This is a genomic window from Pauljensenia sp. 20925_1_27, assembly GCF_041432835.1.
Lineage (GTDB): Bacteria > Actinomycetota > Actinomycetes > Actinomycetales > Actinomycetaceae > Pauljensenia.
In genome coordinates, this window is the sequence record NZ_JAPWAH010000019.1 from 1 (window position 1) to 40,735 (window position 40,735).

The 40,735-nt window shown below is 64.6% G+C and carries 21 protein-coding genes, 2 tRNA genes and 1 pseudogene; 7 read left to right on the forward strand and 17 right to left on the reverse strand.

Annotated elements, in window-relative coordinates; genetic code table 11:
- The 10 genes from O3684_RS08730 to rpoB form a co-directional block, all read right to left on the reverse strand.
- Positions 1-728, reverse strand: a 728-nt coding sequence (locus O3684_RS08730) for a hypothetical protein (protein WP_500066375.1), incomplete at its 3' end; no start/stop codon positions are given.
- Positions 729-880: 152 nt separating this feature from the next.
- Positions 881-6,364 carry an MSCRAMM family protein gene (locus O3684_RS08735; RefSeq protein WP_500066377.1) on the reverse strand — a complete coding sequence of 1,828 codons (5,484 nt, stop codon included), beginning with the start codon at positions 6,362-6,364 and terminating at the stop codon, positions 881-883.
- Positions 6,365-6,736: 372 nt separating this feature from the next.
- Positions 6,737-7,924 carry an elongation factor Tu gene (gene tuf, locus O3684_RS08740; RefSeq protein WP_500062912.1) on the reverse strand — a complete coding sequence of 396 codons (1,188 nt, stop codon included), beginning with the start codon at positions 7,922-7,924 and terminating at the stop codon, positions 6,737-6,739.
- Between the two features lie 146 nt (positions 7,925-8,070).
- Positions 8,071-10,194, reverse strand: a complete 2,124-nt coding sequence (gene fusA, locus O3684_RS08745; protein WP_500066379.1) for an elongation factor G — start codon at positions 10,192-10,194, stop codon at positions 8,071-8,073.
- A gap of 80 nt (positions 10,195-10,274) precedes the next feature.
- Entirely contained in the window at positions 10,275-10,745 is a 471-nt protein-coding gene (gene rpsG, locus O3684_RS08750) for a 30S ribosomal protein S7 (protein ID WP_003790637.1), read from the reverse strand.
- Positions 10,745-11,119 carry a 30S ribosomal protein S12 gene (gene rpsL / locus O3684_RS08755; protein ID WP_003790639.1) on the reverse strand — a complete coding sequence of 125 codons (375 nt, stop codon included), beginning with the start codon at positions 11,117-11,119 and terminating at the stop codon, positions 10,745-10,747. The genes rpsG and rpsL overlap by 1 nt, the downstream gene beginning before the upstream one ends.
- Before the next feature lie 530 nt (positions 11,120-11,649).
- Positions 11,650-14,601: a glycoside hydrolase family 3 C-terminal domain-containing protein gene (locus O3684_RS08760; protein ID WP_500066380.1), complete on the reverse strand. Its 2,952-nt coding sequence runs from the start codon at positions 14,599-14,601 to the stop codon at positions 11,650-11,652.
- 421 nt (positions 14,602-15,022) lie between these two features.
- On the reverse strand, positions 15,023-16,471 hold the full coding sequence (locus O3684_RS08765) for an LPXTG cell wall anchor domain-containing protein (protein ID WP_500066381.1): 1,449 nt from the start codon (positions 16,469-16,471) through the stop codon (positions 15,023-15,025).
- A gap of 231 nt (positions 16,472-16,702) precedes the next feature.
- Complete coding sequence (locus O3684_RS08770; RefSeq protein WP_500066383.1) at positions 16,703-20,605, reverse strand: DNA-directed RNA polymerase subunit beta'; 3,903 nt, start codon at positions 20,603-20,605, stop codon at positions 16,703-16,705.
- A 15-nt stretch (positions 20,606-20,620) separates the two neighbouring features.
- The gene (gene rpoB, locus O3684_RS08775) at positions 20,621-24,097 is read right to left on the reverse strand and encodes a DNA-directed RNA polymerase subunit beta (protein WP_500062906.1); all 3,477 of its coding nucleotides are present in this window, start codon (positions 24,095-24,097) and stop codon (positions 20,621-20,623) included.
- A gap of 768 nt (positions 24,098-24,865) precedes the next feature.
- Here rpoB and O3684_RS08780 point away from each other — a divergent pair.
- On the forward strand, positions 24,866-25,483 hold the full coding sequence (locus tag O3684_RS08780) for a hypothetical protein (RefSeq protein WP_500066385.1): 618 nt from the start codon (positions 24,866-24,868) through the stop codon (positions 25,481-25,483).
- A 120-nt stretch (positions 25,484-25,603) separates the two neighbouring features.
- Here O3684_RS08780 and O3684_RS08785 read toward each other — a convergent pair.
- Positions 25,604-25,680, reverse strand: a tRNA-Ile gene (locus tag O3684_RS08785).
- A 141-nt stretch (positions 25,681-25,821) separates the two neighbouring features.
- Between O3684_RS08785 and O3684_RS08790 the strand changes: the two genes are divergently transcribed.
- Positions 25,822-27,564 carry a pyruvate dehydrogenase gene (locus tag O3684_RS08790; RefSeq protein WP_500066387.1) on the forward strand — a complete coding sequence of 581 codons (1,743 nt, stop codon included), beginning with the start codon at positions 25,822-25,824 and terminating at the stop codon, positions 27,562-27,564.
- A gap of 263 nt (positions 27,565-27,827) precedes the next feature.
- Positions 27,828-29,393: a molybdopterin-dependent oxidoreductase gene (locus O3684_RS08795; protein WP_500066388.1), complete on the forward strand. Its 1,566-nt coding sequence runs from the start codon at positions 27,828-27,830 to the stop codon at positions 29,391-29,393.
- A gap of 127 nt (positions 29,394-29,520) precedes the next feature.
- Here O3684_RS08795 and O3684_RS08800 read toward each other — a convergent pair whose 3' ends face one another.
- Positions 29,521-30,429: a fructosamine kinase family protein gene (locus tag O3684_RS08800; protein ID WP_500066390.1), complete on the reverse strand. Its 909-nt coding sequence runs from the start codon at positions 30,427-30,429 to the stop codon at positions 29,521-29,523.
- Between the two features lie 195 nt (positions 30,430-30,624).
- Between O3684_RS08800 and O3684_RS08805 the strand changes: the two genes are divergently transcribed.
- The gene (locus O3684_RS08805; RefSeq protein WP_500066392.1) at positions 30,625-32,625 is read left to right on the forward strand and encodes a GmrSD restriction endonuclease domain-containing protein; all 2,001 of its coding nucleotides are present in this window, start codon (positions 30,625-30,627) and stop codon (positions 32,623-32,625) included.
- A 1,333-nt stretch (positions 32,626-33,958) separates the two neighbouring features.
- Here O3684_RS08805 and O3684_RS08810 read toward each other — a convergent pair.
- Positions 33,959-34,034: transfer RNA gene (locus tag O3684_RS08810), tRNA-Ala, on the reverse strand.
- 123 nt (positions 34,035-34,157) lie between these two features.
- On the opposite strand from O3684_RS08810, the gene mtnN reads away from it, so the two are divergent.
- Both mtnN and O3684_RS08820 read left to right on the forward strand, forming a co-directional pair.
- Positions 34,158-34,913 carry a 5'-methylthioadenosine/S-adenosylhomocysteine nucleosidase gene (gene mtnN / locus O3684_RS08815; protein WP_500066393.1) on the forward strand — a complete coding sequence of 252 codons (756 nt, stop codon included), beginning with the start codon at positions 34,158-34,160 and terminating at the stop codon, positions 34,911-34,913.
- A 10-nt stretch (positions 34,914-34,923) separates the two neighbouring features.
- Positions 34,924-35,421, forward strand: a pseudogene (locus O3684_RS08820) (low molecular weight protein-tyrosine-phosphatase).
- An 813-nt stretch (positions 35,422-36,234) separates the two neighbouring features.
- On the opposite strand, the gene O3684_RS08825 reads toward O3684_RS08820, so the two are convergent.
- From O3684_RS08825 to O3684_RS08835, 3 genes are all read right to left on the reverse strand, one after another.
- Entirely contained in the window at positions 36,235-37,125 is an 891-nt protein-coding gene (locus O3684_RS08825; RefSeq protein ID WP_500066395.1) for an anti-sigma factor, read from the reverse strand.
- Positions 37,122-37,682, reverse strand: coding sequence for a sigma-70 family RNA polymerase sigma factor (locus tag O3684_RS08830; RefSeq protein ID WP_048727166.1), 561 nt, complete (start codon positions 37,680-37,682; stop codon positions 37,122-37,124). Before O3684_RS08830 ends, O3684_RS08825 begins: the two co-directional genes overlap by 4 nt.
- Positions 37,683-37,785: 103 nt before the next feature.
- Complete coding sequence (locus O3684_RS08835) at positions 37,786-39,525, reverse strand: cytochrome c biogenesis protein CcdA (protein ID WP_500066398.1); 1,740 nt, start codon at positions 39,523-39,525, stop codon at positions 37,786-37,788.
- 169 nt (positions 39,526-39,694) lie between these two features.
- Here O3684_RS08835 and O3684_RS08840 point away from each other — a divergent pair, with 169 nt between their 5' ends.
- A complete protein-coding gene (locus tag O3684_RS08840; RefSeq protein WP_500066400.1) occupies positions 39,695-40,054 on the forward strand; it encodes a hypothetical protein in 360 nt (119 codons plus the stop codon).
- A gap of 200 nt (positions 40,055-40,254) precedes the next feature.
- Here O3684_RS08840 and O3684_RS08845 read toward each other — a convergent pair.
- Positions 40,255-40,735 (reverse strand): SIR2 family NAD-dependent protein deacylase (locus tag O3684_RS08845; RefSeq protein WP_500066402.1); only part of this gene is annotated, 481 nt, incomplete at its 5' end.

Below are 40,735 nucleotides of genomic sequence, written 5' to 3' on the forward strand. Positions count from 1 at the left end.
GGTGTCAAGCACGGGAAATCGCTCATGTCGGAAGCAACCGGCGCGCTGAACGCGTCCATGTTGAAGGTCTGCAGGGTGTCGGGAAGCCATGCCCAGCTGCGGGACGGGTAGAATGAGAAGAAGCCAGTGGCGGTGACATTCCTAGCGGCGATTGCTTTGGCTTCATCGGCCGAATTGGCGGCGATGGAGTAGGGAATCGTCACGTCGACCGTGTGAGCCGACGGGTTGGACATATCCTGCTGGTAGGCCGCGTAGATCTCGGCCCAATTTACGTCGTTGAGCTTGATCTTGAATGTGTGGGTAAGGGAGTCGGAGCTCACCGCAGATTCAGTCACCGACGCGATCATCGACGAGGACTCCGAGGCGCTCGCGGTCTGAACCGTCGTTCCCTGCGGGAAGGTCACGGTGTAGTAGAACGAGGCAGTCGTCGACACCGTCTCCTTGTCCCACGGGAAGTGACCGAGATTTGCCTCGCTCTTCACCTTGGTTTCGAAGGGCTTGAGCAGCTCGGTCATTTGAAGCTTCGCGGCGAACGTGCCGGTGTACGTCGCCGGGGCCTGCTCGTTTGCTGCGCACGCGCCCGAACCCGATACCGAGGCGAACTGCGCGGCCGGCAGATCGGCTGCAGCGTGCGCGGCATCTCCTACCGTCGTGCAGCCGAGCGCAGCAAGCGCACCGACGCACGCCATCGCCACTCGCCGCCGCCAGGCGGGTTTTGTGATGTTCATGATTTCTCCTAGTTGATGTTCCTGCGGTCTATGGCTGGCGGATTGCGCCACTCGGCGAAAGCACGTCCAAGGCGTTCCCGCACTGTATTGATGACTGTGTCGGAGGGCACGCGCAGCCCTGCTGGGTACTCCGCATGCCCTCCGAGCGGTGATTACGAAACTCGCCTGCGTCTGACACCGAGCAGAATACCGATTCCGATCGCGCCCACAAAACCTGCCAATCCTACAACTTCGGCGTCCATTCCGGTTCGCGCCAAGGCGGACTGCTCGACGACGAGCTGATTCTCAATCGTCCCCGCATCGACAAACACGCCGTTTTGCGAGACCACAGCCGTGAGTCGGGTTTCAGAGAGTGCGTATCCGCGAGGCGCTCGCTCCTCGCGAATCGTGTAGGTTCCGTATTCGATGTCTTTGAAGGTAACGAGTCCGTCGGCGTCGGAGGTCGCCGTCGCGATCTGCTGACCTTCACGTTCAAGAGCAAATGTTGCTCCGGCGAGACCCGCGTGCGTTTGAGAATCGACCTTATGGGCGATGATGTCAGCTCGAATACGTTCGTCGTTCACGCGCCCCGCGTCAACGACTTGCCCGTCTGCACTGACCTTTGCCGAGATGGTGTCGGTGGATACCAGCCAGCCGGTGGGTGCGTTCGTTTCACGGATTGCATAATCGCCGACGGTGAGGTTTTCAAACGAGACGATGCCGTCTGCGCCGCTGACCTGCGTATCGCTCGGTTCTTCGGCCACGGTTCCGTCCTCTGCGACTCGATAGATCGCGAAGGTCGCACCCGCAAGCGGATCGCCAGTCTTCGCATCGGTCTTGAGGAGGCGGATCGCACCACGCTCGGCGGTGTTGACAACCTGGCCAAGGTCAATCGTCGCTCCATCTGCGGTGACGACGACGCCGAGAGGCTTTTCCATCGTCAGGTACCCGGGCAGGCCCTTTGTCTCACGTAGTTCGTACATTCCGTAGCGCACGGAATCAAAGGAGACACGGCCGTTGGCGTCGGACAGGGCACGCATCGCGGGAACGTCTGCGACCGTCGTTGAACCGTCGGGTCCCTTGGTCACCGGGTAGAGGGCGAACTCGACGCCTGCAAGTGGCGTGCCGTCGTCTGAGGTCTTGGTGAGGATGATCGTGCCTGTGATCGGTCGGTCGGTGACGGTACCCGCTGCGACCGTCAGGTGTTGGGCGTCAACCGTCACGGTCAGCGCCGTATCAGACAGCGTGTAGCCTTCCGGCGCGGACGTCTCCTTGACCTGATATACGCCCCAGTGGACGTTCGTGAACGTCGCGACCCCATCGGATCCGCTTGTGGCACTCATGACCGGCACCGACGCAGCGACGCCGGACGCATCAACCGGGAACAGACCGAAGGTCGCCCCTGCGAGAGCATCACCGGTTTCGTCGACCTTCTTTACCGACACCGTACCGTCGATCCGTTCGTTGACGACCGTACCGGCGTCACAGCTGGGGCCTCCAAGCTCGAACGTCTTGAGATCGCCTTCGGCCTTGACGTATCCGTCCTTTCCGGAAAGCTCCCGAAGGACGTATTTCGCCCACGGAACGTTGGTGAACTGGGCTCGACCATCGTCACCTGTTGTTGCGGTGAATGCCGGAGCCGATGCGGTAGCACCGTTCGCGTCAACGGGGAAGAGGCCGAAGGTGACTCCTGCGAGCGGCTGCTGGTAGTCGTCGGTCTTCGTCACCGTCACCGTCCCCTCGGCGCGAGGATCGGCAACAGCAAGCGCAATGGGAGAAACAACGCCTCCGGTAATGGTGGCTCCCGTCGCGTCAATAGTGACGGTCTGATCCGCCACCCGCGCATAGCCCGTGAGCGGTTCGCCTTCGTGGAGGGTGTACGTTCCGTACGGCAGGTTTGCGAATGTGAGCGCGCCGTTCGCGTCGGTTGTTCCCGTCCACTGTGTCTGAGCCGGGTTAACTGTCTGCGTCGGTGCCTCTGAATCCAACCAGCCTTTGAATGTCAGAGTGAAGGCGACGCCCTCTTGGGCCTGCCCTGTGTCTTTTGCTGTCTTCGTGATCTCAAGATCACGCGTGCCAACAACTCCGGCGTATCTCGTTGCCGTGCGGGTCACGGGGTTGAGATCGAAGAGGTCCGTGCGTCCGTTCTCGTCCGCCGAGTTGACAACCGTTGCGTCACCCGGTGAGGTCGGCTTCGGCGACCAGCTCATCGCGTCGGGCTTGGTGAACGCGAGGGCATAGGTGCCACGCGGGTACACCGGCGATGAAGACAGTTCCGGATCGGCGAGTTGCAGGGTCGGGTCTGTGGAGGTGTGCGATCCGACGATGGCAGCCGGCGCCTTGGTGTCGACCGTGGTACCCGATGCTTCCGAGTCTTCGTACCCGGGGTTAGACACTTTGGAGCCGTCGCTCTTCACCATCGTCCAGGATTGGTCCGGGAGGAAGCGCTCGCCAGCGTCCTTCACGCCGTTCGCATTGAGGTCACGGAACACGGCACCGCGCGCACTGTAGCGATCCGTCGAGACGGTGACGTCGTTCGCCTCCACATATGATGCGCCTGAACCCGCGAGGGCGACGGAGGCCACAGCCAACTTTCCGTCCTTGAAGTTCGAGTTGAGCGTGGTCGCAGGTTGGACCGGAATCCGCGCCGGCAGGATGACCCGCAGCGTCTCCTTGGAGTCGAGCACCTCCCCCGGCTTCAGGTCCGCCTTCACCGCGGTCACCGCAGTCCATCCTCCGTGCTCGGGGATCTCCTCAGCGGTGTACCACTGAGCATTGACGACCGAAGCAAGGTCAGTCCCCTGCTCTGTCACCGAATACAGAACAGTCACCCGGTCGGAAGCGTCTTTCGTGCCCGTCTCGCTTTCGACGAGGACCTTAGAGGCAGGACCCGTCAGCGGCGTGCGGAACGCGGAGGAATGTCCGCTCAGCGCCGTCTCGCCGTCGGTCGCCGTCGACTCCCAGTCGCGGTGAGCATATGTGCCGTCCCTATCGGAAACGATCTTGTGGTCTGTCGTACTGGGCAGGACGGAGAGCAAACTCACCGTCGAAGTTGGCGTCAACGAGTTGTTCATGACGCTCAGCCGGTAGTAAACGGGCGAACCCAGATCCTGTGCCGGAGCCGACAGCGTCCAGTCCGATTCTCCGTTGAGAGAGGTCTCGATCTTGCTGATGATCTCCGAGGGCGCGATGAGCCGTACTCCGATCGTCGTGTGCGATACCTTGTCATCGGTCGCACCGTCGTCATCGAAATCAAGGGAATCGATGAGAGCCGTGTCGGCCGTCGGTTGAACGGACTCTGGTCCGTCCCACACCGTATATGCGTCGAAGGTGTTGACACCAAGGTTCGCATAGAGGGTCATATCGACGGTGACGAAGGTCGCCACGCTGTCCGAGAGCCCGTACTTGGGCTGCGTGTAGTCGATGTCGCCGTAGGAGTAGATGAGCGCCGTCCGACCCGTGCCCTTGTAATCCCTCACGATCTTCGGTGTTCGCGCAGTCGCGTCCAGATCGCGCGCGATCTGGGTGCTGTCAGTGCGGACGTAGTTGACTCCGGGGGGAAGGAGGAGGACTTGGCGAACATTCTTCAGAGTGCGCGTCACGCTTCCCCAGTCTGGCTTCGGATTACTGGAAATCTCGAGAGTCTTCAGTCGGGAGCATGTCTTCGGGGTGAGATTGTCGGCTGCCACGCCCGTGCAGCGCGAATACGTCGCCTCTCCATCATCCGTCGTCCACCACGGGCCGCTCCACCAATCGGGGTTCCCGTTGCTGGGCGGATTGACGTCCGCACGCGCAGGCCTGCTAAGCCTAGTGGTGACTTTGGGCGTGAGCGGCCACACGACGGCGTTGTTGTTCGACTTCTGATTGTCCCACATTTCGGCGCCGTCTTTCAGGGACTGCACGACCTGACCGTCGGCGCTCCCCTGTGTGACGGTCGACGACATCTCATTCGCGTACAGTTGCTTCTCGGTGTAGTAGCCACTCTTCCACTTCGTCAGCTCCGCATCCGTTGGGAACGCCCTGACGTAGAAAAAGGCGCGATAGTTGTCCAGTTCGAGCGGGGTATCGAAGACCAATCGTAGCTTGGTGTACTCGCGTGCGGTGTCATTGATCGCGACGCGGTCGCCGTAGTCGAGGTCCTTTGCGATCTCCACCTCGGTGCCGTCCCGTTTGACGCCGTAGAGGTGGTTTCCGGTGGCATTGATCCGGGCTTTGATTTCATCCACGGTCAGCGCGGATCCCCTGCTAGCCAAGACGTACTCAGCCGCTTGACGCGTGCTAAAGAAATCGAACTGCTGGTAATACAGACGCGGGTCGAGGTCCGTGTCGACGACCTCGTGGACGAAGTGGTGCGTTCCTCCGGTCTTATCCGTGTAGCTGGAACCATTATTGTCTTGGCTGACTTCCAATGCCCAGCGAAAGCCCGGGAGATCCTCAGGATACTCATCGGAGGCCATGACTCCGGGCGCGACACCCGTCACCTTGGACATCCGCGTTAGCAACCTGCCGGCCCAAGTGTATTCGATAGTGTCGCCATCAATCGTCAGATGGCCGTCTGAGGCATTGTCGTAGTGCCAGTTGTCGTAGCTATGCCCAAAAAGCGCCTTACCTTGAACAACGCGGGATGTCCCGTTGAAGGGGACGACCTGTTCGACGAAGATGTGGCTCAGCTGCGCGGTACCGGCGTCCTGCTCCGTCGCCAGTCCCATGTCGGCCGTGGCATGAACGACAGGCGTGTAACGATGAGCACTGCCATCAGCGTCGACGGTGGGTGCGTTCCTATAGATCAGCTCGTAGTCGTAATGATCATTATTCTTCTCGCACACCGTCCAGTTATGCCAGTACGAGCGAATAATGCGCATGACCCGATGCGTGTCATCCACCCACGCCCAATCGCCGTTGAGCGTCGCCCCCACAGCTAGCGTTTTAACGGCGTCAGCCCCCTCGGGGAGGGTGACATCGTACGTCATCGTATGGTACTGGTAATTGCCATGATTTGCGTCCGTTGACGCGTCCTTTGATGAGTGCGTGCACACGCCGAAGTACGTGGTGAGACCCGCCGCTGGCGTGTGGTCGGTCCGAGTATCACTGTAAAACTTGGTGACCCCAATCTTCTGATTGTTCTCATCAAGGACATCCACCTTGTTGTCCTGAAGATATTCCCCCATGTTGCGGAAGATCTGGCGGACCTGATTGGCGTCACTCGACTTCGCGGTAAACGTGATCGACTTCGTATCCGTCGTGACCTCGCCGACCTTCAGCTCGATCGTCGGCGTTACAGTTGTCCCATTCGGCGTGATGCCATCAAGGAAGGAGAAATTGAAGGGCAACTGGCTGAACTGACCGCCCTTCATGCTCGGGAACGTATACGTCAGGATCCACGCATCCTCTGTTTCCGAGCGGGCCGTGCCGCCCCCGGCCTGTACAGCAAGCTCGGAATCCACGAACGCCGGGGTCGAAATCAGTAGCTCGCCCTCCGCGTCGCGCACCTTGGGAACCGTGAGGGTGAGTGCGACGTCTTGCGCGGTGGCGGAGTCCTCTCCCGATGCCGCGATCTGGGCGACCGCCGGGACTGACTCACCAGACCAGTAGTCCAACTTCTGCGTTGGATTCGGGTCACCGCTCGCATAGGCCTTGAGCCCATCGTAAGTTCCCAAGAATAGGTCGAGATTGAGTCCGCCTGCGGCGAAGGCTACAGGAGGGGGCAACACTCCTGGCAGAAGCAAACTCAGAGCGAGGAGAAGAACCATAAAGGGCGCCTTGAAACGGCGCTTCGCGGTGCTGAAGGATTTCACGGTAAGTATCATTTCATACTCCGTTCTCTTAGCGCAACTGCCCCCCGCACCTGCACGACTACCACCGCCCCGCTTTGGCTCTCCCTCGCCGCGTCGGTTGCCCCCGCACCTGCACGACTACCACACAAGGAAACCAGCCGCGGCCTCGGCAATTGCAATGAAAAAGAGCAGGCCCGCTCAAACGAGCGGACCTGCTCTGCTGAAGATTCAGCGATCGCTAGGCGATCAACAAAGTCACTTCAGGATCTTGGTGACACGACCGGAACCAACGGTGCGGCCACCCTCACGGATGGCAAAGCCGAGGCCGGGCTCCATAGCGATCGGCTGGATCAGCTCGACGGAGATCTCGGTGGTGTCGCCAGGCATGACCATGTCGGTGCCCTCGGGGAGGGTGATGACGCCGGTCACGTCCGTGGTACGGAAGTAGAACTGCGGACGGTAGTTCGAGAAGAAGGGGTTGTGACGGCCGCCCTCTTCCTTCTTGAGGATGTAGACCTGGCCCTCGAACTCGGTGTGGGGCGTGATGGAGCCGGGGACGGCCACAACCTGGCCACGCTCGACCTCGTCGCGCTTGGTGCCACGCAGCAGCAGACCACAGTTCTCGCCAGCCCAGGCCTCGTCCATGGACTTGTGGAACATCTCGATGCCGGTAACCGTGGTCTTCTGGGGCTCACGGATACCGAGGATCTCGACCTCGGAGTTGATGGGCAGCTTGCCACGCTCAACACGACCGGTGACAACCGTGCCACGGCCGGTGATCGTGAAGACGTCCTCGATGGGCATGAGGAACGGCTTGTCCATGTCACGCTCGGGGGTGGGGATGTACTCGTCCACCGCGTCCATGAGCTCCTCGACCTTGGCAACCCACTCGGGGTCGCCCTCGAGGGCCTTGAGAGCGGACACCTGGATGATCGGGGCGTCGCGGTCGAAGTCCTGGGACTCGAGCAGGTCGCGCACCTCTTCCTCAACCAGTTCCATCATCTCTTCGTCGTCGACCATGTCGGACTTGTTCAGTGCGACGAGGATCGTGGGGACGCCGACCTGACGGGCGAGCAGAACGTGCTCGCGGGTCTGGGCCATGGGGCCGTCGGTGGCGGCGACAACGAGGATCGCGCCGTCCATCTGGGCCGCACCGGTGATCATGTTCTTGACGTAGTCGGCGTGGCCGGGGGCGTCAACGTGCGCGTAGTGGCGCTTCTCGGTCTGGTACTCGACGTGGGAGACGTTGATCGTGATACCACGATCGCGCTCCTCGGGAGCGTTGTCGACCTGATCGAAGGGGGTGTACTCGTTCAGATCGGGGTACTTATCGTGCAGCACCTTGGTGATAGCTGCCGTCAGCGTCGTCTTGCCGTGGTCAACGTGACCAATCGTGCCGATGTTGACGTGCGGCTTGGTGCGCTCAAACTTGGCCTTCGCCACTTGTGTCCTCCTGGACTCGGGTAGATATTCTCAGCCTACGGCTAGGTGCCACTTTAACACCACTGGGGCTTGAGACCTACTGGGTTTACTTGTGTGTGAGGCGGCTCGCAGGGCAGGTGACCTGCCCCGCGAGCCCCCGGTGGGACTCAGTTGCCCCGAGACTTGCCGACGATCTCGTCCGCGACGGCGCGCGGAACCTCGGCGTAGCTGTCGAACTCCATGGAGTAGACAGCGCGGCCCTGCGTCTTGGAGCGCAGGTCGCCGACGTATCCGAACATCTCGGACAGCGGCACCTGAGCCTTGACGACGCGCACGCCGTGCTGCTCGTCCATCGACGAGATCTGGCCACGACGAGAGTTGAGGTCGCCGATGACGTCGCCCATGTACTCCTCGGGAGTACGAACCTCGACGGCCATGATCGGCTCGAGGAGGACGGGGTTAGCCTTCTTGGCGGCTTCCTTCAGCGCCATCGAGCCCGCGACCTTGAACGCCATTTCGGAGGAGTCAACCTCGTGGTAGGCGCCGTCGAGCAGCGTGGCCTTGATGTCAACCATCGGGTAGCCGGCGAGAACGCCGGACTGCATGGCGTCCTTGATGCCCGCATCGACCGACGGAATGTACTCGCGAGGAACGCGGCCACCGGTGACCTTGTCCTCGAACATGTACTCTTCCTCGGAGTCGGCCGGGAGGGGCTCCAGGGCGATGATGACACGCGCGAACTGGCCGGAACCACCGGTCTGCTTCTTGTGCGTGTACTCGTACTTCTCGACCTTCTTGCGGATGGTCTCGCGGTAGGCAACCATCGGGTTACCCACGTTGGCCTCGACCTTGAACTCGCGACGCATACGGTCGACGATGATGTCGAGGTGGAGCTCACCCATACCACCGATGATGGTCTGGCCGGTCTCGGCGTCGAGCTCGACGGTGAACGTCGGGTCCTCTTCCGCCAGCTTCTGGATGGCGACGCCCATCTTTTCCTGGTCGGCCTTCGACTTGGGCTCGACGGCGACCTGGATAACGGGGGCGGGGAAGGTCATCGACTCGAGGACGATCGGCTTGTCGATAGCGGCAAGCGTGTCACCCGTGGTCGTGTCCTTCAGGCCGATGACCGCGTAGATGTGACCAGCGTGTGCCACGTCGACGGGGTTCTCCTTGTTGGAGTGCATCTGGAAGATCTTGCCGATGCGCTCCTTCTTGCCCTTGGTCGAGTTGAGGACCTGGGAACCGGACTCGACCTTACCGGAGTACACGCGGATGAAGGTGAGCTTGCCGTAGAAGGGGTGAGCGGCGATCTTGAACGCCAGAGCCGAGAAGGGCTCGTTCTCGTCGGGCTTACGGACCTCGGTCTCTTCCTCGGTCTCAGAGCCGGGGAGGAAGCCGCGAACGTCGCCGATGTCGAGCGGGGAGGGCAGGAAGTCCACGACGGCGTCGAGGACGGGCTGCACGCCCATGTTGCGCAGAGCGGTACCGCAGTAGACGGGGAACGCGCGCGAGGAGATGGTCAGGAGGCGGATGCCTTCCTTGATCTGCTCGATCGTGAGCTCGCCGTTCTCCAGGTAGGCCTCGGTCAGCTCATCGGAGCCCTCGGCGGCGGCCTCAACGAGCGCCTCGCGGTACTCTTCAGCCTTTTCCTGGTATTCGGCGGGAATCGGGCCGCGCTCGACGATGGAGCCGAGCGTGTCGTTGCCCTTGTCGTCCTTGGCCGGGTAGGTCAGGGCCTCCATGGTCAGCAGGTCGATGTTGCCGACGAAGTCGTTCTCGGCACCCATCGGCAGCTGCATGACGATCGGGGTCGCGTGCAGGCGGTCGCGGATTGTACCAACCGAGAAGTAGAAGTCGGCGCCCATCTTGTCCATCTTGTTGATGAAGCAGATACGCGGGACGTCATACTTGTCGGCCTGACGCCACACGGTCTCGGACTGGGGCTCAACGCCCTCCTTGCCGTCGAACACGGCGACGGCACCGTCGAGGACGCGCAGCGAGCGCTCAACCTCAACGGTGAAGTCAACGTGACCGGGGGTGTCAATGATGTTGATCTGGTTACCGTTCCAGAAAGAGGTAACGGCGGCGGACGTAATCGTGATGCCGCGTTCCTTTTCCTGTTCCATCCAGTCGGTCGTCGAGGCGCCATCGTGCGTCTCGCCGATCTTGTAGTTGATGCCCGTGTAGAACAGGATTCGTTCCGTCACGGTCGTCTTGCCGGCATCGATGTGAGCCATGATGCCAATGTTGCGGACCTTGTTGAGATCCGTCAGCACCTCTAGTGCCACGAGTGTGGTTCCTTCGTTCGAAGTAATGGGTGTTCTTGCTGCGTGAGACGAGGCCCGGTTGCCCAGGCCTCGTCTTTAAATCACCAGCGGTAGTGCGCGAAGGCGCGGTTGGACTCAGCCATCTTGTGCATGTCCTCACGACGCTTCACGGCGGCACCGAGGCCGTTGGAGGCGTCGAGGATCTCGTTGGCGAGACGCTCGGTCATGGTCTTCTCGCGACGCTGACGCGAGAAGTCGACCAGCCAGCGCAGGGCCAGCGTCGTGGCGCGCGCGGGGCGAACCTCGACGGGGACCTGGTAGGTCGCACCACCGACGCGGCGGGAGCGGACCTCGAGGGCCGGACGAATGTTCTCGAGGGCGCGCTTGAGCACGGAGACGGGCTCCTGCTCGGTGCGCTCACGAACGGTTTCAAGTGCGCCGTAGACGATGCGCTCGGCGACGGTCTTCTTGCCGTCGAGGAGGACGCGGTTGACCAGCTGGGTCACGACCTTGGAGCCGTAAACCGGGTCATCGACGAGGGGGCGACGGGGAGCGGGGCCCTTACGAGGCATTACTTCTTCTCCTTCTTCGCGCCGTAACGGGAACGAGCCTGCTGACGGCCGCGGACACCCTGGGTGTCGAGCGAGCCGCGGACGATGCGGTAACGCACGCCGGGCAGGTCCTTCACACGACCACCGCGCACGAGCACGATCGAGTGCTCCTGCAGGTTGTGGCCTTCACCGGGAATGTACGCGGTGACTTCGATGCCGGACGAAAGGCGCACACGGGCGACCTTTCGCAGAGCCGAGTTCGGCTTCTTCGGCGTGGTGGTGTACACACGGGTGCACACGCCGCGACGCTGGGGGGAGCCCTTCAGCGCGGGGGTCTTCACCTTCGCGCGCTTCGAGACACGTCCCTTGCGGACGAGCTGCTGAATGGTAGGCACTGGGTCTCCAGTTTCTTTCCGTCGGCGGCCTCCCCTCACGTCGAGGGGCGGCCCTGATTGTCAGTCTTCCGCGACTGCGTCACCCCCGCGCGGGCACACGTGTCCGCTGGGGGCCGGTGCGCCATGATAACCACGAGGGTCAGAGAATGACGCCCGGAGCTCCGACGGACGGAGCCCGCTCCCGGTTTCCCGGGCACAGAGGTCCCACAGAGGCGGGAACCATCCTCAAGGATAGTGGGAAACGTCGCCATTCGTCAAAGGGGCTTCACTGTGGTTCCCCCCTCATCGACGAGGCCGGGGCCGAGATGCGCTCGTACTCTTCAGTACCGGGGCGATTCGCCTCCTACTCCGACGCTATGTCTCCTCCTCTTGGCTGCTCTCACAGCGTTCTTTTGTTTTCTTGAGCGCTCATTTCATCCGATTCGCAGCGCGGAGGGGCCCGCAGGCACGTGCCTGCGGGCCCCTCCCCCACGGGTCAGCGATACTCACCGCCACCCGAGGGCCGCGCCGTCCGGGCAGCCCCGGATCGGTCACTCTTCCGTATTCTCAGCCCCTGCCTCGTCGATCGACGCGTTGGGCTCGACGGTGATCACCGCCTGCGCCTTGCGGGTCCGGTAGCGGCGGATCGCCACCACCTCGAGGCCCAGCAGCGACAGGATCAGGATTCCTGCTACCACCCACGTGATGTACTCCCACGCGTTGCGGGTGACCTCGGGCTGACCATTCTCGTACATCCACGAGTTGGCGACCGTGTAGAGGATGTCGTGCGAGGCAGTGCGCAGAGCGGTCACGCCCGCCGCGTCCTGCACGTTCACCGTCGCGATCGGCATGTCGAGCGTCGCGAGCATCATGTCGCCGCCATTACGCGTGATCTGATCAGCGTTCTGGTAGCCGTAGCCCGCGAAGTAGTCGGTGAGGACCATGCCACGGAAGCCCCACTCGTCGCGCAGAACACTCTTCAGGAGCGCCGAGTTGGCACCCGCATACTCGGGGCCGATGTAGTTGAACGCGCTCATGATCGCGTGTGCGCCGCCGTCCTTGACGCCGATCTCGAAGGAACGCAGGTAGACCTCGCGCATCGCCTGCTCGTTCGTCCAGGTCGCGAGCATGTGCGTGCGATTCGTTTCCTGGTCATTGAGGGCGAAGTGCTTGAGGAATGCGTACACGCCCTTGGCCTGGGCGCCCTTGATCTCCTCGGCGACCTGCGAACCCGCCAGGACCGGGTCCTCCGAGAAGTACTCGAAGTTACGGCCCGCGTAGGCGTAGCGGTGCGTGTTCGTCGCCGGCGCGTACCAGCCCGAGACCTGCATGTCGTGCGCCATCGTGCCGATCGCGTCACCGAAGGAGTGCGCGAGCTCCTTATTGAAGGTGGCCGCCACGGAGACCGCGGAGGGCAGGCCGATCGAGCCAACGCCTGTGAAGTTGTTGTTCAGCGAGGCGGGACCGTCCACGTCGGAGACGCGCAGCTTGCCGATCGAGGAGATCGCCGGGGAGCCGTAGCCGCCCTTGGAGATGAGCGTGTTCATCTCCTTGACGGTCAGCTGGTCGAGGAGCTGATCCCACTTCGGGTCGTTGTAATCGAGGCCCGCGAGATCACCCAGGACGAGGCCGTTCTTGGCACCCGTGGTCGGCATCGTCGCGCTGCTGTCGGCGTCAGCGGCCGCCGCATCGTAGTTCGACGTCGCGAGGAACTTCGCCTTGTTGGCCTCGCTCATCTCGAAGTTCGTGGGGGCGGCAGTGGCCGCCGCGAGGTTGGCGAAGTGGCCCGCACGGGACAGGTAGGTGACGTCACCCTTCGCATCGTCGAACTGGTTGGTGGCCACAACCTTGTCACCATTGTGCGTGTTTTCAGCGGTGTTGAAGGTCTCGGTGGCCCCCACCGTGTACGTCTTCTCATCGATGACGTCGTGCGAGTTCGAGCGAGCGGAGATCTTGTAGTCGCCGGCCTCGAGCACGTAGGCCTTCGCGTTCGTCGCATCGTAGGACGCGAGATCGTCACGGTTCCAGGAAACCGTCAGCGTCTGGGACTCGCCGGGCTCCAGCAGCTTCGTCTTCTCGTAGGACAGCAGGTTAGCTGCAGCCTTCTCAATGCCACCGTCCGTGTAGGGCGGGTTGTCGTAGACCTGCACGACGTCCTTACCTGCGACCTGGCCCGTGTTCGTCACGGTCACGTTCGCGGACATGGCACCCGTGGCCTCGTCGACCGAGATATCGCCCATCGACTGGGAGAACGTCGTGTAGGACAGGCCGTAGCCGAAGGGGTAGACGACCGCGTGTGCGTAATCGATGACGCCCTCCGCAGCCGCCGTCTCGTACCAGCGGTAGCCGACGTAGATCGAGTCGGAGTAGTTGACGAAGGACGGCTGCGTCTGGGTCCCCTTGTTGAAGGGGTCATCCTGGGCGAACTCCGTCATATTCGTGTACTGGAAGTCGCCGAAGTTGTTCGCCGCGGGACCAGCCTTAATGTCGCGCGCGAAGGTGTCAGGGGTCTTCGCCGAGGGGTTCACCTCGCCGTCCAAGATGCGGCCCAGCGCGTTGAAGCCCACCTGGCCGCCGGGGATCGCCCAGACGATCGCGTCGATCTCCGGGTCATCCTGGAGGTCACCCAGCTGGAACGCGTTCGCAGCGTTGATAACAACAACCGTCTTCGTCGACGTCTTCTTCGCCAGCTCGATCATGTCCTTCTCGGGACGCGTCAGCTCGAGGTAGCCCTGGCCGTCCTCGAAGTCCGTGTACTCATCGGAGTTGTTCGTGTAGCTGAAGTACGGGTTGTCAGCCATCTCCTTATTGACATCGCGCGGCAGGTCGAAGCCCTCGCCGCCCGAGCGAGCGATCGTCACGACCGCCGTATCGCCGAAGGCAGTCGCGTTGGAGAGCAGGTCGTCGGAGTACTTGTCCTGCGTGGGTTCGGGCAGCGACCAATCGGCCTTGAACATGCCGACCTCCGGGCGCTCAGCGCGGTACGAGGTGTACAGGTTCGTCAGCTCATCGTTCGTGGTGAAGCCCGCGTTATGGAGACCGTCCAGGAGGGAGGTCGTCGGGTTGTCCTTCGACAGCGAGCCGGAGCCAGTGCCGCCGTAGATCGGGTTCGTTGAGCCCCAGCCCCACACGTTGATCGCGGAGCCCTTGGCCAGTGGGAGAGCGCCGTTGTTGTTCTTCAGGAGGACCATGCCCTCGTCCGAAATGTCGTTGCCCAGCTCTTCGACCTGCGCCTTCGACGCGTCCGTCAGCGCACCAGTGCCGGCCGCAAGGTCGAGCACCGTCTTGAAGCCGCCGTACATCATCGACACGACGGCGACGACAATCGCGACGAACGCTGCGACCCACGCGGTCGAGCGCGTGAGCTTACGGGCAGGCTTGCCCATCTTAAATACAGCGAGGGAGACGATGATGGCGAGCGCCAGCGCCACGCCGATGACGATCAAGGGGACCTTGATCGACTCAACCATCTTCCACACATCAGACCAGTTGATGGAAAGCATTGTTGATGTCCTCTTTCAGTTCCGAAACCCTGCATCCCAGAGCAGATCAGCTCCCTTGCCTCCCCTGTGAATGTCTCCATCGACGCAGGTCGCCGCAGACCAGAGGGCAGTGGGGAACCGCCACCACCTATTCAACCGCACGGTCGCCCGTGCGTCGTGGGGCCTCGTGCGTTCTGTCGGATTCACCGCACAATCTGTCAGGGTGAGAAAGCTGGAACCCCGCTGGCTTCGCCGCCTACGCGGAGAGTCTCTCTCCCCGAAAGCTTCGCTCCCGCACCGAGGTCGGGACCCGCGGAGCTTAATGCCGGGGCACCACGGCGGTATCAGCCCCGTCACCGACGACGGCGATCACAGGGGATACACGAGGGCCCGACCCCCTCGCGGGGACCGGGCCCTGTGACGTTGCCGACCGGATCTCCGATCAGCGAGCGCGGCGCCTCGCCACCACAAGGCCGACGCCGGCGACGGCGAGCAGGCCAACGAGCGCGATGGCAACGCCGGTGTTCGCGCCGGTGCTGGCCAGCTTGTTGCCGTCAGTGCTCTTGCCGCCCGCAGGCTGCGGCTGCTCAGGAGTCGGCTGGGACTGCTCGGCAGTGGGCTGCGGCTGCTCAGGAGTCGGCTGGGACTGCTCGGGAGTCGGCTGGGGCTGCTCGGGGGTCGGAAGCTCGGGGAAATCGCACGTCGAAGACTGCGAGGTATCGGACTCGACGATGGCTGCGCCACTCGTCGTCGTGCCCGAGATCTTCACGAGCGGAGTAACCTCAGCGCTGCCGGCGATAAGGAACGAGAACTTCACCGACCCGTTGGCGGGAAGCTCCAGATCCTTGAAGGTAAGCACCTTGCCTGCGACCGTCGGCTCGGGGGCACCGCTGACCGACTGGGGAACGTAGGTGGCGTCGTCCGACAGGGTCGCAATGACCGTCTGAACCGACTTGACATCACGGTTCGGGTTCGTGATCGTCACGCCGATGGTGCGCGTCGCGGTGGAGTCGGCACCCGGCTGTGCGACGGCGCACGTCGCGGAGGACAGCGCGACCTGGCCCTTCGGCGAGAAGGAGGTGACGAGAGAGTAGTCGACCGTCGCATTCGGCTCGAGCGTACGAGTCCAGCTCAGAGCCATGCCGTTGTCCCGGTTGGAATCTGCTCGCTCGAGCTTGTTGGGCAGAGGCGCGCGATCCTTAAGCTTATCCCAGACCTCGTTATAGGAACTGTAGTAGTAGTTCGAACCGGCGGTCGTCGGGACGAACTGCTCGACTCGGCCACGATCCGTATGCTGGCCGTTTTCCGGATCCTCCGCTCGGCAGATGATCGTCCCCGTGCTCTCGTCGTACTCGCCGAAGCCGTAATCGTTGTCCTGAAGGTAGCAATCCGCCGCGTGGTAGAGAGTAAAATCCTGAGCTGCATCCGAGATGTTCTTCACCGACGAGGTCGTCGCGTAGAAGTCATTGCCCGTTGAGTAGGTGTCCGTCTGCGTGATCTCGAATCCACCGCCGCGAACGACAGTCGTGAGGACCCACGGATCGGCTTGAGTACCCGTTCCTGACTTCGTTTGCGAGACCGGCGTCCAGGTGGTCGTCCCCATCGACGCCGCAGCTCGCGAATTCAGCTCTCCCGGACCGAACAGCTCAGATCCCACAGCGAGGAAGGTTCCACAGTCCGCTGGATCATGAGCGGATCGACTGTTGAAGAACTCGTTGTACCTATCGCCCTGATAGTTGATCGAGCAGTTGAGTGTGTCGGAGATGGCAATTCGAACGAGCGGTCCGTCCGCATCCTCAATCGTGGGACCCGCGGCGAAGGCTGCCAACGGGTTGAGAACGAGGGCCGCGGAGCCGAGCGCTGCAATGACCAGTTTCTTGGACAGGCGCATGAGGAGACATCCTTAAGCGTTGATGGATAGTGTGCGACCAATCTAGCATCCGCGCGTCAGCTTTCCAAATGGTTGAACTTGTCATCTTCGACCGTCGCAGCTGGCGCTCGAAATGCACCGCCGCGAGACGTCCCCGGCGCGCTCAGGGCAAGCAAGCAGACACGACAAGGGGCCCCGGCCTCGTCACGTTTTCACGGACGAGGCCGGGGCCCCAAGCGCTCACGAACCGGATTACTCGCGGAAGTTCATGCCAAAGTCGATGGCACCCAGTGCGTCGAGGAAGTCCTCGGACACAGAGCCGTCACCGAAGTCGGCCTCGGAGTAGTTCGAGTTCGCCATGGCCTCAGCCGTCGGCTCAACGATGACGTCGTTGTAGCGCGACAGGCCGGTGCCGGCCGGGATGAGCTTACCGAGGATGACGTTCTCCTTGAGGCCCACCAGGGAGTCCGACTTGCCGTTCATGGCGGCCTCGGTCAGGACCTTGGTGGTCTCCTGGAAGGACGCGGCGCTCAGCCACGAATCCGTGGCCAGCGACGCCTTCGTGATGCCCATCAGCATCTGGCGGCCGGAGGCGGGCTGGCCGCCCTCGGCTGCGACGCGACGGTTCTGCGTCAGGTACGCCATGCGGTCGACGAGCTCGCCGGGCATGAACGTCGTGTCGCCGGGCTCCAGGATGGTGACGCGGCGCAGCATCTGGCGGACGATGACCTCGATGTGCTTGGCGTGGATGCCCACACCCTGGTCGCGGTACACCTTCTGGACCTCGTCCACGAGCATCTTCTGAGCCACGTTGCGGCCCATGATGCGCAGGATCTCCTTGGGATCCAGCTGGCCTTCGGTCAGCGGGGTGCCGGCCTCGACGTGCTGGCCCTCGGACACGAGGAGCTTCTGGCGACGCGACACCTCGATGACCAGGTCTTCCTTGCCGTCGTCACGGGTGATGACGACCTTACGCGCGCTCGGGTCTTCGTCGTCGATGTGGACGCGGCCGGCGGCCTCGTTCATCTTCGCCTCGACCTTCGGGCTACGGGCCTCGAAGAGTTCCTGAACACGGGGCAGACCCTGCGTAATATCCGCAGCGGAAGCAGCGCCACCGGTGTGGAACGTACGCATCGTCAGCTGCGTGCCGGGCTCGCCAATCGACTGGGCGGCGATAATGCCGACGGCCTCGCCGATGTCGACCTGCTTGCCGGTGGCCAGCGAACGGCCGTAGCAGGCCGCACAGGTGCCAACCTGCGACTCACAGGTGAGGACGGAACGGCAGACGATCTGCTCGACGCCGGCGGCAACCAGCTCGGCGAGCTGGTCATCACCCAGGTCGGTGCCCGCGGGCATGACGACCTCTCCGGCCTCGTTCACCGCATCACGTGCGAGGTTACGGGCGTAGGCGGTCGTCTCGATGGTCTCGGATGCCTCCCACTCACCGAACTCGTTCTTGTGAGCGATGTCGATCTTCAGACCGGCGCGGGTGCCGCAGTCGGCCTCGCGGACGATGACGTCCTGCGAGACGTCGACCAGACGACGGGTCAGGTAGCCCGACTCGGCGGTACGCAGAGCCGTATCGACCAGGCCCTTACGGGCACCGTGCGTGGCGATGAAGTACTCGAGAACCGTCAGGCCCTCGCGGTAGTTCGCCTTAATGGGCTGCTCGATCAGCTTCTGCTTCGGGTCGGACACGAGGCCACGCATACCGGCGATCTGCTGAACCTGCGACCAGTTACCACGGGCACCCGAGTTCACCATGCGGTACACGGTGTTGCGCTCGGTGAAGTTCGCGCGCATGTCCTCAGCGACCTCTTCGGTGCACTGCAGCCACAGCTTGACGAGCTCCTCGTAGCGGGTCTCCTCGAGGATGATACCGGTCTCGAACTGCTCGACGATCTCGGCGGCCTTGGCCTCGTAGCGGGCCAGGATCTCGCGCTTACGCGGCGAGGCCTGAATGTCGGAGAACGCGATCGTGATACCCGACCAGGTCGACCAGTGGAAGCCGGCCGACTTCAGCGCGTCGAGGCAGTCCGCCACGAGCACGTTCGGGTAACGCTGGGTCAGCGTGTTCACGATGTTGCCGAGCTGCTTCTTGCCGACGACCTCGTTGACGAACGGGTAGTCGGTGGGCAGCTGCTCGTTGAAGATCGCGCGGCCGAGGCTGGTCTCGAGGATCAGGTCGTCGCCACTCTCCCAGCCCTCGGGGGCTTCCCAGCCCTCGGGCGGCACGGTGCCGTCGGCGAAGCGGATGCGCGCGGTCGCGTTCAGGTCCAGGTTGCCTGCATCGAACGCCATCTGGGCCTCCGCCTGGCTGGAGAAGTACGGAATCACGGAGTTTCCGTCTTCGTCCTTCTCGACCGGGACCGACGGGTCGGGGTTCGAGGTCAGGTGGAACAAACCGATGATCATGTCCTGCGACGGCATGGCCACGGGGCGGCCGTCGGAGGGCTTGAGGATGTTGTTCGTCGACAGCATGAGGATGCGGGCCTCGGCCTGCGCCTCAGCGCCCAGCGGCAGGTGGACAGCCATCTGGTCACCGTCGAAGTCGGCGTTGAAGGCACCACAGGCGAGGGGGTGCAGCTGGATGGCCTTACCCTCAATCAGCTGGGGCTCGAACGCCTGGATACCGAGGCGGTGCAGCGTAGGTGCACGGTTGAGCAGCACCGGGTGCTCGCGGATGACGTCGTCGAGGACGTCCCACACCTCGGGGCGCTGACGCTCCACCTTGCGCTTGGCGGCCTTGACGTTCTGCGCGTAGTTCTTCTCGACCAGGCGCTTCATGACGAAGGGCTTGAACAGCTCCAGGGCCATCTGCTTGGGCAGACCACACTGGTGCAGCTGCAGCTGCGGGCCGACGACGATAACGGAACGACCCGAGTAGTCGACGCGCTTACCGAGCAGGTTCTGACGGAAACGACCCTGCTTACCCTTGAGCATGTCCGAGATCGACTTCAGCGGACGGTTGCCCGGGCCCGCAACGGGGCGGCCGCGGCGGCCGTTGTCGAAGAGGGCGTCAACGGACTCCTGAAGCATGCGCTTCTCGTTGTTGACGATGATCTCGGGGGCACCCAGCTCGAGCAGGCGCTTGAGTCGGGTGTTGCGGTTGATGACGCGGCGGTACAGGTCGTTGAGGTCGGAGGTCGCGAAGCGGCCACCGTCCAGCTGAACCATGGGGCGCAGGTCCGGCGGGATCACGGGGATCTTGGTGAGGACCATCGAGGCCGGCGAGTTGCCGGTCGCAACGAAGGCATTGATGACCTTCAGGCGCTTGATGGCGCGGGCCTTGCGCGGGCCGGAGTCGGAGGCGATGGTCTGGCGCAGCGCGGCGACCTCGCCCTCCAGGTCGAAAGTCTCCAGGCGCTTCTGGATGGCGGCTGCGCCCATGTCACCCTTGAAGTAGGTGCCGTAGCGGGCCACCATCGCGCGGTAGAGACGCTCGTCGCCCTCGAGGTCGCCGACCTTGAGGTCTTTGAAGCGCTCCCACACGGCCTCGAGGCCTTCGATGTCACCGTCGAAGCGGCGGCGAATCTTGGCCATCTCACGCTCGCCCTGCTTGCGAGCGCGCTCGCGCTCGGCCTGCGAGGCGCCGTCCTTTTCCAGGGCGGCGATGTCGGACTCGAGCTGCTCCGCGAAGTCGTTGATCGTCGCGTCGCGGTTGTTCTCCATCTGCTTCTTCTGCACTTCGAGTTCGGCGCGCAGTTCGGCCAGATCCTCGTGGCGACCCTTTTCGTCGACCTCGGTGATCATGTAGGCAGCGAAGTAGATGACCTTCTCGAGGTCCTTGGGCGCGAGGTTGAGCACGTAGCCCAGGCGCGAGGGAACACCCTTGAAGTACCAGATGTGCGTGACGGGGGCGGCGAGGTCGATGTGACCCATGCGCTCACGGCGGACGCGGGAGCGAGTGACCTCAACTCCACACTTCTCGCACACGATGCCCTTGTAGCGCACGCGCTTGTACTTGCCACACGCGCACTCCCAGTCGCGCGTGGGGCCGAAGATCTGCTCACCGAACAGGCCGTCGCGCTCGGGCTTGAGCGTACGGTAGTTGATGGTCTCCGGCTTCTTCACCTCACCATGGCTCCAGACGGCGATGTCGTCGCCGGTGGCCAGGGTGATCTTCAGGCTGTCGAACGTTTTGGCGTCCAGCAAAGTTATCTCTCCCTATCAGATCGCATCGATGGTCGCCGCAGCGTTCGGACGAGCATCAAGAGTGATGCCCAGGTCCTCACGCGCATTGAAGTCTTCGTCCTGCTCACGCAGGTCAATGACGTTGCCGGCCGCGTCGAGGGCTTCGACGTTCAGGCACAGCGAGCGCATTTCCTGGATGAGGACTCGGAAGGACTCGGGGATGCCGGGCTCGGGGATGTCCTCGCCCTTGACGATGGCCTCGTACACCTTGACGCGGCCGGTGGTGTCGTCGGACTTGATGGTCAGCAGCTCCTGGAGGGCGTAGGCGGCGCCGTAAGCTTCCAGCGCCCACACCTCCATCTCGCCGAAGCGCTGGCCGCCGAACTGGGCCTTACCGCCCAGCGGCTGCTGCGTGATCATCGAGTACGGGCCCGTGGAGCGGGCGTGGATCTTGTCGTCGACCAGGTGGTGGAGCTTGAGCATGTAGGTGTAGCCCACCGAGATCGGGTACGGGAACGGCTCGCCGGAGCGGCCGTCGAACAGGCGCGCCTTGCCCTCGTAGTTGGTGAGGACGTCGCCGTCGCGGTTCGGGTTCACGTTGCGCAGCAGGCCCGCGAGCTCGTCGGCCTCGAGGCCGTCGAACACGGGGGTGGCGACGGGCGTGCCGGGCTCGGTCTTGATGCCGTCGGCGGGCAGGTGCGCTGCCCACTCTTCGCCGGCCTCGACAGCGGCCGAGGCATCCCAGCCCTGGTGGGCGAGCCAACCGAGGTGGTACTCGAGCACCTGGCCGACGTTCATTCGACCGGGGACGCCCAGCGGGTTGAGGATAATGTCGACGGGTGTGCCGTCGGCGAGGAAGGGCATGTCCTCGACCGGGAGGATCTTGGACACGACGCCCTTGTTGCCGTGGCGGCCGGCCATCTTGTCGCCGATCGTGATCTTGCGTCGCTGGGCGACGTAGACGCGCACGGTCTGGCGGACGCCGGGGTTGAGGTCGTCTTCGTCGTCGTTGAATTCGCGGACGCCGATGACGATGCCCTCTTCGCCGTGGGGGACACGCAAGGAGGTGTCGCGCACCTCGCGGGCCTTCTCACCGAAGATGGCGCGCAGCAGGCGCTCTTCGGAGGTCAGCTCGGTCTCTCCCTTCGGGGTGACCTTGCCGACGAGGATGTCGCCTGCGGTGACCTCGGCACCGATGCGGATGATGCCGCGCTCGTCCAGGTCAGCGAGGGATTCCTCGGAGACGTTGGGGATATCGCGGGTGATTTCTTCCTCACCGAGCTTGGTCTCGCGGGCGTCGACCTCGTACTCCTCGATGTGGATCGAGGTGAGGATGTCCTCTTCCACGACGCGACGGCTCAGGATGATGGCGTCCTCGTAGTTGAGGCCTTCCCACGACATGTAGGCGACGAGCAGGTTCTTGCCGAGCGCGACCTCACCGTTGGAGGTGGCGGGGCCGTCGGCCAGGACGTCGCCGGCCTCGACGCGGTCGCCCTCGTCCACGATAACGCGCTGGTTGGTGCAGTTACCGGGGTTGGAGCGCTCGAACTTTTCGAGGCGGTAGGAGTCGCGGCCGCCCTCATCCGTGGAGACGACGATCAGGTCCGCGGAGACCTCGGAGACGACGCCGGAGTGGGCGGCGAGGATCATTTCGCCGGAGTCGTGCGCGGCGCGCAGCTCCATGCCGGTGCCGACCAGCGGGGCTTCCGTGGTGAGCAGCGGCACGGCCTGACGCTGCATGTTCGCGCCCATGAGGGCTCGGTTCGCGTCGTCGTGCTCGAGGAAGGGAATGAACGCCGCGGCGACGGACACCATCTGACGTGCGGACACATCCATGTAGTCGACGCGATCGCGGGCGATCAGGGTCGGGTCTTCGCCGGCGACACGGCACAGGACGTCGTGCTCGGCGAAGGTGCCGTCTGCCGTCAGGGGCGACGAGGCCTGGGCGATGAAGTGGCCCTTCTCGTCGTCCGCGGTGAGGTAGCGGATTTCGTCGGTGACCTTGCAGTCCTTGACGACGCGGTAGGGCGTCTCAATGAAGCCGAAGGGGTTGATGCGCGCGAAGGTCGCGAGCGAGCCGATGAGGCCGATGTTCGGGCCTTCAGGGGACTCGATCGGGCACATACGACCGTAGTGCGAGGGGTGGACGTCTCGGACTTCCATGCCCGCGCGGTCACGGGACAGACCGCCGGGGCCCAGGGCCGACAGACGGCGCTTGTGGGTCAGGCCGGCCAGCGGGTTGTTCTGGTCCATGAACTGCGAGAGCTGGGAGGTTCCGAAGAACTCCTTGATCGCGGCCACGACGGGGCGGATGTTGATCAGCGTCTGGGGCGTGATCGAGTCCGTCTCCTGGGTGGTCATGCGCTCGCGCACGGTGCGCTCCATGCGGGCGAGGCCGGTGCGGACCTGGCCCTGGATGAGCTCGCCGACGGCGCGGATGCGGCGGTTGGCGAAGTTGTCGATGTCGTCGACCTCAACGCGGACCTCGACGGGCTCGCCGCCTCGGGTGCCCGCGAAGGTCTTGTCGCCCTGGTGCAGGGCGAGGAGGTACTTGACGGTCGCGACGATGTCCTCGAGGGACAGGGTCGAGGCCTTGGGGTCGGCTTCGATGGCCAGCTTCTTGTTGATCTTGTAGCGGCCGACCTTGGCCAGGTCGTAGCGACGAGAGTCGAAGTAGAAGTTGTTGAGCAGCGTCTGGGCGGCGTCGACGTTCGCGGGCTCGCCGGGGCGCAGCTTGCGGTAGATGTCGAGCAGGGCCTCTTCCTGCGTCGCGACGGTGTCCTTCTCGAGGGTTTCGAGGAGGACCGGGTAGTCGGCGAAGGTGTCGCGAATCTCAGATTCGGTCATGCCGATGGCCTTGAGGAAGTGGGTCACCGACTGCTTACGCTTGCGGTCGATGCGCACGCCAACGGTGTCGCGCTTGTCGATCTCGAACTCGAGCCATGCGCCACGCGAGGGGATGACCTTCGCGCCGAAGGTTTCCTTGTCCGACGAACGGTCCGAGAGCTTCTCGAAGTACACGCCGGGGGAGCGCACAAGCTGGGAGACAACGACACGCTCGGTGCCGTTGATGATGAAGGTACCGCGGGGGGTCATGAGCGGGAAGTCGCCCATGAACACGGTCTGGGACTTAATTTCCCCGGTCTCGTAGTTCATGAACTCGGCGGTCACGTACATGGGTGCGGAGTACGTGTAGTCCTTCGCCTTGGCTTCCTCCATGGAGTACTTGGGGGATTCGAGGCGGTGGTCGTGGAACGACAGGCTCATGGTGCCTGCAACGTCCTCAATGGGGGAAATCTCGTGGAAGATTTCTTCGAGGCCGGAGACGTCGGGGACATCGTTACGGCCGGATGCCTGAGCGGCTTCGACGCGGGCCTTCCACGCGTCGTTACCCAGCAGCCAATCGAAGCTTTCGACCTGCAGGCCCAGCAGATTGGGGGCCTGGAGAGGTTCACGAAGCTTAGCGAATGAGATGCGGTGCTTGGGCTGTTTGGCGGTGCTGTTGGCAGCCAAAGGGGATCCTTCCCTGCATGAACGGTGCGCACGCTGCCTTATCACCCATTATCTGACGCGTCCTGGTCCGTCAAGCGCCTGTTACGACGGCTGGATACGGGTCACCTCGGGCATGATAAGGCGCAAATACTCAGGCTACCGTGAGTCGCATCGCGAGTCAAGGCAGGATGTGATATGTGCAGGGTTTCACGGGAACGAGGCCGTGGCCAGCTGGTTCGTCGGGGGCGGTGCTGGGGACCCTGGTGTGGGTGGTGCCGATACGAGTTGGTTCTGCCGAATCATACAGGAATTCATGCCCATGACTCATGAGTCATTGCCATATGAATATGCACCACAGCGTTTCGCGCTCGCCCCTCAGGTCCCGAGTGCGGGCACTTCCGGATAGGTAACGCACATCCGGATAGCTTATTAACCTATCCGGATGCTCATAACCTATCCAGGAAGGAACAACCTATCCGCGCCGACGCCACACGTCACCCGATCTCGAGCATCGCTGGAACCTCACGGCACCGCCGCAGCCCATCTGGGTGATGACACCCGTATCGAGTGCTCTTACGCCACAGTAATACGAGCCCGGAAACCCGAAACTCGGACAGTACGAAAGTCCAGCAGATGACGTTGCCAACCCCGTTGAGGATGCGTCAGTCGCACAGGCATGCGGAATGGAACATTGTGAGGCTCCACAGTGACTGGCTATGACAGCGTGACCGATTCGCACGCCTGAGCGAGATGGACGCAGATGTATACGCAACGGGGCACTATTGAGGTATGAGCATCGACGACGAATCTCACCGCGAACCAAGCCCGCCCACTCCCTCACGGGTTGGCGGTGACCCAGCGGCACCTCGCGCCTTGTCAATTGACGAGGAGTGGGCTGTGATCATGGCTCTCGAGGAGGAACGGGGCCGCGCACACGCAGCTGAGCCAACACCCGTCGCATCAGCAGCACCTACACACGAGGATCTGAGCTACCTCGAACCGATCGTTTACCCGGGCGCGAACGACCCAGTGAACCCATGGCGCACCCATCGCACCATAGCCATGCCGGAGGACAACGGGTGGCGTTGGAGGTGGTGGCGCTTGTGGGCGCTGCCGAGTCTGGCGTTTCTTGGGGTCGTTACTGTCGCCGTTGTGCGGCTCTATGGACAGGCAGTCGACCATGGCGACCCCAAGTCTTACATCATGCCGTTCCTGTTTCTGGGGACTCTGTGGTGGAATTGCTTGATCCATGCCCTCTACGTCGTGTGCGTCAGACGCATGAATCCGTCCGTCGGCTTCCATATTGGTGCAGCGATCGCAGCTTTCGTGGCGTCCTCGGTAGTGGCGTTCGTCTGCGTGTGGATGTTCGTGACAGCCGTGAATGTCGGCGCGCTGCCAGGTTCGTAACGTCAGACATACTCACCGACGGACTAACGCCCCCTTCATCGCGCGCAGGGCGACCATGGGCCCTATGCAGCCTTGTACAGAACTCGTCCGACACGGTTGCCTGATGAGGTGACGAGGTGGTGGTGCCCCAAGTCGGGCTTGAACCGACGACCCACGGATTATGAGTCCGCTGCTCTGACCGACTGAGCTATTGGGGCGGTGCCATCCTATCGGAGGAACGCGGGCCTCTTCCACCGACACCTCATCTTGATCCGTCAATCACGCTGAAGCGACATAGGACCTTAGTCATGCCTATGGTGGTTTCACCAGGTCACAGCCAGCAATTTTAAGGAGATGGCATGAACGTCGCGGAACAGATCGTGGCTCAGCTCGTCGACGCGGGCGTCCACCACATCTACGGAATCGTCGGTGATTCCCTCAACCCCATCGTTGACGCCGTGCGCAAGACCGGTGGCTCGAAGAAGGGCGGCATCGACTGGATCCACGTGCGCCACGAGGAGGCGGCGGCGTTCGCAGCATCGGCCGAAGCTCAGCTCACCGGCAAGCTCGCCGTGTGTGCAGGTTCCTGCGGCCCGGGCAACCTGCACCTCATCAACGGCCTGTACGACGCGAACCGCACGGGTGCACCCGTCCTGGCCATCGCCTCGCACATCCCGAGCGTGCAGATCGGCACGATGTACTTCCAGGAGACCCACCCGGACCGCATTTTCGAGGAGTGCTCGGTCTACAACGAGCTCATCTCCTCCGCGGCGCAGTCGCCGCGCACCGTGAACTCGGCGATCCGCCACGCGGTCGGCCTGGGCGGCGTCTCGGTCATCACCCTGCCCGGCGACGTCTCGGACCTCAAGGCCGTCGAGCACATCCCCACCTACGCGCCCGCACGTCCCGCGACGCTGACTCCCAACGCCGCTGACGTTGAAGAGGCCGCAGCCCTTCTGAACAAGGCGGATAAGGTCGCAATCTTCGCCGGCGCGGGCGTCGAGGGCGCCCACGACGAGGTCATCGCCCTGGCGGACGCACTGAAGGCCCCGATCGGGCACTCGCTGCGCGGCAAGCACTTCATCCAGTACGACAACCCCTTCGACGTGGGCATGACGGGCCTGCTGGGCTACGGCGCGGCCGCCGAGGGCATGAGCGACGCCGACGTGCTGATCCTGCTGGGCACCGACTTCCCCTACGACCAGTTCCTGCCGGACACCCCGACCATTCAGGTGGACACGCACGCTGAGAAGCTGGGCCGCCGCACGGACGTCGGCCTCGCGATCCACGCGCAGGTCAAGCCCTTCATCGAGGCACTCCTCCCCCACCTGCACGCGAACCGTTCCGATTCCTTCCTGAAGTCGAAGATCAAGAAGCACTCGGAGATCATGCACGCTCCCGTGGGTGCCTACACGCGCAACGTGGAGAAGATGCGACCGATCCACCCCGAGTACGCCGCCCACCTCCTCAACGAGACGGCCGCGAAGGATGCGATTTTCACCGCGGATACGGGCATGTGCAACGTGTGGACCGCCCGCTACATCGATCCGCTCGGCACGCGCCGCCTCATCGGTTCGCTGCTGCACGGCTCGATGGCGAACGCCCTGCCGATGGCACTGGGCGCTCAGGTCGCCTACCCGGATCGCCAAGTCGTGTCTGTGTCGGGCGACGGCGGCATCTCGATGCTGCTGGGCGAGCTCATCACCGCGAAGATGTACGACCTGCCGGTCAAGGTGGTCGTCTTCAACAATTCGACGCTGGGCATGGTGAAGCTGGAGATGCTGGTCAACGGCATCCCGGACTTCCAGACGGATGTCCCCGACACGAATTACGCGGAGATCGCCCGTGCAATTGGGTTCCACGCGGAGCGCGTCGAGGACGCGTCTCGCCTGGAGGACGCGTACCGCGAGGCATTCGCAGCGCCCGGCCCCGCTCTCATCGAGGTCATCACGGATCCGAACGCACTCTCGCTCCCGCCGGCCATCACGGGCGGCCAGGTCGTCGGTTTCGCGACCGCGATGAGCAAGATCGTCCTCAACCGCGGCATCGCCGAGGCCTTCTCCATGGCCACCTCGAACATGCGCAACATCCCGCGTCTGTAGGTCATTCACCTCTCCGGGGACGAGGCCGGGGCTGGGTTGCATCGCACGACCTGGCCCCGGCCTCGTTCTGCCGTAATCCGACCCCGGATTTAATAAACATTCCCTTTTCCAAAAGAATGGCTTTTGCCCTCTCAAATAACGCTTGACAAGCTAGCACTTTGTAACACATTACACAACAAGACCATTTGACACCTAATTTTGCGCGCATTTTCCCTCTAATCTACGAAGCGTTCTATCATTCACGCCTCACAGGAGGAACCGCCATGCACGCGCTCGCAGCAATGGCTAGCGCAGCCGGTGCCGTCAACGTCGACACTTTCCCCGCTTGGCTGAGGATCACCCACTTCATCAACTTCATCATGATGGGTTTCCTCATCCGCTCCGGCTGGGAGGTCCTCGCATCACACCCACGTCTGTACTGGAACAATCACTGCACGCCAGGATCCGAGTGGCTCAAGTTCACGAAGGACAAGGTGTCGACCGTTCCCGGCGAGTTTACGGCGCGCGACGACCAGCGCAACCTCCACCCGCTGATCTCCCTGCCCGGACGCGGACAGATCGGCCTGGGCCGCGCGTGGCACGCGCTCGTCACGTCCATCTGGCTCATCAACGGCTTCGTGTACGTCGCCCTCCTCTTCGGGACGGGCCAGTGGCGTCGCATCGTCCCCACCTCGTGGTCTATCTTCCCCGAGGCCTGGGAAAGCGCCAAGATCTACATGGGCCTGCAGATTCCCTCTATCGAGCACTTCCAGCCCTATGACGCCCTCCAGAAGCTCATGTACTTCACGGTCGTCTTCATCGTTGCACCCCTCATGATCGCGACCGGCCCCATCATGTCCCCCACGTTCGCGGGACGCTTCCCCAGGTACGTCAAGCTTTTCCACAACCGCCAGACGGCTCGCTCCATCCACTTCCTGGGCATGGCGTTCTACTGCTTCTTCGTGGTCATGCACGTCGCACTGGTGTTCATCGTCCACCCGAAGTACAACATCGCGCACATGATGCTCGGCGAAAACTACAACGACATCTCGGCGGCGCGCTTCGCTCAGGCTGTCACCATGCTGATCATCGGCATCGTCGTCGCCATCGCCCTGTGGATCGGTGCCTCCTACTGGTCCCTGTTAAACATGCGTCGCGCACAGCGCTGGGTGTGGGGTGCCACGCAGCCCATCCGTGCGCTCACGATCGACCGCCTGCATTCGCGTCAGGTCGCGAAGAAGACCTTCACCGAGGACGACATTTCCCCGTTCCACTGGGTCAACACGCGCCCGCCGACAAAGGAGCAGTCCGAGGAGTACATCGCCCTGCGCGAGGACGACTTCAAGGACTTCCGTCTCGAGATCGGCGGCCTGGTCGAGGAGGAGAAGTCTTTCTCCATCGATGAGCTGAAGGCCCTGGGCAAGGTCACGAACATTACGATGCACACCTGCATGCAGGGGTGGACGGGCATCGCGAAGTGGGAGGGCATCCGCCTCAAGGACCTCCTCGAGCAGGTGACGCCCACGGAGGGTGCGCACTACCTGATGGCGACCTCCTTCGGGCACGTCGGACACACCTACGATGGGCGTCCGACCGAGCCCTACTACGAGTGCATCGACCCGTCGATGATCGACGACGACGAGTGCATCCTCGCCTGGGGCATGAACGACGAGCCTCTGCCCGAGGTCTACGGCGGCCCGCTGCGCCTGCGCGCCGATTCCCAGCACGGCTACAAGATGGTCAAGTGGGTGCGCCGCCTGGAGTGGATCCACGACTACCACTACGTGGGCGACGGCCAGGGCGGCTCGCGAGAGGATTCGGGTCTGCAGCACTACGACGCTCGCGCCTGAGAATCTCTGCCTTCGAACGTTGCCGCGCCTCCCTCCTCGTCCCCACGCATGCGCGTGCGGGTCCGCGGTGGGAGGCGTGGTCTTTGTCTGCGGTCTCTGTGCTCGGGCGCGCGGAGGGAGGCGCGGTCTATGCGTACCTGCGGGCGATGGCGATGGCCTCGGGCGCGTAGGAGCGGCCGAAGACCGCGCAGTGGATCATGATGATGTGCATCTGGTGCAGGGCGATGCGCTCGCGCCAGCCGTCCCCCAGGGGCGAGGCCTCGTTGTAGGCGGCGAGGATCCGCTCGTAGTGCGGGCAGCCGAAGACCGCGAGCGCGGCGAGGTCCTCCTCGGCGTGGCCGCCCTGCGCGGCGGGGTCGATGAGGACGGCGCCGCCCGGGGTCCACATGACGTTGCCGCTCCACAGGTCGCCGTGGGTACGGGCGGCGCCGATGTTGTTGTGGCGTGTTTTATTGTCTTCGACGAGGCGCGGCTGGCCGTGGTCGAGCGCGCCCGATTCGAGGCGCTCGCACAGCTTGTCGATGAGCGCGCATTCTGCGGCCGTGAAGGTGCGGTCGCCGGCGTAGGGGGCGATGCGCTCGCGCGCGTAGAAGGCACCCCAGGATTCTTCCGACGACGAGGCCGGGGCCGGGTCCGGCGTCGCATCTCGACTCGCGTGCGGGCCGGGATCGGTTGCGTCACTAGACTGGCAGCGCCCCACACGATGCGCGTTGGCGTTGGCGGCACCCATCGCCTCGTGAAGAAGCGACAGGCGCGCCTCCCCCATCCAGCCGTCCCCCTCGAAGCCGGGCGGCGGCGCACCCAGGTGGCTGGCCCCGGCGGCGTGCGTGTGGGCAAGGGCGCGGCCAAAGTCTTCGGCGGCTCGCAGGGTTGGCGCGACAGAGACCAGGCGGGGCTCCTCGAGCCACGTCGCGCCATGATCGAGCACAGGCACGACAGGGACGCCGGGGCCCGAGGCCTCGGCGAGCCACGCGAGGCCCGAAACCTCGTAGGCGATCCGCCCGCGGCGACTATCCGCTTTCCTGATGGTGTCCACCGGCACCCTTCCTCTCGATCACCCAATCAACCGTGACAACTCGCGGCCACACCCCCATGCTAGTCGCGCTCCCATTCCACACAGCCACGCGAAACAGCGGATGACCCCCGGCCTCGTGACTGTGGACACATACTGAGCAAACATCGATATACTGCCAGTAGAAGACAGTCCACCACAACGAGGATGTAGGCCTCCATGACCCTCACGACGACACAGAAGTCCATTCAAGAGCTGCTACACGGCGACCGCCAGTACCAGATTCCTGACTTCCAGCGCCCCTACGTGTGGGAAGAGCAGCAGGCGGAAACCCTCGTGAATGATCTGCTGGGCGCGTGGCGCACGGACGACGGTGACTACTTCCTCGGGTCAATCGTCCTCGTGCAGCACCCCAGCGGCGACGACGTCGACATCATCGACGGGCAGCAACGCCTCACCACCCTGTGTATCCTCGTGTCTCTACTGCGTCACCTGGAAGAGGATCCCGCTCTGCGCGGCGAGCTCGGCGATCTCCTGCTCATTCCCCAGTCGCGCATTAAGGGCTTGGATGAGCGGCCACGCCTGAGCGTTCGTGAGTGCGACCGCGAGTTTTTTGACACGTTCATTATCGGCGACAACATCGACTCACTGCTTGACGTCGACGGCGAGAGCCTGACGCGCCCGTCCGTGCAGCGCATCGTCGCCAACGCGCGCGCCATGCTCGACGTGCTGGGCAATCCCGACACGCTCGCGCCCAGCGAGATCAGCGACTTTATCCGTTACCTGACCCTGCACGTGTCCCTCATTGAGGTGTCGACCGATTCCTACCAGGCGGCGCACCGCATCTTTTCCGTCCTCAACACGCGTGGCGTTCCCCTGTCGGCCGCCGATATTTTCAAGGCGCGCGTCTTGTCCCGCGTGGAGCCCGACGCCCGGGCTCGTTACGCCGCCCTGTGGGAGCAATCCATCGACACGCTGGGTACGGAAAGCCCGGACGCATTTTTTGGGCATCTGCTCACGCTCACGCTGCGCGCGCCCGCCAGGAGGGCCCTCATCGACGCGTTCGACGAGCAGGTCCTCACGCCGTTCCTCGCCGCCAGGAGCGGCGAGGAGTTTATTGACGAGGTCTTGGTTCCTTCCGCTCGCGCGTACACGTTGGCGACGCTGGAGCCTCTGGTGGGCCACCCCGCGGCCACGCCGCTCGAGCTTTTGCGCCTGTATGACTCCTCGGATTGGAAGCCAGCGGCGATGAGCGTGTTGCGCGCGGGGCACGGCGACGAGGAAACCACGTCGCTGTTGCTCCTCCTCGAGCGTGTCTACGGCACTGCTGTCGCCGCGCGTCTCACCCCGTCGGCTCGCGCCGCAATCATCACACAGTTCATCGCTGCCTTCGAGGACGGCGAGTCTCTCAACGCTGCTTGTTCCGTGCCGGATAGCGTCCGCCACCGGGCCGCTGAGACGATCTCGCGGCCCCTGCCTCAGTCCTCCATCCGCAAGGTCCTGCTGTACCACGCGATGGTCCACGAACACGGTTCTTTCCCGACGCGTCTGCCGCGCTCCATGGGCGTTGTGTGCGGGCTTCCAGCCAGCCACATTCGCGGCGTTGGCGAGGACATCGACCTGCGCGCGTGGAACAAGCGCCTGGGGAGCTTCATCTTGTCCACGATTAAGTCACGTACCGTCAACCAGGCACCCGACTGGGATACGGTGGTGCGCGCCACCCACCGCGTGATGACGCTCGGCGAGTTCGCGGTCGGATCCCTGCCTTCAACCGGGGGCGAGATTCACGCTACCGACCTTGAGGAACGCCAGAGGCACCTGACTCAACTGATCTTGGACTACTGGGATATTCGGCGAGATTCCGATGGCGTGGACCTATCTCTCCTGTCCAGCGCCGACCTTGAGGCCGCCGTCGACAAGCGCTCGGCTGCCCGCGGCCGCCAGGTGCGCCTGGCCGACGTCGTCGCGACCGGCATCATCTCCCCCGGTGACACCTTCATATGGCGGCGCCGCAACCTCGGCAACGTCTACGTCGTGGCCATTTCCCCCGAGGGCACGATCATCCTGCCCGACGGCCAGGAAGTGTCCTCCCCGTCGGCCGCAGTCACCGCCCTGACAGGAACCAGCAGCGCCGCAGCCCTCGACGTCTTCGTGCGCGAATCCGACGGCAAGAAGCTGCGCGACCTGTGGGACAGCTACCGGAGCCGTTTCGCCTCGTAGAGCCGTCTCACGCGAACGCGGGCCCGATGGGTGGTGGCCTGGGCCTTTGGGCCCTTGATGCGCACGTTAACCCTCTCATGCGCACGTGGGCGCTACGATCTGCACGTGGGCCCGACACCTCGCACGTGGGCAACGCCGCCCACGCGCATATCTAAGGGTTGACATACGCATCAAAGGGCTTACGTGCGTATCAAGGGGTTAACGCGTATCTTCAGCGGTTCACGTGCAACCAACACACCACGACAGCGATCGATTCCGCCAAAATGCAGACCCATTCAGCCACAACCGTCGGTTTTGGTCTCTTTTTGCCCAATGGGTCTGCACTTTGGCGGCCACACCCCCTCAACTCGCGGCCTCGCCGTCACCCATCGGGGGAATTGCACTACACGGGGGTCCGACACGCCGGCGACACGCCGTAAGAAGGCTTCGTGTAGTGCAAAACCCCCATCACCACCGGCATGGAGAACGCCAGGGGCACGGAGGACCCGGCCGCAGTGCCTGTGAGCGGCAAAAGCCCGGCAACAGGACCCAAGGGCGGCCCCACTTTCGGTACAAAACTCTCCCCGCACACCCACCCTCACCGCATATCCGGTATAAAACTCTCCCTGCTCACCCGAAATGGCTCAATTTGGCGCTTTTTCTGCATGCAGGGAGAGTTTTGTACCGTTCTCACCACCAAGAAGCCAAGCAGGGAGAGTTATGCACCGTTCTCACCACCATGAGGCCGAGCAGGGCAAACTGTGTACCGAACGCAAGGCAGAGATCAAGCGAGCCAACACAACAACACTCCTGGCCCCAAAGGTGTGAAGCGCGCCGAAGGGGCCGGAGCACCTCGCCGCGGTGCCGGTGGGCGGCAGCAAGACCACAGCCAAACAAATTTCGCACATAATTGCCCACGGTCACTTTTCGAGACCACCCGAAAACGTTGCAATCCCAACGAGGCGAATTCAAGGTTTGAACAAGTTGCGAGGGAATTACGTGCGAAATTGCTGAATATACCAGGCACCACCACGATGAAGAGCGCCGCAGGGGCCGGAGGGTCTGGCTGCGGTGCCCGTGGGCGATGGCATAGCCTGGACGCGGTGCCGGTGCGTGCCGGCGGGGCCAGGCTGCGGTGCCCGTGGGCGGCGGCGGGGCCTGGCCGGGCTTCGAGACGACGCGCCGAGCCGAAGGCTCGCAGCGCGGACGGCGAGCGGGCGGGCCGCCGCCCACGGGCACACTGAGCAGCCCGGCCCCACAGCAGGCCCTCCGGCGCCCGGAACACCAGCGGAGCCAGCAGCAACAACACACCCGTGCATGCAAAAAACCGACATCCGGATCGGATGTCGGCCTGTGGTGGAGCTAGGGGGATTCGAACCCCCGACCTTCTCATTGCGAACGAGACGCGCTACCAACTGCGCCATAGCCCCGAGGTCGTCGCCCAGTGCGACGCGATCGTCCGGTCGGCGCGGTGGGACGCCCCCGGGGCGGGCCCCCTTGACGGGAGCGGGTCCAGGGGGGCCTCGGCGCGCCCCGCCCCGTAGACTGTGCCCATGAGCGAGAACCTGAGTTTCCCCGGGCGCGTCCGTGCCGACGCCGTCATCCAGTGCGCCATGGACATGGAGGCCGCGCCGCTGCTCCACCTCCTCGAACCCATGGGCGACGAGGAGACGCCCCGCGCGGTCCACGCGGGAGCCCCCGGGCGCCACGCGCAGCGCTTCGCCCTCGGCCTCATCGACGGGCGCACGGTCCTGGTCGTCACCTCCGGGATCGGCGAGGCGAACGCCGCGGCGGCCACCGCCCGGGCCCTGGTGCTCGTCGACGCCCCGATCGTGATCGCCGCGGGGACCACGGGCGGCCTCGCGCGCGACATCAACGTCGGCGACATCGCAGTCGGCGTGAGCGCCGTCTACGGGCAGGCCGACGCCACGGCCTTCGGCTACGCGCTGGGGCAGATCCCCCGGATGCCCGTCGACTACTCCTCCTCCGAGCGCGCCGCCGCCAGGTGCGACGCCCTGGCAGGCCTCGTCAACCACCCGGTGCGGGTCGGGCGGATCGTCTCGTCGGACTCCTTCTGCACCGAGCAGGTGGCCGAGCCGATGCGCCAGCGCTTCCCCGACGCCATGGGCGCGGACATGGAGACGTGCGCGATCGCCCAGGTCGCGTGGAGCTGCGGCGTCGATTGGATCTCGCTGCGCGCCGTGTCCGACCTGTGCGGCCCGGGCGCCGACCAGGCCTTCCACATGGACGGCGAACGCGCGGCCGCCCACAGCGCCGAGGCCGTCCGCGCCTACCTGGCCCTGCTGTGAGGGGGGTTCGATGCGCGTCCTCATGGTGTGCACCGGCAACATCTGCCGGTCGACGATGGCCCACCAGGTGCTCGACGAGGCCGTGGCGGCCGGTGGGCTCTCCGGCGCCGTCCGCGTGGACTCCGCGGGCGTGTCCGACGAGGAGCACGGCAACCCCATCGACCCCCGTGCCGCCCGAGTGCTGCGCGCCCACGGGCACGGCGTCCCCGACCACCGCGCCAGGCAGGTGCGCGCCGACGAGCTGGCCGACTGAGACCTGGTCCTGGCGATGACGTCGTCGCACTACGCGGCGCTGTCGCGGCTGCGCGACCGCGCCCGCCCCGGCGGGAGGGCGCCGGAGATCCGCATGTTCCGCGACTTCGACCCCCAGTGCGCGCACCTGCCCGAGGGGCCCGGCCGGGACAAGGACCTGCCCGACCCCTGGTACGGGGACTACGGGGACTTCGTGGACACCCTGGCCGTTATCGAGCGCTCCACACCTGCGCTGGTCGACTACGTGCGCCCCTAGGGCGTATCGCGTGTGCGGGTGCGGTGGGATCTTTCGGGTATTGTGCCCCCGGCAAGGCCCACTTCCGGCGGGGGTGCCCGCGCCAGGCCTCGCGCCCGCCATGCCGCGGCCTCGGCTCCCGACGACCCGACCAGGTGGCCGGTCGGCGAGGTGACCCGACCCGGCGGGCTGTTTTGCAAGCGTTGTTCCGCATTGGGGTAGGAAACAGGTCATTCGGGCAGGTTAGTAACCTGCCCCAATGAGGGCTAACCTGCCCCAATGCTTGGTTTCCTGCCCCAGTGTCGTCCGCTGGGCACTGGAGGGCGCGGCTGTGGTGCGGCGGCACGGCTGCGCCTGGCCCAAGGGCGCCTGGGTCCGGGTGCGCGCCCGCGTCTGCGCCACTTGGGCATTGCCCGCACCACTTAGGCCCCCGACACGCCGGGAGAACCAGGGCCCATTTGGGCCTAAGTGGCGCAGTGGAGCCCTAAGTGGTGTAGCGGTGCGCTAAGTGGTGCAACGGCGGGCTAAGTGGTGAAGCGGCGCACGAAGCCGCGCAACCGCGAGCGAATCCCGCAGCACAGCGTACGAAGCCGCCCAAAGCATCGACAACGAGCCGCACACGCAGCCCCTCCCCACAACCACGCACACAAAAGGACCGGAATCAGACAACACGGCCTAGTCGGGCACGCACGTAAGGGGACTGATTTCCGAAACACACTGCGCATACAACGGCTTGATTCCGCCCTTGTACGCGGTCGCATGTTGCGTAATTCCGATCCTTGTGTGCGTAAAACGGGGCTGCGCGGCGCCGTCTACACTGCGCCCGATTGCCCGTCAGATGATCGTCCCGTCCCAGGTGGGCGCGGTTGAGGGGGAGGGTGCCCCTCCCGGGGCCGGTCCGCTGTCCGGTGTGGGCGCCCCTCCCGGGGTGGGGGCCGGGTCCGGGGCCCCGACGCGCAGGACCACCAGGGGCTCGCCCGTCGGCTGGGCGGACCCGCCCCGGGGCTCGAAGGTCAAGAAGATCTCACTGCCCGGCTGGGGCATGATGTCCACGAAGGAGTAGTCCCCGCCCCGCCGCTCGTAAACGCCCAAGGATTCGACGGTGTTTCCGTGGCGCGCCCACACCTGCATCACCTGTCCCTCGGGTGCCCGCAGCGCCGAGGGCGTGGTGATCGCGGTCATCCCCATTTCCGGCGACCAGGTGAGGGTGACAACGTGCCCGTCGGGCATGGTGTCGGTGGAGCGCCGTACGTCTTGCGCCTGGTTGAGGGCGGCGTAGTGACTGGTGGACTCCATTGAGGTCATCGTGGTCCACCGGCCCACGCCGATCCCCGTTGCGAAGAGCGCGACCGCCGCGGCCGCCGCGGCGAGGACGCGCGCGAACATGGGGATGGCCCTGCGGTCGCGCGCGGGGGCCTTCCCGTGGGCACCTCCGCGGCTTCCGGATCCGGAGTCCGCCCCGGTCTCGGCCGCCACCCCGGAGCCGGAGCCCGCCTCTGATCCTGCCCCCGCCGCAGTGGGCGCCGCCATGCGGACGAGGCGCGGGCCGGCGCCGGGGCCGTCCTCCGCTGCGGCCTCCTCAGGGGCCCCCGTCCGCCGCTCCTGCTCGACCTCCTCGATCGCGGCCAGGAGGGCGTCGCGCACGCGCGCCGACGGCTCGACGGGGGCGAGGGAGGCGCCGAGGCGGGCAGCGGTCTCGTCGTCGTCGAAGATGTGGTCGCTCATCGTTCCTCCAAGATGGTGCGCAGGCGGGCGAGGGCCTGGCGGATCGTGCTTTTCACGGTGCCGAGCGGCAGTCCCGTCGCGTCGGCGATCCTCGAATGGCTCAGTCCCCCGAAGTACGACAGGAGGATGACGGTCTTGTGCGGCTCCCCCAGGGAGCCGAGCGCGCGGCGGACGTCTCCGCCCGCGATGCGGGACTCCGCCTCCTCCGCCGTCTGGTCCCAGTCCACGTCCGGGGGCGAGGCGAGTTCGCGGTCGCGCGCCGCCTGGGCCGAGCGCACCCGGTCGATGGCCCGCCTGCGGGCGATGGTGGTGAGCCAGGCGCGGACGCTGCCGCGGCCGGGGTCGTAGGAGGGGGCGCGCCTCCACACGTGGAGGAACGTGTCCTGCAGGACCTCTTCTGCTTGGGCGCGGTCCTTGAGGACGCAGCTGATGAGCGCGAAGAGCGTGGGCGCCCAGGCATCGTAGAGCCTCGCGAACGCCCGTTTGTCCCCTTCGGCGACCAACTGCAGGTCTTCGCGGCCCAGGTCGCGTGCGGCGGTGTCATTCACGGTGCTCATGATAGAACGCCGTGGCGCCCGGTGCCGGGGGACGCCCGGCGCCGGGCGGGGTCTCCGCCGGGGCGGCGCCGCGAAGGCCACCTGTTCCTCCGCGGCCAAGCCGTCACCCGAAGGTGAAGGAGTAGAGCGCCAAACCCTTGCTGGCCGTGACGGTGAGCAGCCCTGAGGAATCGGTGTCCCCGCTCACCAGCGTCATCGAGTTCGGGGTGCCGCTCACATGCTGGGTGTGGGACTGGCCGTCCATCTCCCAGGTGAGGTCGCCCTCGCCCGAGACCACCAGGTCCACGCGGCGTCCGCGCCACATGAGGCGCAGTTCCGCCTCGTCGTCGGCGGGGCTGATCGACTGGGCGCCGATGGTCCACCGTCCCTGCAGGGCGAAGCGGTCCGCACCTAACGAGGCCGGGGCCGCGTAGTCGCGCGTCCCGGCGGAGTAGGCCTCCGTCCCCGCGAAGCTTGCTGCACGTTCGTGGCCCAAGTAGGTCTCGGGCGTGCGGTGAATGGCCACTCCTTCGACGCCGTCGTCGGTGAAGAGCGGGTCGGGCAGCGCGTTGCCCTGGTCGGCCAGGAGCCGGCGGATCAGTGACTCCAGGGTCGCCTCGCCGCCCTCTCCGAAGTGCGTGTAGCGCAGTTGCCCGTGCGCGTCCGCCAGGTACTGGGCGGGCCAGTAGTGGTTATCGAAATCCGTCCAGGTCTCCAGGTCGGAGTCGACGGCGATCGGGTAGGTGATGCCCAGCTTGTCGCCCCCGGATTGGACGTTCGCGGTCTCCTTCTCGAAGGCGTACTCGGGGGAGTGGACGCCGATGACTTGGAGCCCGTAGGGGTGGTACGCCTCGTAAAGCCTTTCGATCCCGGGAATGGAGCGCTGGCAGTTGATGCACGAGTACGCCCAGAAGTCGACCAGGGTCGCTCCACTGCCCTGGGGGGCCGCCCCGCCGTCCGTGTTGAGCCACGCGGTGGGTTTCAAGGAGGGGAGCGCGCCGCAGTCCGCCAGGGTCGTCGCGCCGTCGACGCAGGCTGAGCGCTGGCCTTCTCCCCTGCTCAGACCCGGATCGGCGCTACGCTGCAGCGCTGACGTGTAGTCGGGCAGCGCCCTTTGGAGAACGGCGGGCAAGTCGGTGACGATCCCGGCGGCCAACGCCAGGACGGTGGCGCCCGCGGCGATGCGCACGCGCCGCTGGTGGCGGCTGAACGCGGAGACGCGCTCGGTGAGGCGGCGCCCCGCTAGGGCGAAGGCCAGGAGGGGGATCGCTGTGCCCGCGGCGAAGGAGAGCGCCAGGGCCACGGTGTCGGCCCCGATGCGGCCGGTGGAGCCGGCGACGATCACCGCCGCCAGTACGGGTCCCGCGCAGGGCACGTAGGCGGCGCCGAGGACGATGCCCAGGCCGAAGCCGTTGGTCCCCGTGCGCCTACCGGCCTTGGAGAACACGGCGAAGGGCTTCTCCAGGACGTGCATGAACCGTGGGACGATCATGCCCACACCGATGAGGACCAGCAGGACCACCCCGGCCCACCGGATGAAGTTCTGGGGCAGGTGGAGCGCCGTGAGCAGTGTCGAGCCAAGCAGCGTGAATGCTGTGAAGCTGAGGACCAGTCCCGCGACGACCTGGTAGGGCCGCCATTTCGAGGGGGCGCGGGGCACTGGCCGTGTCGCGCGGTGATCTTCCTGTGCGCCGGAAGTCCCCCCGAGGGAGATGCCGGTGCCCGGAGCAACAGCGAAGGAAAGGGAGGGGCGCGCCGAAGCGGCGCCACCCGCCATGAAGATGACGGGGAGGACGGGGAGGATGCACGGGGAGATGCCCGTGATGAGGCCACCGAGGAATCCGATGAGGACCAGGGTTGTCATGATGCTCCTTTCGTGTGGTGCTACTCCTGATTCGTCGCAGTCGCAGTCGTGGATCAGCGGATGTCATGTGTTGTATGTCACTGATGGCTGGGTGATCCGTGGCGCTGTTCGCGCCGAATAGGAGGGTGAAGGCGCTAACGGAGCGCCCCTCAACAGAAGGAATCACGCAATGAGTATTCGCCGCGCGGCTCTGGCAGCCGCCCTGTCCGTCGTCTTCGCCGCTGGTTTGGCGGCCTGTGGGAACTCCACCAACGAGAAGATGGAGAACCCGTCGTCGCCGTCGATGACGCAGGACACGAAGATGGAGAACTCGATGTCGGGCGATGGCATGAAGGGGGGGATGGACGACGGCAAGATGGACGACGGCAAGATGGACGACGGGAAGATGGACGACGGCAAGATGGACGACAGCAAGATGGACGACAGCAAGATGGACGACAGCAAGATGGACGACAGCAAGATGGACGACGGCAAGATGGACGACGGCAAGATGGACGACGGCAAGATGGACGACGGGAAGGAGGGGTAGCAGTAGGCCGCGGCTCGGGGCGTCCCAGAATCCCAAGGGCGGCGGGCTGATCCATGTGATGTCCCGCCGCCCAGGGCCTATCGATGGGCGCTGGCGGCGCAGTGGGGCGAGCGGGTGCTGTTGCGTGAGTCAGCGCTGTGGGCACCGGGTGCGAAACTGCCTCACGCCGCCACTTACTCTGGCCGCACTGTGGTGCCTGCTCACACGTGCCCCTGGATCTGCGCGAAGACGCGGCCGATGGGCTCGCGGATGATCAGGTCGGCGCGCCCGTCGTAGGGGGTGGGCGTCGCGTTCATGAGGACGAGGCGCCCGCCCTGGTAGTAGTCGATGAGCCCGGCCGCCGGGTAGACCGCCAACGACGTGCCGCCCACGATCAGCATGTCCGCCCCCGCTATGGCCAGGACGGCCCCCTCCAGCGTCGCCGGGTCCAGAGCCTCGCCGTAGAACACGATGTCCGGGCGCACCACGGCGGAGCACGACGGGCAGTGGGGCACGCGCCCGGCCCGGGCCTCGTCGAAGTCGTCGATGGTGGAGCGCGCGCCGCACCCCGTGCACTCCAGCCTCGTCCAGTTCCCGTGGAGCTCAAGCACGCGCTTGGAGCCCGCGGCCTGGTGGAGGCCGTCGATGTTTTGGGTGACCACCGCCTTCAGTTTCGGTTTATAGGACAAAACGTGTTGGTTG

Excerpts from the sequence above, each read along its gene's own strand:
- O3684_RS08840 (WP_500066400.1), top strand. The coding sequence starts at position 39,695 with ATGAGTATTCGCCGCGCGGCTCTGGCAGCCGCCCTGTCCGTCGTCTTC.
- O3684_RS08765 (WP_500066381.1), bottom strand. The coding sequence starts at position 16,471 with ATGCGCCTGTCCAAGAAACTGGTCATTGCAGCGCTCGGCTCCGCGGCC.
- O3684_RS08780 (WP_500066385.1), top strand. The coding sequence starts at position 24,866 with ATGAGCATCGACGACGAATCTCACCGCGAACCAAGCCCGCCCACTCCC.
- O3684_RS08760 (WP_500066380.1), bottom strand. The coding sequence starts at position 14,601 with ATGCTTTCCATCAACTGGTCTGATGTGTGGAAGATGGTTGAGTCGATC.
- O3684_RS08805 (WP_500066392.1), top strand. The coding sequence starts at position 30,625 with ATGACCCTCACGACGACACAGAAGTCCATTCAAGAGCTGCTACACGGC.
- rpsG (WP_003790637.1), bottom strand. The coding sequence starts at position 10,745 with ATGCCTCGTAAGGGCCCCGCTCCCCGTCGCCCCCTCGTCGATGACCCG.
- O3684_RS08825 (WP_500066395.1), bottom strand. The coding sequence starts at position 37,125 with ATGAGCGACCACATCTTCGACGACGACGAGACCGCTGCCCGCCTCGGC.
- mtnN (WP_500066393.1), top strand. The coding sequence starts at position 34,158 with ATGAGCGAGAACCTGAGTTTCCCCGGGCGCGTCCGTGCCGACGCCGTC.
- O3684_RS08795 (WP_500066388.1), top strand. The coding sequence starts at position 27,828 with ATGCACGCGCTCGCAGCAATGGCTAGCGCAGCCGGTGCCGTCAACGTC.
- O3684_RS08830 (WP_048727166.1), bottom strand. The coding sequence starts at position 37,682 with ATGAGCACCGTGAATGACACCGCCGCACGCGACCTGGGCCGCGAAGAC.
- O3684_RS08835 (WP_500066398.1), bottom strand. The coding sequence starts at position 39,525 with ATGACAACCCTGGTCCTCATCGGATTCCTCGGTGGCCTCATCACGGGC.
- O3684_RS08790 (WP_500066387.1), top strand. The coding sequence starts at position 25,822 with ATGAACGTCGCGGAACAGATCGTGGCTCAGCTCGTCGACGCGGGCGTC.